This is a genomic window from Mucilaginibacter sp., assembly GCF_025359345.1.
Classification (GTDB): Bacteria; Bacteroidota; Bacteroidia; order Sphingobacteriales; family Sphingobacteriaceae; genus Mucilaginibacter.
Window position 1 is genome coordinate 115,344 of record NZ_JANYGQ010000032.1, and the last position, 57,671, is coordinate 173,014.

A 57,671-nucleotide genomic window follows, 5' to 3' on the forward strand; every position below is an offset into this window, starting at 1 on the left:
GCTGGTGAACGAAAACGATAACGAAACCGCGCTTTTATCATCCAGCGTTCTGAAAAAGTCTCCGGCCAAATTGTAAAATGCCTGCTTAAACGGAATTCCTTTTGTCTGCTTTGCGAGTTCGGCCCGGCAAAACAATTCGTATTGTGCATACAATAAAGCGGGGTACTGCGTGCCATCGGTTTTTGCAATTTGGCGTAATGCTGCTATGCTGTTTAGCGCATCAGTGTATTTACCGGCAATAATTTGGAGCTTAAACAAATTATCGAGGTAGGCTTTTTTATCGTCGTTTGTTTGATATTGGTTAATCACCTCATTTGCCAAAACCTGTATTTGTTTGGCGACAGCAACGCTGTCGGTACTGTTTATTTGGGGGAAATAGACGTTTTGCGCGCGACTGAAAGCGCTTATAATAAGGCATAGCAATGCCATACAGAGTTTTCTGTTCATGATTTTTTAAATTAAATATTGATTTGATTTATGTTTTCACCAGCTTTTTCAGCTTTACCGATTGCCGGTCGGATGCCTCGGGCGCATCGCCGGTTTTTAGTAATACTTTAAGTTTACCGCCTGGTAACGGAATTATTTTATCGATATAATTAAGGTTGATGATTTGTGCCCTGTTCACCCGGAAAAATAAAGATTCATCGAGTTTTTGTTCCAATAAATTCAATGAGGTTTTTAAAAACACACTCTTATCGTCAAAAAATAGGCGTGCATAATTATCCAAAGACTCAATCAGATGCACCTTGTTCCAACTGATAAAATGATATTGCTGCCTGTCCTTAACAAATATCCTGTCATCATTTTTTGAGGCTGATTTCACTTTCAGCTGCTCCATCGCTTTTGCAAAACGTTCCTCGCGTATGGGTTTCATCAGGTAGTCAATAGCACTTACCTCGAAAGCTTTTACAGCGTATTGGTCGTATGCGGTGGTAAATATAACTTGAGGCACATTATCCAGTGATTCCAATAAATCGAACCCTGTTTTTTCCGGCATTTGGATGTCCAGGAATAACAGATCAGGCTTTTTTATGTCGATTTGTTCTTTTGCATCATCTGCATTTTTTGCTTCGCCAATTATTTCAACGTCCGGGTAGCTTTTCAATAAAAGCTTTATCTCCTCGCGGGCATTGCGCTCATCATCAATAATTAAAATTTTTAATTTTTTCATGCTGATGGGATGCTTATGGTGGCTAAAACAATATCATCCAGTTCGCCTGTTATAGCAAAAGTGGCGCGGCCTTTATATTCGAGCGCTAGTCGCTCTCTCAAGTTTTTAAGGCCAACGCCATCGTCGCCGGCTTCTAAAAAGCCTGGATTTTGCACTGTAATTTTAACAAAGCCCCCGGTTTTTTCCGTGCGTATGGTAATTAACCCGCCGTCCTTTCTTTTGGCAATTCCGTGCTTTATTGCATTTTCGACGAGGGTTTGTATACAAAGCCGGGGGATTTGGATAGCAACCAGATCATCATCAACGTTAATTGCGAATTGCAGCCTCTCTTCAAATCTTAATTTTTCCAGTTCAAGATAGTCTTTAACCAAATTAATTTCGTCACGCAGGCTGATCTGCATTATCTCACCATTGTAAAGGCTGGTACGCAACAGGTCCGACAGCAAATCAATCGCCCGCCTTGCCGATTTGGGGTTGTCAATAACCAGCGCCTTGATGTTATTTAATGAGTTGAACAAAAAATGCGGGTTAAGTTGTGCCGATAAATTGCTCAATTGTGCCTCACGCGATATAATGGCCAACCGTGCATTTTCCTTGCTTGTGCGTATTTCCCGTTGTGCATAGTGATACATGTGATAAGCCAGCAACCAGATAGACATGAGCCTGGTGCCGCCTATAAAAATGGCCTCCGCATTCTGTTTGAAAAAATCGGCATAAGTCTGCACCGGCGACTGGAAAAACCAAAACTGAAACAGGTATAATTTAACTGTAGTAGCAAGCGTGTATGCAACGCCCATAACAACGGCGCCGGGGATAATGCGTTTAAGCAATTGCCCCAAGTTTAGGTTTTGGAAGTTATGCCTTAATGCATAATTGCGGTATAAATGTGTAAGCAAAATATAAATAACCACATCGCTTATAAATTGTAGGGCGGCCAATAACCAGCTAAAGTGCGTACTGCGTGTGAACCCACGGTACTCCCAATACAGGGCTGCAACACTCCAGCCAATAAACTGGCATTTCCAGTAAAGCGATATGTTTATTTTAGGGCTCAATTGTTGTTTCAACTAATATTTTAATCAAAGCAACGAAATTATTGGCAACTAAAAAGATAAAGTACAGGAGCGCGGTGTTTGGGGGATAGGCGGGGAGATATAGCTAAAATGACTACAATGAACGTTTTGCTGCGAAATTTGATTCAATAGCCACTGGATGTCGCCAAAATTTCACAAAAATGGCACTAAAAACAACCCGTTTAACGCACCGTAAAACAACATTGATTTTAGAGTATATATATTATTGATTAACAGCTTTTTATAGCTATGCGATGTTCAGGTATTGATCCAGGTGGTGATCCAGGTCTTGTTCCAGGTAGCGTTACACTAAATAAAAACAAAAACCAAAACCAAAACAAGTAGTAGAAGTAATAGCGTAATTGTGTTTTTTAGGATGATATTTTATCAAACAAATAATCGCCTGAACACCCCTTGATGCTGTACAAATAAAGAAAAAAGTTGCGCCAAAAAAGAAAGTAATTATACACATTCACGGTATTTATGGTTTACTTTTTTTTATTTTTTGTACTTTTGTCTAGTGCCAATCCCGCACAATAGTATGCATTTTTTATATCCTGCCTTCCTATTTGCATTGGTAACGCTGGCCATACCCATTCTTATACACCTGTTTAATTTCCGCAGGTATCAGAAAGTATATTTTAGCAATGTGCAGTTTTTAAAGGACGTGCAGGAGCAGCAATCGCACCGGCGAAACTTAAAAGAACGGCTCATACTGGCGGCAAGGTTATTGGCTTTATTGTTCCTGGTGCTGGCATTTGCCCGACCATTTATCCCCGGAAAAAACGCAGCCAATGCAGGCAAACTGCAGGCCGTAAGCATTTTTGTTGACAATTCATACTCCATGCAAACCCTTAACCGCGAGGGCACCTTGCTCGATGAGGCCAAACGCCGCGCCAAGGAAATTGCATCGGCCTACAGTATAAACGATAATTTCCAATTACTTACACAGGATTTTGAGGGCAAGCACCAGCGCCTGCTAAGTCGCGATGAGTTTGATGATGCCGTTGATGCGGTAAAGATCAGTCCGCAAAGCCGTAGTTTGCAGCAGATAATCAGCAGGCAGCAAAGTCTGCTTGACATGCACCGCGGAGGTATTCGTTCAATTTATATCGTTTCTGATTTCCAGGACAACATGGCTGCCGGCCGGCCGGTTAAGGCTGATACAGGAACGCGAATAACGATGGTACAGCTAAAAGCTAGTACCCTGCCAAATGTTGCGGTGGATTCAGTTGCTTTACTTAGCGCGATACACCGTCCCGGCGAAAGCGAAAAGCTGGTAGTGCGCTTGCATAACTATGCCGATAAATCTGCAGAAAAAATTCCGCTTAAGCTGGTGATAAACGGCGAACAAAAGGCCTTGGGCAGTTATACCGTTAAGGCGCGCTCGGTTCAATATGATACTTTAACGTTTTCGGGCCTGAAACCGGGCTGGCAGCGGGCCGAAATAACCTTGCAGGATAACCCGGTAACTTTTGATAACCAGTTTTATTTCGCTTTTAATGCCGCGCAGCAGATGCATGTGTTGCTGATTGACGGCGGTACTGCCAACCTGTATTTAAAAGCCGTATTTGCTGCCGACCCATTTTTTGCTGCCAAACGTGTGCCTGATGGCAATGTTGACTATGCGGCTTTAAACACCTACCCATTGATTATTTTAAGCGATGTAGATGCCATTTCAACCGGGCTTTCGCAGCAATTGAAGAGCTATGTGAGCAAGGGTGGCACATTGGTTGTTTTCCCGTCGGTTAATGCAGATGTTGCCAGCTACCAGTCGTTGCTGCAACCGTTAAACGCCGCTTATCCGCAGAAAATAACTACCGAAGAAACAAAAGTGACCGCTATTAACCAGCAAAGCCAAGTTTTTAAAAGCATCTTCGAAAGTTTTCCGCAAAACCCTGATCTGCCGCTGGTAAAAAAATATTACGAGTTAAGCTCATCAACCGGCAACCGTGCAGAAACTTTGATGGGCATGCCCGGCAACAAAGTTTTTTGGGCCGGCTACAAAAGCGGCAACGGCAAAGTATTCCTTTCTGCAGTGCCGCTTAACGAAGATTTCAGCAACCTGCCGCGCCATGCACTGTTTGTGCCTGTGATGTTCAGGATAGCCTTATTAAGCGGGCACGACCAACCTTTGTTTTATACCCTCGGCAAAGATGAAAATATTGAAACCCTGCCCATACAAACCAACGAAAAGCAGTTGCATAAACTGGTAAAAGGCACACAAAGCATTATCCCCGATACCAAACAGCAGGAGGGAAGCACCCTGGTTTACGTTGCCGACCAATTGCATGAAACTGGAATTTACGATTTGAAAAAGGTTGACAGCACCGTTGCCGTGCTGGCCTTTAACGATAACAGGAGCGAGTCGGACTTGAGTTATTTGACCAATGCCCAAATGGCCATAGCCGTACCACAGGTTGCCGAAATAATGGAGAGTGGTAAAGGCTCGTTAAAAGGGAACGTAACTGAAACAAATTTCGGGTTACAATTATGGAAACTTTGTATAATTTTGGCATTAATTTTCCTGGCTGCCGAAATACTGCTGATTAGGTTTTATAAAACCACCTATCGCAACGTAGAGCAACAGGTTTAAATGGATAAAAAACCCACCATTAAAGCATAATAAATGAATTTGCTTATTAAGTCCGCTACCGTTATTGACCCAAACTCACCGTTTAACCAAAAGGTTGTTGATATTTTAATTGAGAAAGGGATTATCACCAGGATAGCCCCCGAACTGGAAGCCGATGCGGAATTAGTTGAAGCAGAAGGATTGTTTGTATCGCCGGGCTTTTTTGATTTGAACTGCAATATTGGCGAACTGGGCCTTGAAACAAAGGAAGACTTAAAGACCGGTACCGCTGCCGCCACTGCAGGTGGTTTTACCGGGGTAGCTTTAATGCCAAACACCATACCGCCTGTACATTCAAAAGCAGAGATAGAGTATTTAATGAACCGGGCAAAAAGAAACCTGGTTGATGTATACCCACTTGGTGCAATATCGCATAAACGCGAAGGCAAAGACCTTGCCGAGATGTACGACATGTTTTTGAGCGGCGCCAAAGCATTTACCGATGGTAACCGCCCGGTGCAGGATGCAGGGCTTATGGAGCGTGCTTTACTGTATGCACAGGGTTTTGATGCGCTGATAATTTCGTATCCCGAAGATACTGCCATTGCAGGCAAGGCCAAGGTTAACGAGGGTGAAATAAGCACCATATTAGGCATGAAGGGCATCCCGCCGCTGGCCGAAGAACTGATGATAGCGCGCGACCTTTACCTGGCTGAGTATACAGGCTCAAGAATACACTTTACAACTATCTCTACCACCCGCTCGGTTGAACTGATAAGGGAAGCTAAACGCAAAGGCCTCGAAGTTACCTGCGACGTGGCTGCACACCATTTGGTACTTACCGACGAGGCGCTATTAGGCTTCGACAGCCTTTACAAGGTTAAACCACCGCTGCGCACCCGCGACGATGTTAACGCCTTGTTAAAAGGGCTGAAAGACGGCACCATTGACGCCATAGTATCGCAACATACACCGCACGAGGTGGAGTTTAAAGATGTTGAGTTTGAGGTAGCCGAATTCGGTATTATCGGTTTGCAAACAGCATTTGCGCTGGCATTAAAAGCAGGGTTGGATATTGAGCTTATTATCGAAAAACTCGCCATTGCCCCGCGTGAGATACTAAACGTTGAAATACCTTCCATCGCCGAAGGAAATGATGCCAACCTGGTGCTGTTTGACCTGGGCGAAGAATGGGAATACACTAAAGCTAATAACAAATCAAAATCATATAACTCGCCATACATAGGGCAGAACTTAAAAGGTAAAGTATTGTTAACCACCAATAACAATCACTTTTATAAACAATAAAAACATGATAGACTCAAAAGTAGAATCAGCCATTGAGGCCGCCTTAACGGCTTTTTCGAAATATAGTAGCTTTGATGCTACACCTTTTTCCAGCGTGATCGACGAGGTTTTCGACTCGGAAGAAGACTTTATGAGCAAGGTTGCCATGCTCGACGAGGTTTTCGATGATTTTCCACAGCTGGAGGTATTGCGCGAGGTATTTTTTGATTTGCTGCTGGTTAATTTTTTCAGCGCTGATGTTAAAAAACTGGAAGAAGATTACCTTGATACCCCAGAGTGGGAAGCCATTGAAGAGGAAACCATTGACCGTGGTACCGAGCTATTAAACCTGCTGCTTTACTTGAATGAATGTGAGGACGAAGATATTGAGCCGGGACTGGAAGACTACTTAAAAGAATTTTTACTGGTTGATGAAGACGAGTTCCAGGACGAATACCGCATTTATGAACCGGTTATAGCCCACCAGGTTTTGATGGAAAGCCCGGTTGCCGAGATAACAAAAGTAGCTAATAAACTACCGGATGATTCGGAATTGAAAGAACTGTTTTACCCTATAATGTGCTTTTTTCACAATACAGAGCCAACCGAAGAAGCAAAGAACAGTATAGCCGACAATGCTATTGAAGTGGAGTTTGATATGGCTGTTTTAGAAATACTTATCAGCTTTAAATAGCTGTAAATCAATTGTTATAATGGATTCTATTGAACGACAGATAAAAATAAACGGGGTTAAAAGCGGGGTGATTTTGGGTATAATTGTTACCGCGCTTAGCATCGCTTCTTTTTATTTTATCACGGCCACGCCATCACCAGCAATGTTTGTGGCGGGACCGATAATTTTCGCGATTTTTTTGCCAATATTTTGTGTTACGTTTCTGTGCTTTAAAGCGCGCAAAGATGTTGGCGGGTATTGGACTTTTAAGCAAGCTACAACCGGCATATTTACAATGTTTTTAGTTGCGTTCGTTTTGCAATTTATCGGGAAGGATATAATTTTTGATAAGTTTGTTGAACCCGGCAACGCCCTAAAGGTTCAGACCGCTGCTGTCAATGCCAAGGCCGCCATACTTAAGCAAAGGGGTAACACCCCCCAGGTGATAGATAAAGACATAGCCGAATTAAAAAAAGATTTTACACAACCAGCTCCAACAGTTGGCAGTACCATACAGGGTATAATTATCTCTATCATCTTTATATTTATTTTAGCCCTTGTATTTGGTGCGCTGTTTAAGCGGGACCCGCCCGGCACGGTTTCCAACTTATAAGATATTGCAGAAAAGCAAGACCTACAAGTCTTGCTTTTTTTATTCCCTAAACTTTTAAATCAAAATTATTTATTACATTTAAGAAAACTTAAAACCAAATAACAATGGAAAATGTCGCTCCCTCACCGAGTAGTGTCGCCATCAAATGGGCACTCATCGGTTTCTTCGTTTCAATAGTGATTACTTACGCATTCCAGCTTTTGAATGTAGATGTTAATTCACCGGTAAAATATATAAGCTACGTTTTTTTCATAGCTTTCTTACTACTAGGCCAAAAGGAGTTTAAGGACAAGCTTGGCGGCTTCGTAACCTTTGGTCAGGCTTTTCTCGAGGGCTTTTTATTCTCGGTTTTCTATGGCATAATGGTAGCTATCTTCACGTACATTTACTTCACTATGTTAAGCCCTGCGGTTTGGGACCAGGCAATGAATGCCGCTCAAAAGAACCTGGAGGCGAAAGGTACTTTGTCGTCCGATCAAATTGAGTCTGCTATGAACATCAGCAGAAAATACGGAATATTGATAGCGGTAGTTGGTGTGGCCATAGGAACTCCAATTATGGGTGCGATAATTGCATTAATAGGGGCAGCCATCTTTAAAAAGGAGCGCTCTCCGCTGGATATGGTGCAGGATAGTAATTATTCAGACCCGGCAGTTTAAGCCGGAACTATCAATAACAAAACAGGCCGTTTCTATTTGAAGCGGCCTGTTTTGTTTACTATCAGTTTGAAAATTTATTTCTTCATTACCTGCCTCACAATATCGTTGCCAAACACAAATACCATTAGTGTTATCAACAGTACGAAACCTACTATCTGGGCACGCTCCAAAAACTTATCGCTTAGTGGTTTTCCCTTTATCATTTCAATTACCAGGAACACCGCGTGGCCACCGTCAAGGGCGGGTATTGGCAATAGGTTGGTTAACGCCAGTACCATCGATAAAAAGCCTACCAGGCTCCAGAAACGGATCCAGTCCAAATGACCGCCAAACATGGTTGCAATTGCTACAGGGCCGCTAACAGCTTTGTTTAACTTAACTTCGCCCTTAATCATTTTGCCAATACCTTTTGCGTTATCGGTAAATGTTCCCCAGGCCTTGGTAGCGCCAACCGGGAATGAGCCGAAAAAGCCATAAGTCAACCTGTCTTTTTTTGGAAGATCGGGATTTGGCGAAAAGCCCAATATCCCGTCTTTATCTATGTGTGCAATTTTATGCTGTACACTATCGCCATGTTTTATGGTAACCTGTACCTGTTTGTTTTTGAATTGCTGCAACTGCGCGTGCAATTCATCAAAATAGGTGATTTTAACAGCGTTGATAGCCAATATGCTATCGCCCTTAACTATGCCCGCTTTTGCGGCGCCTGTTTTTGGGGAAACTGAATCGACGGAAAATTTAAATCGCGGGTCCCTGCTTATAAAATCTTCTATAGTGGAGTTAACGTCGCCAAGGTCATTGATTAAATTGCCGGGCACTTTAACATGAAGTGTTTGCCCGTTTCGTAGCACTGTTAAATCGGTATTGCCTAATATTACTTTTGTGCTGGTAAGCTCTTCAAAACGTATAACCTTTTGACCGTTTATTGCGGTAATGTTATCACCAGGCTGCAAACCTATTTTCATGCCTAGTTTGCCAGGAAGAATACCGTATTTAAGTGCAGCGTTTGGTGTATAGGTTTCGCCGTATTTAATGGTTAAAATCCAAAATATAAATATGCCTAATACAATATTTACAAATATACCGCCAAGCATTACAATAAGGCGCTGCCAGGCTGGTTTCGAGCGGAACTCCCATGGCTGCGGCGGGCCGGCCAGTTGCTCGGTATCCATCGATTCGTCAATCATCCCGGCAATTTTTACATAGCCGCCCAGTGGCAGCCAGCCTATGCCATACTCAACACCTTTGTAGTTAAATTTAAAAAGACTAAAGCCCCAGGCATCAAAAAACAGGTAGAACTTATCTACCTTAATGCCGAAGGCCCTGGCGGCCAGGAAATGGCCAAGTTCGTGCAGAATTACTAAAATAGAAAGGCCCAGTATAAGCTGGCCCACCATAATCACTATACTCATTTATATATTATATTAAAATTGTAATGCTTTTAACGGCATTTGATGTATTAAATTTTGCGCAAAGATGCGTGTTTCTTTATCAGTATTCAAATAGTCGTCCAAAACAGGACTCTTAATAAATGCAATATGTTGCATGCATTGTTCAATAACGCCGCTCATAGCTAAAAAGCCTATACTTTTGCTTAAAAAACCGGCCACTGCAATTTCATTTGCAGCGTTAATTATACAAGGCATATTGCCGCCTTGTTTTAATGCCTGGAACGCCAAAGCTAAATTACGGAAGGTAACCATGTCTGGTTTTTCGAACGTAAGGTTAGGGTAGTTGGTAAAATCGAACCGTTTGAAATCGTTTTTTACCCGGCCGGGGTAGGTAAGGGCATATTGTATGGGCAACTTCATATCCGGCAAACCCATTTGCGCTTTTATGGAGCCATCCTGGAACTGCACCATTGAGTGAATGACTGATTGCGGGTGTACGACGACATCAATCTGTTCGGCCTCCAAGTCAAAAAGCCATTTAGCCTCTATAACTTCCAGCCCTTTGTTCATTAATGAGGCCGAGTCGATAGTGATTTTGGCACCCATAACCCAGTTTGGGTGCTTAAGCGCATCCTCGCGGGTAACATTCTCTAAAAAAGCTAACGATTTATTCCTGAACGGACCGCCTGAAGCTGTTAGTATTATCTTTTCTATCCTGTTGTTTTCTTCACCGGCAAGGCATTGAAAAATTGCTGAGTGCTCCGAATCGACGGGTAAGATTTTAACTTTATGCTTCTTTGCGAGGGAGGTTATTAATTCGCCGGCAACCACCAATGTTTCTTTATTTGCTAACGCGATGTCTTTGCCAGCTTTAATGGCTGCTATCGTCGGCTCGAGCCCGGCAAAGCCAACCATGGCTGTTAGCACAATGTCTATTTTTTTGTGGGTAACAGTCTCAACAATAGCTTCAGCGCCGGCTAGTACCTTAACATCAGTTTTGGCAAGTGCATCCTTTATGTATTGATATTTACTTTTATCGCAAATAACTACGTACTGCGGGTCGAATTGCAAGGCCTGGGCGATAAGTAAATCAGCGTTGCTTTGGGCCGTCAAGAGATAGGCCTGGAAAAGTTCAGGGTTATTGCCGATAACCTCGAGAGACTGTGTCCCAATACTGCCCGTGGAGCCTAATATCGCTATGTTTTTTTTGTTACTCAATCCTATAAATTTATGTAATCGCGCAGCTCATCCGCAATCTTCCTGTCATTCGAAAGTCGCGGCACTTTATTCTGTCCTCCCAGTTTCCCCTGGCTGCGCATATAGTTTATAAAGGTATCTTTTTTTACGCTTTGGATTACCAGGGGGCGCAAAATGTTACCGGTAATCAGGTCGAAATAGTAAATATTTTTTTTCTGTAAGGCTTTATCAACTTCAATAGCAAATGCTGCCATATCGGCCGGGGCCTTGCCAAACTCTATAAACCATTCGTGGTAAGGTAGTTGGCCTTCAGGTGGGTTCACCTGGGGCGCCACGGTAAACTCTATTACGTCAACACCTTGTTGGTTTGCAACGCTCAGCAATGCCTGCTCCACTTCTTCGCCTATAACATGCTCGCCAAAGGCAGAAATGTAGTGTTTAATGCGGCCGGTAACCACAATTTTGTAAGGGTTTTTGGAAACGAACTTAATCGTATCGCCCAAACTATAGCCCCATAAACCGGCACTGGTGTTGAGTATTAGGGCATAGTTTCTGTCAAGTTCAACGTCTGCAAGGCTTATGCGGGTTGGGTTTTCGTTAAAGTATTCGTCAGTCGGGATAAACTCATAAAATATACCGGAATCGACCATCAGCAACAACCCTTTTTCTTTTTGCGAATCCTGGAAAGCTATAAATCCCTCGGAGGCAGGGTAGGTCTCGATCGAGTCTATTTTAAACCCAATGCTTTCCTCCATGCGTGCGCGGTAAGGTTCGTAATTAACGCCGCCGTGCACAAACAATTTAAAATTTGGGAAAATATCCTTTATTTTTTTACCGCCTGATACAGCCGACAGCCTGTCGAAATACATCTGGCACCATGGTGGTATACCGGATATCAGGCGCATATCCTGATTTTTTGTTTCTTCAACAATGGCATCAACCTTTTGCTCCCAGTCGTCTATGCAGTTGGTATCATAGCTGGGCATCCTGTTTTTTTGCAGGTAGCCGGGTACGTGGTGCGCCACTATGCCCGAAAGCCTGCCGGTTGGTATGCCGGCCTTCACGTCGAGCACCGGGCTGCCTTGCAGAAATATTAGTTTCCCGTCTACAAAATCGGCATTGCCGGTTTCATGAATATAGCATAACAGCGCATTACGGGCGGCTTTTATATGCTCGGGCATGCTTTCTTTCGAGATAGGGATATATTTTACGCCCGATGTAGTGCCCGATGTTTTCGAAAGATAAGCCGGTTTGCCGGGCCACAATACATTTTCCTCGCCTTTGGTTACCCTATCAATGTATGGGCGAAGCTGTTCATAATCCCTGATCGGTACGTTTTTTTTAAAATCGGCGTAGCTGCTGATTTGGCTAAAATCATGATCTGCACCAAAAGCGGTGCTTTGGGCTGTGGCAATAAGATGTTGAAAAGTTTTTTGCTGCAGGGCTACCGCATTTTTGCGAAGTTTATTTAACCGGCTGTTTACTATAGCGGCAAAAGGTTTGCTTAGTGCTGCCTTTATTCCCATAAATTAAACGGTTTCGGTAATGTCGTCATCTACATCCAGGTGGCTGTAAACTAGTTTGCGGTAAGCAACCATAATGATCACCTGTACAAAAGGAAAAGTGAGCAGGAACCAGCAATAAAAAGCTAGTTTAAAAATATAGCCCTCGCCATCCTGGTCCAAATGGAAAATATTAATCAGTACAATTACCGGAATTAATACCAGGATCATTACAGCGATTATAATTGCAAAAATACCAAGGGTTTTGAAGAAGTTATCTTTTGTTATTTCAAAGCTTTGTCTTAAGGATTCAAAAGGCTTTGAATCATCATCAATAATAAAACATACACAAAATATTGAACGCAATAACAGGTATAAGATGATGATTAACTCTAAAAGTTTAAAAAGCACCGATGCCCCAAAACTTCTTTCGACTAATAAATTCACGAACACAAACAATGCTATTAAAACACCATACAACAGGGCAATAAGCACGAAATTGAGTGTCATTTTTAAAGAAGGCAAAATATCCCGGAATGAGAACTCATAAAATTCTCTATCCATCAACGTTAAGATCAATTTGTAGAAGCTTAAAGCCAAATAAGCTTGTACTATCATCTGTAGCAGCACCACAATTAATTGGCTAATTCTGTTGTCGTCGACAAAAATAAAGTTGTTAAAAAAGTCGACCACCTCATAAACAAACAGGGAAATTATAGAATAGACAATCAGCGTGGTAAAATTCCTTTTGAGAATACGCCAGGCTGTAGCTATTGTTTCCGTTATAGAAAATGGATGGTACATATATTATATTAGGACAACTTAAATATTACCCGCTTTATAAAATCCTGCATAAAACCTAAGCCATATGCAGTTAATTGTATAAAAGATGCTATCAGGCTCAAAAATGCAATTTTTACCGACTTATTTTTCACCAACGAATGAAAAAATATCAACAAAATAATAAGCGCAAGTATAAAGTTACACAACAGCGCTATTGGCCAGCCAAACACATTGGCTACGGCTGTAAACATTAGGGATAACGTAAATATAGCAGGAAAAAAGTGAACAGCCTTTAGCTCTGTAGGGAAAAACTTATAAACATTTATACGGGCCCGACCGAAAAAATGTATCTGTTTATAAAACTGTAAAAAATTAGTGCGTCGCTTGTGGTAGACCTTAGCCTCGGGTATTAATCCTATTTTAAAGCCCATGGAATGTATACGGATACTATACTCGATATCCTCGCCCGAACGGGTGATAATAAAACCGTCGGCCTTTTCCCAAACCCCGCGTGAAATGCCCATATTAAAGCTGCGCGGATGAAATTGGCCGATACCTTTTTTATTGCCCCGGATGCCTCCTGTAGTAAATGGCGACGTCATGGAGTAACTGATAGCCTTTTGCACCGGTGTAAATGACGGGTGCGCAGCATCCGGACCGCCGTAGGCGTCAAGCCAGTTTTCGTTAAGCGAATTGTTAACAATTTCCAGGTAATCTTCGGGTATCAGGCAGTCTGAATCGAAAATAACAAAGTAGTCGCCTTTGGCGCGTTCAAAGCCGTAGTTGCGGGTAAAGCCCTGGCCTTCGTTTTGTTTTACAAAATATTTAACGTCGAGTTTGCCTGCAAAGCTTTTTACTATATCAGCAGCATCATCTTTTGAACCATCCTCAATCACCAAAACCTCAAACTGCTTGTAAGTTTGCAGCACAAGGGTTTCCAGCAGTTCTTTTATCTCCTGCGGGCGATTGTATAAAGGTATGATGATGGAGAAAAACATTTTACGATTTGACGATTTTGTGATTTGAAGATTTGAAAATTATTTGGTTGGCTAAATTTCGAACTTGCATCGGCGTCATCAATCATTTTCAAACTGACACATTTTCAAATTATCAAATCAAATAACTTCCTCCACCTGGTATTTGTTGCGCTCGTGGGCGCTGCGTGCTACCAGTTCGGCTACAAAGCCGGTTAAAAACAATTGTGAGCCTAATATTACAGCTACAAGGGCTATGTAGAACAGGGGCTGGGTGGTAACATCCCTGTAGTGTACCCCTTTGGCAATAGCGCGCAATTTATCAACAATCATCCAAATGGTAATTATAGTTCCAGCCAAAAAGCTTATCGTGCCCAGGGCGCCAAAAAAGTGCATCGGGCGCTTGCCAAATTTGCCCACAAAAAATATCGACATCAAATCGAGCAGGCCGTTTATAAAGCGGTTAAGGCCAAATTTTGTTTTACCGTATTTGCGGGGGCGATGTTCAACCACCTGCTCACCAATTTTTGTGAAGCCGGCCCATTTTGCAATTACAGGTATGTAACGGTGCATTTCGCCGTATACCTCTATATTTTTAACCACTGCGCTGCGGTAAGCTTTCAACCCGCAGTTAAAGTCGTGCAGGTTATCGATGCCCGACATGCGGCGCGTTGCTGCATTAAATAATTTCGTTGGGATGGTTTTGCTAAGCGGATCGTGTCGTTTGGCTTTCCAGCCAGATACCAGGTCGTATTTTTCTTCGGTAATGCGGCGGTAAAGCTCAGGTATTTCGTCGGGGCTGTCCTGCAGATCGGCATCCATGGTAATTACCACATTACCTTTGGTTGCTTCAAAGCCGGTATTTAATGCCGCCGATTTGCCGTAATTGCGCCTGAATTTTATACCCTTGATAAAAGGGTTCCCGGCATTTAGCTTGCGTATCATTTCCCACGAGCCGTCTTTGCTGCCATCGTCAACAAGTATAACTTCGTAAGTAAACCGGTTCTCATCCATTACACGGCTTATCCATGAGGTAAGCTCGGGCAATGATTCTATTTCGTCGTAAAGTGGTACTACTACTGATATATCCATTTATTAGGAATGCAGCAGGCGGGGGGTATTACGCCGTTGCTGTCGTTCCGCAAAAATATAAAAAATTGGGTATATCTTTTTGGGATTGCACCGATTGTTAAAATGATTACACCGATAAATGGACTGTATTGCAATTTTTACAGAATGTAACTATCTTTGTAAAAAAATAATACAATGCAACGCTTTAATCTCTTCTGTGGTAAAAACCTTGTGCAGCCCATGGGCTCGCAACAGAAAGCGTGTGCCTTAAATACACCTTTCTAACGGCCGGGCTTACATCAACCTTCCGAAATACTACAATTATTAATTTTTATTTTACTATGACGGCTTACTTTATTGATGGCCGCACTATACTGTTTAAGATTTTATGAACACCTATTATACTATAGACGAGAAATATTTACAAGCCGTAGATAAATTAAGCTATGGACGAACGCCGAAAGCCTTGCAATTATTTAACGAAATTGTAAGTAACGACCCTTTGTACGCAAAAGCCCATTACCAGCTTGGGAAAATATATTATTACGATCTGGAAGACTACCAGGCTGCGGGTTACCATTTTAAAACCTGCATGGAGCTGGAACCCGGTTTCCCCGGTAATTATTATCATTACCTTAACCTGGCTGTTTTTTTAAATATGCAGAAACTGGTGAAAGCTATTGCTGAAAAGGCGTTGGTTGTGCCAGGCGTGGATGTCGCAGATATTTACGAGCTGGTTGGTTTATCGGCTGAGAAGAACAAAGAACTGGAAAAAGCCTTAGCGGCTTACAATAACGCTTTTGATACGGTTACAAATAAAACCGACAAAAGAAAAATTGAGGAAAGCATTGAACGCATAAACGCCAAAATGCAGCGTATTAAAGCCTACCAATACACTTTGGTTGAGTAATTTTTATGATTTCACCCATTATTGAATGATTACACCGATTGTTATTAAATCGGTGTAATCTCTATTTGGCCAGCCAAGCTTTTTTAACATCGACCACGGTTATCTAACTCATGATAATAGGATACCGGTTTCGAAGAATTAATGTACCAACACTGAAATTTGCAGAGGGTTATTTCATATTTAAATATGGTAAGATCGTATATGTTTCTATTTTTTAAGAATTAAATTCTTTGTTTATATTATTTACTAAAATTTAATTCTGTTTATGTGTTTTGGCGTAATACATTAGCCAAGTTGCTTTAAACCTTTCGTTTTTTTTACCGTCCTAACTGTATAAAATTTGAAACGATAACAACACCATTTGCAGCAGCTGAATCGAGAAAGCAAATGAGGTTTAATCAATATAAAAACAAACAACATGAAAAAGTTAGCAATATTATCAGCCATAGCATTAAGCGGTTTAATTTATAATACTGCCTCTGCACAAATAAGAATAAATTTTGGTTTACACATAAGGCCTGTTTATGCCCGTTACCACGCTCCGGTAGTTGTTGAGCAGCCTGTTTACCAGGAACCCGTTCAGGTTTATGACGATAGCAACGACGACGACTACTACTACCTACCCGAGGTAGATGCGTACTACAATGTAAATGCCGGTTGTTATTATTATAACGATGGCAACAACTGGGTTTCTGCAGCGTATTTACCAGGCGCTTATCGTAACTACGATTGGAGAAGTTCCCGCAGGTACGAAGTGCGTGAGCACCGTCCATTTGCCCGCGCCGATTTTTACAGGTCGAGGTTTAATGGCCGCCAGGTAGCCGAGTTTAGGAATTATCGTCACGATAATGATTCACGTGGAAGCTATGATCGTAACAACGGCTACTACAATCGCGGTAATGACAACCGTGGGGGTGGCTACAACAGACCGGAACGAAACCGCGACAATGATAACCATTATGGAAACAGGGGCCAGGGAGGTTACAGCCAACCATCATACCCAGGTCGTAATCAAAATAATGAGAACCGTGGACAGGGTGGTTATGGCCAGCCTAACCAAAACAATGGTGGACACGACAACGGACAGGGGCATTCAGCCCGACCAAGTCAGAACAATGGCGACGGCCGCGGCAGAGGTGGAAACGAGCACTTTGCACAAAACATGGGCATGGCGCACAGAATGGGTCGCAACTAAACACGATTGCAAGATTTGAAGGATTTACAGGATTTGATAAGCGAGCGTTAAAACTTGCGGAGTTTTAAAACTTCGCAAGTTTTTTTTGCGCCGTCCATCATGTAAATCGTGTTAATCCTTAAATCGTGTTAAATCTTGTTAAATTGAGTATGTGCTGGCGCTGTTTAATAAATCTATAGCATCGCTATTTAATTTTAGCGATACTGCCTTTGTCAATTCATCCAACTGATTTGTGGTTGTAGCACTGGCAATCGGTGCCGTAATTCCCGGCCGGGCCATAACCCAGGCAAGGGCTATTGTTGCCGGTGTAACTTCATATTCTACAGCTACCTTATCAAGCGCAGCTAATATTTTAAAGCCGCGCGGGTTCATAAACTTTTTAACACCCTGCCCGCGGCTGCTTTTCGACAGGTCGTTTTCCGACCGGTACTTGCCGCTTAAAAATCCGCTGGCTAAAGAGTAATAGCTTATAACGCCGATATTTCGTTCGCGGCAAACGGGCTCAAGTTCAGTTTCGTAATATTCGCGGTTGTATAAATTATATTCGGGCTGCAGGCATTGATAAGCGGCGAGGCTGTGGTCTTTACTTACCTGCAGTGCTTCTTTAAACCGTATGCCATCATAGTTGGATGCGCCTATTGCACGAACCTTGCCCTGTTTTATCAGATCAGTAAAGGTTTCAAGTGTTTCTAACAGTGGGGTGTTTTTATCGTCTGCGTGTGATTGATAAAGGTCGATATAATCGGTTTGTAAGCGTTTTAAGGATTCCTCAATTGCCTGGGTGATGTATTTGCGTGATAGCCCGGTTTTGCCTTCGCCCATCGGTTTGCCTACTTTCGTGGCTATCACTACTTTATCGCGCTTGCCCGATCTTTTCAGCCAGCTGCCTATTATAGTTTCCGATTGGCCGCCTTTGCCGCCGTGTGCCCAAGTAGCATAAACGTCTGCGGTGTCAATTAAGTCGAGTCCGGCATCAACAAAACCATCTAATATTTTAAACGATTCTTTTTCATCAATCGTCCACCCGAATACGTTGCCGCCAAAAGCAAAAGGATGTACTTTTATTCCTGATTTTCCTATTTCCCTTTTATCCATACGTTAATACAATAATTTAAACAACCTGCTGTGCCAGCTCGTCAATCCAACTACCCAAAAAAGGTTCTGTTCCCGCCAGGCGCACCCAATTTCCCTCTTCATCCCGGGCGATTATTAGGTGTAAGCTATTATCAATCGATTCAAATTCGTATGCATCCGGGTATCCTTCGAAATTAATTTTTTGTACTGTTCCTTCAACCGGAAAGTCGGAGCCGGTAAGTGTTGCTGCAAATTGCTGTTTCATAAAATTTAGTATATAAATGTAATTGATATAACTTTTTTCTGTACAAATTGTGTGTCAGATAATGGTAATAGTACACTTTTTCTGCGAACATATACCACGGGTATAGAAAGATGCCATAAATTGCAATAAGCTATTGTATATATTTACCGTGTGGAAAATATAAAGCCGGACTCGAACGTATTAGTGGAGATTGTACAAACTAAGATGCCCTTTGGTAAATATAAAGGCACGTTGGTAAGCGATATACCTGTTTCGTACCTGGAATGGATGCACAGCAAAGGCTTTCCGCCGGGTAAATTGGGCATGATGCTTGCGACTGTATACGAAATAAAAACTAATGGATTAACCGATATACTTTTTAAGGTTAAGCGGGTGGTAGCGAAAAAAATAGAGCGGTTGTAAATGTTGAAAATGTTGTAAGGGTTTGGTTGTTGTTACGACTAACCTGACAAAATGCGAATCGCCGATCCGCCATCGTTTAACATTTACAACTAGTTACAAACAAATGACCATCCACCACAACATTGCAAACGTATATTCAAGTATAAAATTTGAGAACAATATGAAACGAATTATTTTTTATGCAGCTGCCATATTATTATTTGCCGGCTGCGTTAACGGGCAACCGGGCAGCAGGAACGAATATGCTAATTTGCCAAAGCCTGCTGCAGGCGAGGCTGTAGCCACTTTTGGCGGCGGCTGTTTCTGGAGCATGAGCGAGGCAATGTCTGAATTAAAAGGGGTTAATAAAGTAGTTTCCGGTTACGCCGGTGGCGTAACGGTTCGCCCAAGCTACGAGGATGTTAGCTCGCGTACTACAGGCCATGCCGAATGTGTGCAGGTATATTACGATCCTAAAGTTATCAGCTTTGCTACTTTAGCTAACGCTTTCTTTTTTGCGCACGACCCAACCGAGCTCAACCGCCAGGGCCCTGATGAAGGCACTGATTATCGCTCGATAGCGTTTTACCGCACGCCTGAAGAGAAAAATATTTTGCAGGAAACTATAAAGAAAATAAATGCTTCGAAGCATTATCCTGAAGCAATTGTAACCCAGCTGGCACCTTATAAAGTGTTTTACGCTGCCGAGAAATACCACCAGGGTTATTACAGGTTGAATATGGATAACCCGTATATTACTGGTGTATCAGTGCCAAAAGTGATGAAATTCAGAAAAGCTGAGAAGGCTGAGTTGAAGCCAGAGTTTGCTAAATAAAGATCAGAAGATAGAGATTGGAGATTAGTTAAAATGTTTTTCAACTAATCTCCGGTCTCTTATCTCTATTCACTAATCCCACGTAACATCAAAGCCCCCACAGTAACATTGGTGCGGCTGTCGATAATTATAGCGCCGCCGTTGGCTTTATTAATCTGATACGGGTCAAAAGCTAAAGGTTCGGCAGTTTTGATGATGATGCGGCCGATATCATTCAGCTTGAAATCTTCATTAAACTCTTTCTCCAATGTGTTGATATTAACCTTATACAGCACTTCCTGTATTTTACAGCGGGTAACTTTGCTGTTGTGCTGTACAAAGTAAGTAAGAGAGGTATCTAAAACACGTGTATCCATCCAGCATAAATCAGCTTCAATTTGTTGTGATAATTCCGGCTGATAATCAGTGTTCACCAACACGTCTCCGCGGCTGATATCTATCTCATCTTTTAAATGAATAGTAACCGACATGCCTGCAAAGGCTTCAGTTGGTTCTGTATCCAGCAGTTCTATTTTTTCGATGGTTGAGTGGAAACCAGACGGCAACACAGTAACCCTGTCGTTTACTTTGAATGAACCGCTTGATACACGGCCTGCATAGCCACGGTAATCGTGCAGTTCCTCTGTCTGCGGGCGCACTACCCATTGCACCGGGAAGCGGGCGTGTGCGGTGCTGTCATCAATTTTTAGTTCGATAGTCTCTAAAAAATGCAGCAGGCTTTTGCCTTCATACCAATGCATTTTGTCAGACTCGTTTACGATGTTATCGCCCTTTAGCGCGCTAACAGGTATGTATTTTATGTTTTCCAGCCCAACTTTATAAGCCAGTGCTTTGTAATCGTTCACAATGGTTTCGTAAATGGCCTCGCTGTAATCAACCATATCCATTTTGTTTATACAAACTACCACCTGCTGAATGCCCAGTAACGAAACCAGGTAGGAGTGGCGTATGGTTTGCTCGATAACACCCTTGCGGGCATCGATCAAAATAATAGCCAGGTTGGCGTTTGATGCACCGGTAACCATGTTACGGGTGTATTGAATATGCCCCGGGGTATCGGCAATTATAAATTTGCGCTTATCTGTCTGGAAATATTTGTAGGCTACGTCGATAGTAATGCCCTGCTCGCGCTCAGCTTTAAGGCCGTCGGTTAATATGGCAAGGTCAATGCTGCCATCGTCGTTTTTACGGTTGGAACTATGTAACGCTTCCAACTGGTCAGCCAGGATCGATTCGCTGTCATACAGTAAACGCCCGATCAAGGTGCTTTTACCATCGTCTACACTGCCTGCTGTTATAAATTTTAGTATATCCATTTTTTATATTTCGGATTTCGGATGTTCTATTTCGGATTTATTTTTTATTTCAGATTTATTTGGAATTAGAAATTTGGACTCTTTAAATCCGAAATCGTAATTCCGAAATCCGAAATCAAAAATATCCCCCCTTTTTTCTATCTTCCATAGCCGCTTCGCTCACCTTGTCGTCCATTCTCGCGCCGCGTTCGCTGATTTTCGATTCGCTTATTTCATCAATGATGTCATCAATTTCAAAAGCGTATGATTCTACAGCTGCGGTACAGGTCATATCCCCAACGGTGCGGAAGCGCACGTTGCGGCGTTCGATGATATCTTCGTCATCCATATTTAAAAATGGTGACGCAGCCATCAACTGCCCATTGCGGGTAATTACATCGCGCTCGTGTGCAAAATAGATAGACGGCAACTCGATTTTTTCGCGGCGGATATAGTTCCACACGTCAAGTTCGGTCCAGTTACTTATCGGGAAAACCCTGACGTTTTCGCCTTTGTGTATCTTACCGTTAAATATATTCCAAAGCTCGGGGCGCTGACGCTTGGGGTCCCATTGACCAAATTCGTCCCGAACGGAAAATATACGCTCCTTTGCCCTGGCTTTTTCCTCGTCCCTGCGGGCGCCACCAATACAGGCATCAAAACCATGCTTCGCAATGGTATCTAAAAGAGTAACCGTTTGCAGGGCATTCCTGCTGGCGTTTTTGCCTTTTTGTTCAACCACTTTACCTTCGTCAATTGAATCCTGTACGTGACCAATAATCAGCTTTTCGCCAATGCGGTTAATCATCCGGTCGCGGTAATCAATTGTTTCCACAAAATTGTGGCCGGTATCGATGTGTACCAGTGGGAAAGGAAATTTTCCGGGCCTAAAAGCTTTTTCGGCAAGCCGTACCAATGTAATCGAGTCTTTGCCGCCCGAAAACAGCAGTGCAGGTTTTTCAAACTGGCCGGCTACCTCACGCAGTATGTAAATAGCCTCTGCCTCCAACTCATCTAGATAGTCTAACATTTTTTAATTATTGATTTAGTGAATTAGTGAGTTGATGATTTGAAGAAAGTTCAAATCGAAACTCATCTAACTCAATACCTTGTCTTAGTTTCTTATACTTTTTGATTTAGTTAAGCGGCACAATCACTAATTCACTAAATCACTAATTCACTAATTATTTCACTTCATGCAACCCGCATTCTTTTTTACTTTGATCTTCCCACCACCAACGGCCTGCCCTAAAATCTTCGCCCGGCTGTACTGCCCGTGTGCAGGGTGCGCAGCCAATGCTGGGGAAGCCCCTGTCGTGCAATGTGTTATATGGGATATTGTATTGTTTGATGTATTCTTTTACTTTTTCTAATGTCCAGCTGTAAATAGGGTGAAATTTAACTAAATTATTTTGTTCGTCCCATTCCACGTTTTCCATAAACTGCCGGTTTGCCGATTGTTCGGCGCGGATGCCTGTTATCCAGCATTTGTTACCTGCAAGAGCACGTTTTAGCGGCTCTATTTTGCGTATCCCGCAGCACTCCTTACGGTTCTCAACCGATTCATAAAAACTGCTCGGCCCCTTTGTGCTCACCATTTGTTCAACCAGTTCGGTTTTTGGATAGTAAGCGTGTATAGGCTTACCGTAAATTTCCATGGTGCGGTTCCACACATAATAAGTTTCGGGGAACAGCCTGCCCGTTTCGAGTGTAAAAACTTTAATAGGCAGGTTATTGGCAAATATCATGTGCGTTATTACCTGGTCTTCCCAGCCAAAACTGGTGGAGAAAACTATTTCATCATGAAAAATATCCGATAACTGCGTTAAAGCCTCTACCGGGTTTAAGCCGGTCGTTTCTTGTTTTATGTGTTCTGCCAGTGCACTCATCTTATATCACCTTAGTTATAAAGGCCACTATACTTTTTATACTTATTAAAATTACTATCACGCCTACAGCAACCATAATGGCTTTGGCCGATATGCGGTTTGATATTTTTGCTGCAATGGGCGATGCAACTGCGCTGCCTATCACCAATCCTGCTACCGCTTCCCAGTGGTTACTGTTCAGCATGGTGATAAATGTTATCGAGCTCATCAGGGCAATAAAAAACCGGGACAGCTTTACAGTACCAAGCGAAAACCGCGGATGACGACCACCCGCTATTAAAGTTGACAACACAATTGAACCCCAGCCGCCGCCGCCAACAGCATCAATAAAACCACCACCAAGGCCCAGTAACGGAATCTTTTTGATTTTTTCGTGCGATTTTTTCACAACCGGTTTAAACGCTTTTGAAAGAATAACCGTTCCCAATATCAATGTATATACTGATACAAACGGTTTGGTGTATTGACTATAGTGTTCCAGTGATGACAGCAGGTAAGCTCCCGTAACCGCCCCGATGATACCGGGAATAACCAGCATTTTGAACAGCTTCCAATTGATGTTGCCCATCCGGTAGTGCATCCAGCCGGCAATGCCGTTGCTCATGATCTCCGAAAGGTGCACGCCCATGCTTGCCGACGCCGGCGGTATTCCCATAGATAGGGAAAATGTTTGAGAAGTTACCCCGTACGACATGCCGATTGCGCCATCAATCATGGCGAACACAAAACCTGCAGCCAGGAAATAGTAAAATTCAGGCGTGATGGTTTGCGCATAGGCCCTGAAACCCGGTTCGTTATACCAAAGGGCAGTAAATGCAATCAATAACGAAAGAATAATAGCGCCCCAGATATACCAGATCAAATTCTTCTTTTCAACCACTTTAGGTTCAACCAACACGGAGGTAACTTCGTTTAGTTTTCGCACTTTATAGGCAAAATCGCCACCTAATGAATTGCGTAATTCGCTCATTTGTTGCAGGGTGATATCCAGTTCATCAGGTAAGCCTTCATTTAACACCTCTTTAAGCCGTTTGGCAATAGTGGGCGATTTGCCATTGGTTGATATTGCTATTTTTAAATCACCTTTTTGAACAATAGAGCCGAGGTAGAAATCGCACAACTCGGGTTTATCGGCAACGTTTATCAACAGTTTCCTGTCGTGCGCCGATTGCCTGATGAAATTATTTAACTCACTGTCATTTGTAGCGGCGATAACCAGGTCGGCATTGTCCAAATCGCTATCGATAAACGATTTTTGAACGATGTTTAGTTTTTGGTACTCAGCAGCAAGCAAATGCACTTCGGGCAAAATGGCCAGGGCAATAACGGTCACCTTCGCCTCCGGGCTGTTATTCAGTATGGCAGTCAGTTTTTCCAAACCAACATTGCCACCGCCGATAACTACCGTATGCAAATCATTCAGCTTTAAAAAAACGGGAAACAATGGATTGCCTTCCGTTTTTTCGTCTTGAACAGGCAGCTTACTATTCCTGGGCAATAATGTCATAAAATTCTTTTATAGGAGCAAACTGCGGGTGCAGCGATACTACCTCACCAAATATAATTAATGCAGGCGATGTAATCTTCTTCTCTTCCACAATTTCAACAATCGTGTCTACAATGCCTATCGCCACCTTCTCCTCTTTTGTTGAGCCGCTTTGTATTACTGCAACGGGCAATTTACTCTTGCCTTCGCTTTTAAATATTTCGGCTATCTCCGCCAGCTTGTGAATACCCATCAAAACCACAACGGTAGCATTGGTTTTAGCCGCCTGGTATAAGTCGGGCGATATTTGGTGATTTGCAGTTGTGCCTGTTACTACCCAAAAGCTTTCGCTTAAACCGCGATGGGTAACAGGTATGTGCTGCATACCCGGAACGCCAATAGAGCTTGAAATGCCCGGGATAACCTGCGCCGGTATGCTATATGAAGCTGCATAATCCAATTCCTCAAAACCGCGACCGAATACAAACGGATCGCCGCCTTTCAGGCGTACTACGTGACCATAATTGATCGCGTAATCAATCATCAGTTTATTAACTGCATCCTGCGAATAGGAATGGTCGCCGCTGCGTTTTCCCACATAAATTTTTGTAGCATGTGCGGGAGCAAGTTCCAATAATTCGGCATTAACCAATGCATCGTACAATACAACGTCGGCTGTTTGTAATGCTTTTACGCCTTTAAGCGTTATCAGGTCGGCATCGCCGGGGCCTGCGCCTACAAGCGTAATACGCGGTTCTTTAATATTTTTGTTTGTTGATGTAGCTATCATTGTTGCACCAATTCCTCTCTTTTTATTTTAACGGTATTTAAAAACTCGCCGGCAGCCTGCAGGTAGGCGGTCGCAAATTCTTCTGATGGTTCGTTTTTGTTGATTTGTAAAACCAAATCGTTAAAACTGTCATCTAAATTGATCTCGCCGGTATTTACGTAATTGTTATCAAATTCTTTTATTACTCCCGATTGGGTGCTAGTGTTGATGTTTTTATCAAGCAACAATGCCTTGGCCGAGCTTACAAATGTGTTATAGGCGTGGTAGATAGCATCGGCCCAGCGGCTTTCGGCAAAAGCTTCGTTTGCCCAGCCAAACTTCTCTTCCGATTCGTAAAGCAATGTGGCTACCAAATCAATAATCACCCCGGCGCATTCGCCAACACCTATTGCGGTAGCAAAAGTTTCCTGGTGGCCCCAGTCAACAAATTCGTCATCTGTCAGCGTTGTAAGGTCGGCAAGGGGTTTTAACAATTGGTAAAAATAATCTTTACCGTTCCTGTCGTAATAGGCGTGAAAAGTTTCGTTTTCAGCTGCCCTTGCCTGGTAATCGTCAAGCACCTTACGTAGCACATGTGTGGCCCGTTTTGCGGGTACCTTAATAACTTTTTCGGCAGCGCGACCAACACCATCACCAACCGTGCCGCCACCAAGCAGCACCTGTACCGATGGCAGTACTTTAAGTCCAGCTTTTAATGAACTGCCGTGAAAACCGATATGCGCCAAACCATGTTGTCCGCACGAGTTCATACAGCCGCTTATCTTAATTTTTATTTCTTTGTTATAAATAAGGTCCTCGTATTCGTTGTAAATCACATCTTCCAGCACGCGCGAAAGTGTCATACTGTTTGATATGCCGAGGTTGCAGGTATCAGTACCAGGGCAGGTGGTTACATCTGCAAGGCTATCAAAACCTGGTGCAGATAAATCCAGTTCGGTTAGTCCGTTATATAAAGCAGGCAACGCTTCCTTGCGTACAAACTTTAAGAGTAGTCCCTGGTTTTGGGTTACCCTTATTTCATCGGCAACCAAAGGCTGCAACACGGCTACCAGTTTGCGGGCTTTATCCGATGGGATATCGCCAACTGGGACCTTTATATATACGCCGTAAAAATCTTTTTGCTTTTGCTCAAATACGTTGGTTGCAAGCCATTGCTCGTAACGGAAGGGATTGGTTACCGCCACGTCAGCAAATGTTTGTTCTGCAGGTAGTGCAGGGTCTTTTAACGCATCACGGTTTACTTTATTTTTTTTAACTTTTAAAGCAGTGCGCTCTGCATCAGCAAGCAGCAACACTTCGGTTAACCCGATTTTTTGAATAAGATATTTAAGACGGGCTTTGTTGCGGTTGTTGCGTTCGCCATGGCGATCAAAAACGCGGATGATAGCTTCTATATAAGGTATAAGTTCATCCTCGGGTAAAAACTCTTCAACAATATTAGCAAGTAATGGCTGCGCGCCAAGGCCACCGCCCAACAGTACTTTAAAACCGCGTTCTCCGGCAGCATTTACTTTCGGAATAACACCGATATCGTGGATGTACGAAAACGCGGTATCGGCATCGCTCGATGAAAATGATATTTTAAACTTACGGCCCATTTCCTGGCAAACCGGGTTGCGCAAAAAATACTCGAACGTTGCATGCGCATAGGGCGATACATCGAAAGGCTCCAGCGGATCGATGCCGGCAGCAGGAGAGGCGGTTACGTTTCTTACGGTATTGCCGCAGGCTTCGCGGAGGGTAATATCGTCCTGCTCCAGTTCGGCCCATAGCTGCGGCGTACGGTCGAGGCTTACATAATGTATCTGAATATCCTGGCGGGTGGTTAAGTGCAGGTTGCTGCTGGCATATTTGTCGGATATGTCGGCAATCCTTAACAACTGTTTAAAGGTCACCTTGCCAAATGGTAGCTTAATGCGTATCATTTGCACGCCGGGCTGTCTTTGCCCGTATATACCCCTGGCCAAACGCAGGCTGCGGAACTTTTCGTCGTGAATTTTACCTTCACGAAAAGCCCTTATCTTTTTTTCAAGATCAATAATGTCTTTTTCAACTACCGGATTCTCCAACTCGGTCCTAAAACTTTGCATAATTGTGCTGTTAGTTTGTGCTATAAAAAGGCCCCTTCGGCTTAATGCTAAAGAGGCTTATGTTTTAATTTACGAATACCCGTTAAGCCTCTATCAGTTGCCATGCATCTGGCAATTTATCATAACCCAACAGTAACTGTAAATTCTCGTTTTCATTTTTATAGTGACAAATATATATATACTATACGGAACTTGTCGGGTTTATTTGAAAAAAGACAGATTTTACCTTTTGATTACATTGTTTTGCCGATTGTGAGGAATCCATTGCCGCTCCGCCGGGCATGTAAATATTACGACGTTTGTCGATATTTTATTAATTATATGTAAAAAATATTTATTTATAATTTTTATTTTCGTAGATAACGAACTATTTTCTTGTAAAATATTCAATAAATCATCTTGAATAATGATAAATATATAATTACTTCTTATCTTAGAAAAAAAGAAAAACTTATTTTATTATTAAATTACCCCTTATGAAAAAACGTTTACTCACTATTATTGCATTATTCCTCCTCGTTTCGGAAATTGCAATTGCACAAAAATTAAGTGTTAAGGGCACCGTGACCGATGCCCTCAGCAAAGATGCTATCGCTGGCGTATCTGTCAGGATAAAAGGCACTTCGCAAGGTACTACAACTGACGCCGCCGGGCAATTTACTATAGCTGCGGCGGCAACCGACCAACTGGTATTTTCATATACCGGGTACAAGCTTTTAACAATTACGGTTGGCAACAATAGTTCCCTTGACGTGAAATTGGAAAAAGATGTTAATTCGCTTAACGAAGTTGTTTTGATAGGTACGCGGTCTGCGGGGCGTGTTAAACTTGAAACAGCAGTACCGGTTGATGTGGTGAATATTGCTAAAGCATCGCTTAGCACAGGCAGGCTTGATATAACCGACATCCTTAACTACTCCGCCCCCTCATTCAACTACAACAAACAATCAGGCTCTGATGGGGCCGATCACGTTGAACTGGGAACCTTGAGAGGATTAGGCCCCGATCAAACGCTTGTGCTGATAAATGGTAAGCGCAGGCATCAAACGGCATTTGTTTCGGTATTCGGAACCCGCGGCCGCGGTAATTCAGGAACCGACCTGAGTTCAATTCCTGCGGCAGCAATTGAAAGGGTTGAAATTTTGAGGGATGGCGCATCTGCCCAATATGGTTCGGATGCAATTGCGGGGGTAATTAACCTGGTATTAAAGAAAAATGTAGGCGAGTTTACCATAAACGGTGGATATTCGGGCTATTACGATCCTGAATTTAACAGCCGTAATGCACTGGCAAAGGGCCAATATCTGCACGGCGGCGCAATTGACGGCAACGCAGTTGTGTTTGATGCAAACTATGGCATAGCAATAGGCAAAAACAATGGCTTTATAAACCTGTCGGCCGATTATGCAAATAATGGTAAAACCTACAGGCAAACACATGACACCGCTTTTTCAAACCCAAAGGCCCTGCCGCTTAATAATGTAAGGCGTGCAAATGGCGACGGTTCGGCTAATAGTTTTGACTTGTTTTACAATAGTGAATTGCCAATAGCCGGAAGCCGCACAACCTTTTACAGCTTTGGTGGTTATAGCCGCAAAAACTCGGATGATTATGCCTTCACCAGGAATTTTTCAGGCTCGCCGGGGCGTTTTCCAACTGATGCAGGCGGAAATATGATTGCAGTACCCGGCATTATTATCAACACACCCGATGGCGATAGCTACTATAATCCCATCATACAAACACATAACACGGATTTATCAGTAGCTTTAGGGTTAAAAGGAACCATTGGAAAAGATGTGGATTGGGACCTTAGCAACAATATTGGTAATAACTCCTTTCATTTTTTTGGCGATAAAACCTTTAACGCATCCAAAGGCGCCGATAAAACCCATTTCGACGATGGCGGCTCGCAGTTTTTACAAAATACAACCAACTTAAACTTTAGCAAACATTTAAAGGATGTGTTTGCCGGTTTAAATATTGGCGCTGGCGCTGAATACAGGTACGAGCGTTACAAAATAAGTGCAGGTGAGCCAGATTCTTATTCAAACTATAATGAAGACAAGGCTACCGGTTCGCAGGGATTTCCCGGATATCAACCTTCTGATGCTGTAAACGCTCACCGCACGGTTGAGGGGATTTATTTAGACCTGGAAGCTGATATCACTAAAAAATGGTTAGTTGACTATGCAAACAGGTTGGAGCACTATAGCGATTTTGGTTTTAATTACAGCACCAAGTTTGCCACCCGCTATAAAATAACCGACAATTTTAATATTCGCGGTTCGGTTGGTACCGGCTTCAGGGCGCCGTCGTTACAGCAGATAAATTATAGCTCATCTTATACTAACGTACAGGGGGGAGTTATTTCTGAAGTTAAGATTGCACCAAATTACAGCCCTATTACCAAAGCAGCTGGTATTCCAAATCTTAAACAGGAAACATCCACAAATGCAGGTATAGGCTTTACGTTTAAACCAGTACCCGAACTGAGCATTACCACCGATGGTTACTTAATCAAGGTAAAAGACAGGGTTGTTCTATCAGGCCAGTTTAGTGCGAGTGATCAAACACTCGATCCATCGTTTTTAGCTGCTCTCGATGCACTGCATGTTTCGGCTGCGCAATTTTTTGCCAATGCGGTAAATACAACAAACACAGGTTTGGATGTTGTTATTGAATACAACAAGAAAATAGGAGATAGCCGTATCAGGGTACTATTTGCGGGTAATTTTCAGCACATGAAAATCAACAATATCAATTATCCCGAAAAATTGAGCGGTACCGATTTGTTGAAACAAACTTTTTTAAGTGACCGCGAACAGAAGTTTATTTTAGCGTCGGCACCACCGCAAAAGCTTTCGCTAAACCCTGAGTATAGCTACAAGAAGTTTACCGCAGGTACACGTTTTACTTATTTTGGTAAGATCGTGTTGCTTGGTTATGGCGAGAACTTCGACGGCATTCACCCGGTAGTTCCGTTAGATGCTGATGCCAATACTACAGTGCCTGATCAATATACTTACAGCGGCAAAGTAGTAAGCGACCTTTATTTTACCTATAAACTAAGTAAATCGGCCCACGTTTCAATTGGTAGTGATAATTTATTCAACATACACCCTGTATTGGGAGCTGTAATAGCTGCTAAAGGCTACGCTTACAATAACGAAACCGGCGGACCTTTTGATGCCGTACAAATGGGGCAAAATGGCCGCAGGGTATTTGCAAGAATTGGATTTAATTTTTAGGAATTTCCTGGTCAACAAAGAAACCGCTCCATGTTTGAAGCGGTTTCTTTGTTTTTAGACATTCAGCAGGAGCGAGCTCTCGCGGCTGATAACATCAGCTATACTGGTTTCTGATAATATTTTTACTGTAGCATCTCTTACCTCAATAAACACATCGCGTATGCCGCAGGTGGTTTCCTGGTGGCACTCGTCGCATTTATGGTAAAAGTTAAGGCTGGCACAGGGTACCATAGCAATGGGGCCATCGGTGATGCGCATTATTTGCACCAGGTAAATATCTTTCGGGTCTTTATTTAAGCTGTAGCCGCCGCCTGCACCTTTTTTGCTGTAGAGGAACCCCGCGTTACGCAGGTCGAGCAATATTTGTTCAAGAAACTTTTTGGGAATCCGTTCTTCCTCAGCAATTTTTGAAATTTGCATTGGCGGTTTATCTGCATTTTTCCCCAGCACTACCAGGGCCTTAATTGCATACTTTGTTTTTTTCGATAGCATATTTAAAAATAGCGCATACAAAGATAAGTAAAAGAATTTGTGTTAAGTCAAAACAGGCTTTTACAATAGATTTACTTAAAGTAAAGGTAATGTTTATTTCGATGTATGCATAATAGCAGCTTGCAGATTACCTACACCACAAAGCGCTCTTCATTGTGTTTAGTTAAAACAATTAGTTCGTGACCAATGGAAATTTGACCGAAACCATTGTGTATCAAATTTTGTCCAAATAATATCTTGTTGTTTTTAAAGCGATAGGATGCAAGCTTCTTCAGTGGCTCTTTTCCTTTCTTCGCCGTCTCCTGGTCAATAGTTGTTAAAACACAGCGGGCGCATAGTTTTACGCCGTAAAAATTAATGTCGCCAATTGTAAAATGGCCGTAAAGGTCTTCGTCATACGGCTCGCCGCCGGTGAAAACTATATTAGGACGGAAGCGGTTCATTGGCAAAGTCTCCGCAAGCCGGTTATTCAAATCGTCCAGGGAAGCCTGCCCGATAATTAAAAACGGGTAGGCATCAGAAAACGATGTAACTGAATTTTCAGGGGCGTAACGTTGATCAACAATTCTCTGAGTGTCGTCGGGCATATAAACAAGCCGGCAATTCAACCCAAGCATTGCCGAGAACCAACGGTCGGCTTCATCACTTACAAATTCGGCTTCGCAGATATCGTCCCAAATGGTAACAGATACTTTGCTACCTGTTGACGGGTTGTTGATAGAAATAGAAAACGATTGCTTGTTTACTTTGTGGATTACCTTTAGCACATTGTTTTCTATAGCTTGCTGCAACAACGCCATTTGCGGATGTTCGCGTTGTGTTAAAAAGCGATTTTCGGAATCAACCAGCAGCCAACGTCGGTCGTTTTCAAAACCCCTGTCGGTTATTTTTGCGCTTTTTATCGCTATGCCCGATAGTGATTTTATAGGGTAGATATACAATTCGCTTATTTGCAGCATTGTCAAATTTATAAAAATGCGATTTTAAAATCCATCATAATAGGTTATTTAGTATGTTTATGGCCTATTTAAATATCATATGACAACTAATTTTATAAAACACATCAAATTTACCGCAGCAGCCTTCGTTTGTTTCCTGGCTGTGCAAAGCGGCTTTGCACAAACGTCAACACCAGAAAAGCCCGGTGTTGTTTCTTACACGTATCGCAAGGTTTTCGAAAAAGATCCTGCAGCAGCACTTGACATGATCAAGGCAAACGGATTTACAGATATCGAATTTTCGAGCCTGTTTGGAAAAACTGCCGCGGAGCTTAAAGCGCTGATCGACGCGCGAGGCATCAAATGCTCTTCATTCGGAGTAAGTTATGAAGACCTTGTTAACAAAACAGATGAAGTAGCTCAAAACGCTAAAACACTGGGTGCAAGTTTTGTTCGGGTGGCTGGTATACCGCATAAAGCAGCATTCACCGAGGAAGAGGCTCAAAAAGGTATTGATAATTTTAACAAGGTTGGAAAAATATTAAAAGATAAATACAGCCTTGCCCTGGTTTACCATAATCATGGCTTTGAGTTCGAGCCTTTCAGAAACGGTACTTTGTTCGATTTCCTGGTTGAGCAAACCGACCCGGAGTATGTAAACTTCGAGATGGATATCTTATGGACATTTTTTCCAGGACAAGACCCTGTCGAAATACTTGATAAGTACGCCAGTCGCTTTAAGTTGATGCATTTAAAAGACCTTAAAAAAGGTGTGGAAGGCAATTTATCCGGAACTACAGCGCCGGAAAATAGCGTTACTTTGGGAACCGGTCAAATTAACATCCCGGCCGTAATAAAAATGGCAAAAACAACGGGGATAGTGCATTACTATCTTGAAGACGAAAGCGATAACGTGGCAACTCAGGTTCCGGCAAGTCTTGTTTATTTAAGCGGATTGAAGTAATAAGGGAATTATTTATAATAATTTAAAATAGGGGCAATGTAAATTGCCCCTATTTTTTTTGCCCAGAGTTTTTGTCGCATTATTAAAAACAACAGTGAAGGTACTTTTAGCAGCAATTTGAGTTTACGCTCGTTTTGAATGAGAAACTCCCAAAACTATTTTGTTATTTTAGCTAACCAATTAGTTCCCTGAGATTATGTCATCACCCGATTTTAACTACACCGCCAATAAAGATCATACATACGATGCCATAGTTATCGGATCGGGCATTAGTGGGGGATGGGCGGCTAAAGAACTTTGTGAAGGCGGTTTAAAAACGCTGGTTTTGGAACGGGGGAAAAATGTGGTGCATTTAAAGGATTATCCCACAGCTACGAAAAATCCATGGGACTTTAAACATCATGGCGAATTGCCAATAAAGTTAAAAGAAGAAAATCCGGTAGTTAACCGCTGCTATGCGTTTGACGAAAGCACCGAACACTTTTTTGTGAAAGATAAAGACCATCCATACATTCAGCAGAAACCTTTTGATTGGATACGGGGTTACCAGGTTGGCGGTAAATCGCTTTTATGGGCCCGGCAAACCCAGCGCTGGAGCAAATTTGACTTTGAAGGGCCGGCCCGTGATGGTTTTGCGGTCGACTGGCCGATAAGGTATGATGATATGGCGCCTTGGTACAGCTATGTAGAAAGCTTTGCAGGTATCAGTGGTAATCATGACGGATTGGAAACCCTGCCCGACGGTGAATTTTTACCACCCTGGGAGATGAACACCGTGGAGAAAGTTATGCAGCAACGCATAATGGCCAACTATAAAGACCGGAATGTTATTATAGGCCGTTGTGCTCATCTAACGAAACCTAAAGAAGTACATTTGGCGCAGGGCCGCGGGCAGTGCCAGTCCCGTAATCTTTGCCAACGGGGATGCCCGTTTGGCGGGTATTTCAGCTCAAATTCGTCAACTTTGCCAACAGCGGCCAAAACCGGCAATCTCACCATTTTACCCGACTCGGTTGTGCATTCCATCATTTATGATGATAAAAAGCAAAAAGCTACAGGTGTGCGGGTGATTGATGCCCATACTAAACAGGCGACAGAATATTATGCTAAAATTATTTTTGTAAATGCTGCTGCGCTAAACACCAACCTGATATTGCTTAACTCAACCTCGTCACGTTTTCCTAACGGGTTGGGTAATGATAATGGCTTGCTGGGCAAATACATCGCGTTCCAAAATTACCGGGGCTCGTTATCGGCCCGGATGGAGGGTTATGAGGATACCTATTATTACGGCCGCAGACCAACTGCTGTTATGATGCCGAACTTCAGGAATGTGCACAAACAGGAAACTGATTTTCTACGCGGCTATATGGTGTTTTATTCGGCAACCCGGGGCGGATGGGGACATTATACGCCTGGCAACCAAATAGGGGCAGAATATAAAGATGGGATATCGGAGGCCGGTGACTGGGGTGTTTATATGATGATGCAGGGCGAAACCATCCCGAAGGAAACAAATCGTGTTTATTTGAGCAAAGAGCAAAAAGACGAATGGGGGATACCCTTGCTCACCGTATCGGTTGATTATGACGATAACGACGAAAAATCGATGCGTGATTTTTTACAACAGGGCGCGGAAATGCTTGAAAAAGCAGGCTGCAAAAACATCAGCCCCAACGACATTAAGCAAGCGCCGGGCCTCGATATACACGAGGTCGGCGGTGTACGCATGGGCCACGACCCGAAAACTTCGTTATTAAATAAATGGAACCAACTGCACAGCTGCCCAAATGTATTTGTTACCGATGGCGCCTGTATGACATCGACCGGGACGCAAAACCCATCGCTTACTTTTATGGCTATAACTGCACGTGCGGCTAACTACGCTGTTAATGAAATAAAAAAGGGCAATCTTTAGAAACAAATTCACTTTATTTCAATCAAATAAACAAAACTTAAAAATCATGTTAGTTACAACAAGCACAAGTTTAGAAGGTTACAAAATAACCCAGCATTTGGGAGTTATAAGAGGTATCACGGTTCGCTCACGAGGCCTTGGCGGTAATATTTTAGGAGGGTTACAAACGCTGGCAGGCGGCAAAAACTCCATCTATACAGAATTATGTGAAACTGCCCGCGAGGAAGCCTACCAGTTAATGATGCAACATGCCCAGCAACATGGAGCAAATGCCGTTATCAATATGCGTTACGATGCCAACGAGGTAATGCAGGGTGTTACCGAGGTTTTGGCCTACGGAACAGCTGTGGTGGTAGAGAAAATATAGATAATTTATTAACCGGTTACGGCCAGTCATTTCTTAACATCAGGCGATGCGTTTGGATTTTTGGCTGTATCCGGTATTTTATCAGGATTGGTGGATGGAGTTTTGCCATCACCGGGATTGTTTTGGCGGGTATTTTCAATTACGTCCGCCGGTTGCCTGTTATTTTTGGCGGGTTTAAAGATAAAGTAGCCGGATACGACGAGGATTACTATCAAAATGGCAGTAATTAAGTATACCTGTTGAATTTTGGCCTTGGGAATGACCGTTTGCTTTCGTTCGTGATGCACGGTAGTTTGAATTACCGCATTTAGGACATAACCCTTTTTAGGAACGGTTTCAATCAACGTTTTATCGTTATCATTAAAAATCTTGCGCAGGTACGAAATTGCCTGGGTAAGCCCTTCATCGGCATTGCCATAATTATCCCATACCTCTTTTGTAAGTAATTCACGGGTTACCAATTGGCCGTTATGCTCGGCCAGTACACAAAGCAAATGCATCAGCCTCGGCTCAAGCCTCGACTCTTTTGGCTGGTTACCTTGCTTTACAAAGCCAAGCAGCGGGTTTACCAGGTACTGGTCGTTTATTAGAAATGGCTGTTCAATCATCTCCCAAAAATAGTAAAAACAAGGTCGACTTTTATCCCACAGAAAACCTGAACATTTTATGAAGCTTTTCTATAGGCATGTTTGACCGGCGGCACAATAGTTTTGAGCCATCATATAAAAATATCATGAACAAAATAAAATTAAACCTAGCAATAATCGCTGTTGGTGTAGTTATGGCACATAGCTCATTTGGCCAGGCCAAATCGGCCGACGGACGAGAAACAGGATTTACAGCGGTCGCCGCGGTAAATGAGGAAAATTTGTTAAACACGGTTACCTCTACAGGCCCGGATGGCACCCGTTATAAACTGACACAGATTGGCGACCTGTTGCCGAGGCTTTACGTAAACGGCAAGTTAACCCCAACCAACCGGCTTAATGATTATGCGCCCTTGCTTGACAAGCTAAATCATTTGTTATGGGCACAACAAAAGAAAGCGGCCAGCCAAAACCAAGCAATGAAGAGCGCCCAACAGCAGGCAATAGTAAATGACCTGGTAAAAGACGGGTTGGTAAAAAGCGACGTAGATGTGGTTTCGTTCCGACTGACGTCAGGTGAATTTACCGTCAACGACAAAAAACAATCCTTCGCTGTGTTTAATCGCTACACAAAAAAATACATAAACAACGGCGATAAAATTTACCAGTTTAATTACTCATCAAACTAACCAATGAAAGCATATTTTATTTTGTTCGTAATGTTAATTACTGCAATTGCTGCGGACGCACAAAAGTTGAACCCATTCAGGCCGGAAGTAAACGGGCGGATTAACAACGTAGAGAACAACCTGGGCGGCTGGGTAAAAATACAAGGCAGCACCGGCTGGAATATTCGCGCCAGGATGGCCTACTACCATATAAATGGCTTGAGCATAGCCATAATAAATAATTATAAAATTGAATGGGTGAAAGGTTACGGCTGGGCCGACACAGCGTTAAAAATTCCGGTAACTACAGCAACGCTTTTTCAACCCGCATCCGTAGGTAAGTCTATACACGCTGTGGGAACCATGAAGCTGGTGCAGGACGGGAAACTAGACTTGAACCGCGATATAAATGATTATTTGAAGCGATGGAAGTTTCCATACGATTCGGTAAGTCGCGGCAAAAAAATAACGACCCTGCAATTGCTTACCCACACGGCCGGCTTATCGGTACATGGCTTTGATGGGTATAAATGGGGGCAACCGCTGCCAAATATCATACAGATACTTGATGGCCGGCCACCGGCAAACTCCCCGGCAGTGCGGTCGATATTTGAACCCGGGATAAAATTTGAATATTCCGGCGGCGGATATACCATTTCTGGTTTAATGGATGAAGATGTTACCGGGCAGCCTTACGCAAGCTATATTTCCAAAACCGTTTTTAAACCTTTGGCGATGACCAATACTTTTTATTATTCGCAGCTAACTGGCAAACAAAAAAATAATTTGGCAACAGCATATCGGTCTGATGGAAAAGATATTGGATGCAAGTATCATATTTATCCTGAAGATGCATGCGGTGCATCGCTTTGGACTACACCAACCGACCTCGCAAAGTTTATTATAGAATTGCAGTTATCACTCGAAAATAAGAGCAACAAAATACTTTCGGCTGCAACTATCAGGCAAATGTTTAGCCCGCAGGTTGGGAAGGATAACGCCGCCGGGTTTTTTATCGAACAAAAAGGAAATGATAAATATTTTCATCACGACGGGTTGAACGAAGGGTTTGTGGCTGATTATTACGCATCGGTAAAGGATGGCAATGGTGTTGTAATTATGGCAAATACCGATTTGGCTGCCTATATCGACATCACCGAAGAAATCACTAATAGCGTGGCGACGGTTTATGGATGGAAAGGTTTTTACACACCTGTTTTAAAAAAGGAAATAAACGTGCCCGATAGCATTACAAACAAGTATTGCGGCAAATATAAATTTCGCGACGACTCGGAACAATCGGTGACCATTTTTAAAAAGAATGGCAAATTATGGTTCCACGACAGCAGTTCACCATCGCCATGGCTGATGCATTTCAGCAGCAATACTGATTTCTTTTTTTATGAAGTAGTGTTCAATATCCATTCTTTTACTTCCAATCCAAAAGGAATCATCGATGGATTTATGATAAAAGCGCCGGACGGTTCATTTAAAGTGAAGAAAATATAAGCCCGAAAGTCCGGAAGTCAGAAAAGTCCGAAAGAAATAGTTTGATAAGATATATTTCGGCTCACCAACTGATTGCAGCTTCTTCCGGACTTCCGGACTTTCCGACTTTCGGACTAAAAATTTACTACTTTTGCTGGCTAAATTAGCTGTATGCAAAAAAGCAGACTTACGCTGTATATTTTTATCGCGCTTATATTAGGTGTGCTGGCGGGATACCTTTATAACATTTATGTTATAGATTCTGTCAACAAGAATTTAAATGTCGCTGAGGCCAGCATTAAAAAACTGGATGCCCGGCTGGCATTAACCGATAGTACTACTGCGGCATTTAAACCGCTTAAGGCCCAGCGTGCCGCCCAAGCCGATTTGCGTAAAGCTGCCGACACGCTTCGCGAAGACAAGCTGGAAGGCTTCACCATTTTAACCACCATCTTCCTTAACCTGATAAAAATGATCGTGGGGCTGCTGGTGTTTTCTACACTGGTGGTAGGTGTTGCCAAGGTTGGCGATATAAAAGCAGTTGGACGTATTGGAGGTAAAACTTTGCTGTGGTTTTTAAGCGCAACGCTGGTGTCGCTTTTATTGGGTATGCTGCTGGTTAACCTATTTCAACCCGGTACCGAAATGCACTTACCATTGCCGGACAGCCATTTAGCCACTGGCATTAAAAAGTCCGGTATCTCGTTTAAAGATTTTATCGACCACGTATTTCCGAAGAGCTTTTTCGATGCAATGGCCAAAAACGAGATACTGCAGATTGTAGTTTTCTCGATATTCTTTGGCATAGCGACTGCCGCGATAGGCGAAAAAGGAGAGATACTAATAAAAGCGATGGATGCACTGGCCCATGTTGTTATGAAAATAACTGGCTACGTGATGATGCTGGCACCTTTGGCGGTGTTTGGCGGTATTACTGCAGTGGTTGCTAAACAGGGGCTTGGCGTTTTATCAACCTATGCCGTTTTTATAGGCGAGTTTTATTTTTCGCTTACCGTGCTTTGGGCAGTTATTATTTTTGCCGGTTTTGTGGTGCTCCGCAAGCGAGTATTCAACCTGGTTGGCAAGATAAAGGACGCCATGCTTATAGCTTTCAGCACTTCGACCAGCGAGGCTGCTTATCCGAGAGTATTGGTGGAACTTGAACGTTTTGGTTGCAGCAACAAAATTGTGAGTTTTGTTTTGCCGCTGGGTTATTCCTTCAACCTCGATGGTTCTATGATGTATATGACTTTCGCCTCCCTGTTCCTGGCACAGGCATACAATATGCATTTATCCATTGGGCAACAAGTTACCATGCTGCTGATATTAATGCTTACCAGCAAGGGCATAGCAGGTGTACCGCGAGCGTCGCTGGTAGTGATTGCCGGTACCTTACCTTTATTTAATATACCTGAAGCGGGGTTAGCGTTAATTCTTGGTATTGATCCTTTGCTTGATATGGGGCGTTCTGCAACGAATGTTTTAGGAAATGCAATGGCGACGGCAGTTGTGAGCAAATGGGAAAATGAATTGACAGAAGAAAGAATTAGTGAATTAGTGAGTTAGTGAATTAGTGATTGTTTAAGCATCTGTTTTATATTAACAAATTAATACATTATGAATGAGAATAGTTCTAAAGTCGATTTTGCGGAAATAATGCGCAATCGCACTAAGAAATTTGTGGTTGATAATATTAAGTTCTTTCGCACTTTACCAAAGACCGAGGAAGCAAAAATCATTGGCAGACAATTATTGCGGTCTTCATCATCAGTAGGAGCGAACTACAGTGCAGCCTGTCGTGCAAGGTCACAAGCCGAATTTCATTCCAAGCTATCCATTGTAGTTGAGGAAGCCGATGAATCAGTATTTTGGATGGAAATTTTGGTCGAAGCGCAAGTAGTGAAATCATCGGAACTTAACTATTTATCAGACGAAGCAAACCAAATTCTAAAAATTGCATCAGCATCAAGAAAAACTGTATCATCAAAAAATAGATAACTTTTCAATTCATGAATTATTTCATTAAATCACTAATTCACCAAATCACTAATTCACTAACTGCTTAAATATGTCTGACAAGGCGAAAAAAATATTCTTTACATTAACCATCGTTGTTCCTTTCTTGTTGTATTGCGTTTATTATTATAGCCATATGATAAAAAATGCGCCGTATAAGTTTAGCGAGTTTAAATCATTTGTGATTAAATACGGTACCAGCGATAGTATGGTTAATACCTATAACTCAGCAACCGGCGATTATCAATATTTAAATCGTAAAGATTCACTGGTGAAAACCAACCTGCCGCTACACAGCAGCGATTTGCTTTACCTGCACCGTAAAGCGGCTGAACTTGGCTTTTGGGATTTCCCGGTACAGGAACTGGGCGACAGCAGCAAAATTAAAGGGAAGCCGTTACGCTATTATATAGAATTTAACTATCAGCGTAAAAGCAAAAAGGTGTGGTTTGATGAATCATTTGACCGCGACCTGAAGCTGAAAGATGCCAATGAGACTTTTATCAAGGAAATACAGCGCGTTTTAGGCGAAGCAGAAGAAAAGAATAAAAAGTAATTGAGGTGTTGTTTATTGCGATATGAATTCCTATATTTGCACCTCGAATTTTAAAACAATAATTAACAAACAATGTACGCAATAGTAAGTATAGCCGGACAGCAATTTAAAGTTGCAAAAGACCAGCAGATCTTTGTACACAGATTACAGGGTGATGAGGGCGCTAGTATTGAATTTGACAACGTATTGTTAGCTGAAAACGAAGGTGAATTTAAATTAGGTTCTGATTTAAAAAGCGCTAAAGTATCTGCTAAGATAGTGTCTCATTTAAAAGGTGATAAAGTAATTATCTTCAAAAAGAAAAGAAGGAAAGGTTACAAAAAGAAAAACGGTCACCGTCAGCAATTTACCAAGATAGAGATCACTGGTATAACATTATAATTAAAGTTTAATCGAATCCGCCAGCTGGTGGATCATAAAAAATATTAAGAAATGGCACACAAAAAAGGGGCCGGTAGTTCCAGAAACGGCCGCGAGTCACATAGCAAACGTTTAGGTATCAAGATATTTGGTGGTCAACCGGCAATTGCAGGTAACATCATCGTTCGTCAGCGTGGTACAAAACACAACCCAGGCCTGAATGTAGGTATTGGCAGAGACCACACCTTATTCGCTTTGGCTGAAGGTATTGTAACATTCAAAAAGAAAGCAGACAACCGTTCATACGTATCTGTATTGCCTTTTGAAGTTGCACCGGTTGCTGAAGATGCAGCACCTGCACCAAAAGTAAAAGCAGAGAAAAAAGTTGTTGAAGCAAAAGCACCAGTAGCAGAAGCTGCACCGGTTGCTGTTGAAGAAACTCCTGCTGCTGAAGAAGCAGCTCCAAAAAAGAAAGCAGCCCCTAAAAAGAAAGCTGCTGACGCTGAAGAAGCTCCTGCTGCTGAGTAATCAGTATAAAGCTAATCATATTGAAAAGCCCGGATTTAGAAATAAGTCCGGGCTTTTTGTATGGGTGTATTTGGACGCAATATATTGTGTGTCTTGATTTTGTTACCTGTCAGCGGGAGACGCGAAGCATCGCGTCTCTACAAAGGGAATGTCAATATGTGGGGGTGTTATAATTTCGTTGATGTGCTATCTTTCTTCAGCCCGAACGACATCAGCGTAAACGAACTGTTTTTAAATATCACTTTGTTATCAGCAAAAGCCGGCGCTTTAAACCTGGCATAGTCTTTATTGGTTAACAAAACTATGCTCACATTATAATGCTGGAATAGCTTTGCTGCATTTGCCGGGGCAGATGTGCTCAAATAACTTAACATAGCGTTTCTGTCGTTTTCTCGCTGGTCATAACTGATATACGGATTTGAGAAATAGGTTTCAACAGAAACCATTTTAATAGCCGTAGGCATCACCGGAAATAATGACAAATCGTGCTCACAAAGCAGCACGTTATTAAGCGGCACGTTTTTGCCGATAAAGTTGTAGATCTCTATTTTGTCTTTTTCATTACCCTTATCGATGGCTGCCTGCCTTAGTTCTGAAAAATCATACCGGTTGCTGTACACCGGGAAATAGATTACTGCGAATAGCAGCGATATACCGATAAAAACGTTAGTTGAAATAGTGCCGCTAATTTTTGTTTTACCTTTGACTATCACCCTGTTATATACCAGTTGCAATAAAAAGATAAACCCAAACGCGAAGAAAACGGATTGCAGCGCCTTTAAGTAAAAAAAGTAATGAAATGCCGGAATAGTATCAGGGAGGTGAATAATATTTAAGCGGTTTAATGTGGGGATCACCGATTCATACAGGTACATTATCATCGTAATAGCCAGCCAGTTAAACAGTATTTTTCTAATAATTCCGTTTTCGAATTTTAAATAGAACCAAATAACACCAACAATCGCGACCAACAGACTGACGTTGAGGTTTGCTTTTAGCAGTGCTACCGATTGTTTTCTTTCAAAAATGCCGGGTGCACATTCCAGGATTGCACGGTTAACAAAATGGAAATCATATTTACCCCATACGAAATAAAGAAACGGAAATGCGCACAATAAAAATGGTATGGCTGTAATAACACCTTGTAAGATGTATCTTGTTACCTGGTTGTATTCTTTAGCTTTAAGAGCCGCAATTATATTTTGTAATTGTAGTATTACCAGCAACAGGATAACGATAATGGTTGGCGCCGAATGGCCAAGAAAAGTTATACCAATAGATGCCCCAAGTGCAATAAACCAGCCCATTTGCTGGGTAGAGTATGCCTTATAGCAAAGGATTATGTTTATGTAAAATAAAAACTGTACAAATGAATCGGATATGAGCCATGGGGAATAAGTTGCCGAACCCCAACAAGGTAAATTGCCATTTGTAAAAAACAGGAAGGCAAGTAAACCTGCCAACGCCACTCTGTAATCAAATAGCTTAATCATCATTACAAGGAAGGCAATGGGGCTTAATATGTTTATAAACGCGCCAGCCCTTGCCACTACAATATTAATTGGCAAGCCGGTAAGTTTTACAATAAACGTCTCAGATAAAAACAGCAGGGGGTTATACCACATGTACTGGCCGGCATAATTAGCGTCCTGCCCGTAGTTGCCATTTAGGGTTGTGCGAATATAAGCAATGTCTCGGTCAAAATCGGGCTCGCTGGCCCAGTGTAAGTCGTGTATTGTTCTGTAACATTGTACAAGTGCGGCGGCAATCATAACAATGCATGCTAACCAGTACTTGGTATTATCTTTGGGTTGCATGCTACTGGAATCGGCTCTAATCATTAGGGGGAATGATATTTAAATGTATTTAGTGTATGTTCTTTATACTACTAAAATTGCCTTTAAGTTACACTTAATTGTTGAAAAACGAAAAAGAAGAATGCCCATATTTGCGCTGCTCACTAAACGCCGGGTGATTGCTTAAATTTTGCATTGATTGATGTTCAACAATCAATAAACCGCCGGGCAACAGCAGGTTTTTCTCGAAAACTATCTTTGGAATCTCCGGAATTTGGTTCATATCATAAGGAGGGTCGGCAAATATCAAGTCATACTTGTCGGTTTCCAACTGCAGGTATTTAAAAACATCGTCCCTAAAGGTTTTAATATTAGTTAAACCGTGCTGGCGGGCGGTATCCTTAAGATAATGTACACATTGGATGCTTCTGTCAACAGATATCACCTGGGCTGCACCGCGCGATGCAAACTCCATTGAGATGTTCCCGGTGCCGCTAAACAGGTCAAGCACGCGGATGTCTTCAAACTCAATTTTATTTTGGAGGATATTGAAAAGCGCTTCTTTGGCCAAATCAGTAGTTGGACGCACGGGCAGGTTTTTCGGCGGATTCAGCCTTAACCCCTTTAAACGGCCACCGATGATCCGCATAGCGATAAAGCAGCCAGTGACAGCAATTTATGTGATTGAATTTGACCGGGAAGTTCGAGCACTTTTAAACCGTTGAGTTCAATTTTTGGGAAAAAGTATGCAAGGCGTATAAGGTTCTTATCGCCCGCGGCAACATCACCGCTGATGACAAGCGTAATGTTTTGGGGTTTTAAGTTGAGTTCTTCTGCAACAAATGAAGCGAAATAGGCCAGTTCATCCTCGCTTCTAAAATCGAAAGTGTTATAAAAACGAAGTGTTTTCAACGAAAAATAAAGCAATTGCACTTTATCTTTACTTACATCGAGGTATAAGTTGTTGTTTGGCGGATTGCTGTTTGCAATAGATTTTATCCATCCTTTACCAGTATAAACCGCGTTTTGAAGCCCAAATCTTTCAACCGCAGATATAAGGCCGGCGTCAGTTTTATAAATTATAGCATTAATATCGTCGAGCGGCTGGGCGAAAACTTTTTCGTTTTCTTTAACATCAAGGAAACGTGCAAAGCCCGAAACCCTTTCCTCGCGGAACAGGCTGTTCGGAATGAGCGTCAGACCTGAAGCAGGCATGCCGATGATGACCTTTTTGTAAGTGGCCGACAATAAATCGTTCAGAGCCATTGGCTGAAAAAGCTCTTGAAGGTCACAGTTTTGTGCCGAAACCAGCAAGTACGTATCATTTACAACCGCATAGCTAAATGAGGTTGGCTCTACCTGTAGCAATAGGGTGTAGCTATAAGCCTGGTACAGGTTAAAAGTGTTATCGGTATAATTGTTAGTGTCGCTCATGCAGATAAGCAAAAGTAATTATTTTTTATCATTTGCTATCTGCAATATTAACGTGGGTTTGCTTTATTAAATATCGGTTTGATTTTAATGTTGCAGTAACTTGTGTGTAGAAAACTTAAAACCCAATTGCGGCGAATGCAGGGTAGAGTAGTCCTCCTGGATTTCTGTCGGCGTCACCTGTTTTTTGATTCTGATAAAGTACTTTGTAATAGCTGGCTGATACAAATTTTCGAGCACATAAGTTATTAAAAGAATAACAGGTAAACTAACCAGCACATACACCGTTACGTTGTGAATGAGTATTGAAAAAACAAAAAGGACAGTATAATGGGTAATATACAACGGATAAGAATATTTCCCCATAAAGCTGCCTGATCTGTTGATGAAGTCCACAACTTTATCCTTTATTTTTAACACATCAATAAGATAGCCTACACCCATATAAACATAGGCAAGCGTACTGTACACAATTGCGTTTTTTAATGGCATATACCTGATTGTAAGCGCTATGATAACAAAAATGGTATGTGCTATCATTACGTAGGCCAACTTGATTTTTTTTCCGGACGGCGGCAATTGCAAACAGTACCTGAAGAACGGTATACAGAATATTGAGAAGATAAAGTATTTGAGCGGGTCGTAAAAATTTGGTGAGAATTGCATGCGTGAGATTAACGGCAGTATGCCCAGGCTAAAAAGCACTGTGTATTTTTCTGCGTAAAAATAGTCGCGGTATTGGTAAATATAATATCCAACAAGCCACACCGATGAAAATGCGAATACGGCAACAATATGGGTAAATACATCGCGGTCAGTTCTTAAAAAATAAACGGGTATAGCAATCAGCGACATGGCAAACCAACACAGTAAAGCTTTTTTTTGATTGCGGCCAATAGTAAAGGCAAACAATACATAGAAGCCAACTTCGAATGATAATGACCATACAGGGAGATTACTCTGGATACTTGGAACCACGTAGCCCATATAATCTTTCATGGTGCTCACGAAAAAGAAATTACCGATAGTGGTTTTTACAGAAGGAAAGGCGGTACCTGTAACATACAGCGCCAAAAACGCGAGCAGCATACCCACAATAAACTGGGGATAAATGCGGATGAACCTGTTTTTGCAAATGCCAGGGCAGACTTTGGCTTCCTGCTTTCAGTAAGATTAATTACTAGCCCTGATAACATGAAGAACATAATTAATGCATCGGTACCCCAGTAGGCCGTAAGCCTGGTTGGGTGGCCGGTTGGTGCAAGAAAAGCGATATGCCAGCCTAAGATAAATACTGTTGAGATGCCCCTAAGAAATTCGAGGTAAATTTTTTTCATATTTTTTGACAGGCAGGCTGTAATGGTAAACCGTAAATAGTCCACTCTCAACCAGCTACCCCCACTTTTACGAAATGATGAACTATTTGTTACGCTTTTTATTTTTTTTGATTACACCGATTGTGAAATGATTACACCGATTTAAATTTGTTGATTCACTTTGATTTTTGTGGTGAAATTGCAGACGGTTTTTCGCGCATTACATTATGGCGCTAATCCATATTAATAATTCATAAATTTACCAGTCGAACAAATAACACAAATCAATAACAATTGGTGTAATCATCCTCAAATCGGTGAAATCATAAAATCAAATCGGTGAAATCACAAAAACAATAATGTCTGCCCATATCCAAAACGCATTTCCGCACGATCCTACGCCACAGCAATTGGAGCTTTTTGATAAATTGCATACATTTTTGCTGAGCGAAGATGGCGACGAGTGTTTTATTTTGAAGGGCTACGCCGGCACCGGGAAAACCACCATTTTAGGTGCGCTAACAAAGGCATTGCGGGCCTATAATTTTAAGTATGTGCTACTGGCGCCAACGGGTAGGGCTGCCAAGGTAATTACCGCCTACTCGGGGCGCAAAGCCTTCACTATTCATAAAAAAATCTACCGGAAAAAAGCTGCATTTAATGTTGATGAGGGTTTTTCAATTGGGGAAAATATAGCTGAAAATACCTTATTTATTGTTGACGAGGCATCCATGATCTCGGACGATATTGGGGCAGGGCAAAAGGCATCGTTGTTGTTCGACCTCGTCAACTATACCTACAATACCAAAAATTGCAAGTTAATGCTGGTTGGAGATACGGCCCAGTTGCCGCCGGTAGGCTCGGATGATAGCCCCGCCCTTAACCCCAAACTGATGAAGGATAGGTTTGGGCTTGATATTTACAGCTATGAACTAACTGATGTATTGCGCCAGCAAAAAGATTCAGGTATTTTGTTCAATGTAACCAAGGTGAGGGACATCATCAGGCGGGGAAAGGAAAAGATGCCGCAGATAATTACAAAGGGTTATAAAGATGTTTACCGGATGGGGGGCGAGATGCTGGAGGAAGGGCTTAACTACGCCTACAACAAATACGGTAACGATAATACGCTGGTTATTTGCCGGTCGAATAAAAACGCCAATGCCTACAACCGGCAGATTCGCAACCGTATTTTATATCGCGAAGAAGAGCTGACCGGCGGCGACCAGGTGATGGTTGTGAAAAACAATTATTTCTGGATGGCGGAAAAGGAGGACAGCAGTACCGGCTTTATTGCCAATGGTGACATTGCCCGCATAAAAAAGGTTCGCCGTTTTGAAGATATGTACGGGTTTAGATTTGCCGATGTGCAAATGGAGTTTATAGATTATGCCGAAGACCCTGTTATTGATTGCAAAATAATGCTCGACACGCTGTACACGGAAGCCCCAGCCTTATTACAGGATGAGCAAAAACGCTTTTATCTTGAAGTGATGAAAGATTACGACCATATACCTGCCAAACGCGATAAATGGAAGGAACTAAAAACTAATCCCTACTACAACGCGTTGCAAATAAAGTTTGCCTATGCGATAACCTGCCACAAAGCCCAGGGCGGCCAATGGGACGCCGTTTTTGTTGACCAGGGTTTTTTAACCGACGAAATGGTAAATACCGATTTTTTGCGCTGGTTTTATACCGCTTGTACCAGGGCAGTGAATGAATTGTACCTGGTTAATTTTAACAAGCAGTTTTTTGTAAAGGGAGAGGAGGATTAAGGATTAGTCCTGAGTCTTTTGTTCTTAACCTTGAAGCTCCAAGGACATTCATCCGGGTCCAAACCTTTAAAGCGTTCCATTTTTGCACGCGGAACACCCGGAACGCTATGGAACATGCTGAATATCAGAATGTTTAAATTTTTTAAAAAATCCGAATGTTAGTTTATCTATAAATGACGACGAATACGCGGTTAAAAACTATTTGTTTTTTAAAAAACAAAACCCGGGATAAACCGGGTTCTGCCAACATATATCTCATAACTGGTTTAATATCACGGATCAATCATAGCCCATGTTTTCGGGCCTACAATGCCATCGCCAACTGCGCCATGTTTAATTTGAAATGCCCGTATTGCCGCTTCGGTTTTTGGGCCGAAATCACCATCGGCAGTTAAGCCAAGTTTGGTTTGTACAATTTTTACAAGGGCGGGGTCATTAGCCAGGCCACGCCGCAGAGTTGCGCGTGCAGGCTTATCACCGGCTGCCGGTGTTTCTACCGGTATAAGCACAGGATTGGCAGCGGTACCATCTAATATTTTCCCGACTGCCGCACGAAATTCGTCCATATCAAAGTTAGGGTCGGTTTTGCGGCCTTTGGGCAGTGCATATTCTTTGTGCCCGGCGCAAAACTCGGGGCCTTTTCCAATATGTTTTAATATAGCTGCTACACCGCGATGATAGGCTTCGATCTGCACGGCTGGCCACGGTGAATCGTCGCGGCCGCCGGTATTTTCAGCTTCAATGCCTATAAAACTGCTGTTGCCGCTGGTTATGCCCTGCCAGGAGCCTTCGCCTGCGTGGTAGCACCTGCCGGCAGCAACAACGTAATAGGTGCCATCGCGCCCCAATCCCAGTTGCGACAATGGGCCCTGCAGATCTGGCCTGCCCTTTATTAGCGTGTTAAGGGTCGGCATATTACCGCTGTTTTTACCAGGTGTTGCCGTGTGGTGGCAAAGTACACCTTTAACAGAACCCATATCGCCGTGGCCCCGTGTTTCCCAGCCCGGTGATTCTGCTACTTTTAATCCTGCGTTTATCAAAACGTAGGGTAACCATGTTAATGAAAATGCCATATTTTTTACATTCCTCCTTTTGATGCGGGTAAATCTTCGTCGTTAGTTAATTGTATAGGGTCGGCTTCGCAGCCATCGGGTTCTGTTGTATTGGTCTCCGCGGGTATTACGCCGGTTGTCGGTTGCGGTGCTGGGTTTATGTATACTACCTGTGGCTGCGGTTTCTGCGGGTCGCGCGAAGCCTCTTCGCCGCTTTTTTCATGTGGCTTAACGGTTGAGCGGATAATCATCACCTTGTTTAACATATCAAACCAAAACGGCGCGCCCAAAGTAGCAGCAAAAGCGGTAAGCAACCACCCTAACAGCGGGCCTAAAAGGCCGTTCCAAAACCCAAAAGGTGCCTTGGAATTTAATTCAGCAGCGGCAAGGGAACCGTCCCATCCTATAGGCAGCTTTAAATCGTTAAGTTCGGTTTTTGCGCTGTTGTAATCTTTGTTTTTGAAGGTGCTGTCTTTCGAAATCACTGAGGCCCTTTCAACCACAATCTTCCGGGCTGTGTCATTCTGCGACAGATATTTGACAATGCTTATGGTATTTACATTAAGTAACACGGTTACTGCCAGCGCTATCCAAAAAATAATCCACTGGGTTGAGCGTTTGTACCAGCCCGACACCCTGTCCATGCCGCTATTAAACCAGTCCTCAATATTCTTTTGCGCTTTATTCAGGTCGCCTTGTGCATTGTCAATAGCGTTTAACAATATGCGCTGAACAGGCAGGTTATCCATAGCGGCTACATTGTTGCGCATTGTTTCGAGGTTTATTACCGCTGCGCCTGCCGAGGAGTTATTGGCATTGGTTGGGGCGCCGTTTGCGGCAATATCCATTAATGCCATTGCGAAGTTTTTTGCCGGGATATACGATGGCAGATCACCACCTTTCGACAGTAAATCAGGGTCGGTTGTCTGTTTGCCTGCTACATAACTTCCGTTGAAAAGCCCGTTAATTAATGGGTGCTGGTAAAGGGCGGCGGCAAGGCCGTTACCATCCAAATCGTGCAGTAATTGGCGTATGCCTTGTTCGAGGTAAGCGGCGCGGGTTTTAAAACGCGACTCAATTCCTTCACGCACAGCTGTACAAATAGTGCTCACCAGGATGTATACAAATATTATCCCAATGGCAACCTCTAAAATGTTTGATCCGAACATATAGGTTTTATTAAGTGATTAGGAAGCGAGTTAGGTTGTTTAATTATGGGACTATAAATATCAGATAAAATATAAATATTAACAAATATTAAAGTATTTTTTTGGGGGTTGCCCGCTTATCGTTTTTTACTGTTATATCGTATATTAATCACCCTATTAGGGTGATTTGTTATTATATTAGTTTAGCGTAATTTGAACCTGGTTAAGGTAGCCCGTAACCGTTACTAAATAATTGACTTGAATAAGCTAATACACAATATATCCCGCTCAATAATTTACATTTTGGCGCCCTGGCTGATGCTTGCATGCGATAATGCTTCGGCGCAAAAATATGCCTTTGCACACTACGATACAGGTGATGGGCTGATACAATCGCAGGTAAATAACTTTTACCAGGACAACAGCCACCGGCTATGGATAGCAACCCTGGGTGGCATTTGCCGGTTTGATGGCAGCGATTACTACAACATATCGAAAGCCAACGGCCTTGCAAATAATTTTGCCTTTGTTGTTTATGCCGATTCGAAGGGAACTGCCTGGGTTGGTACTAACAAAAGTCTGTCGTCAATTAAAAAACAAACCGTTTACAATTACCCGGTTCCTGCTCAGGCCAACAAAGCTTTTGTGAGCAACATTGCCGAAGAAAGAAGTGGAACTATCTGGGTGATAATGAGCAACCATTTGTACAGGGTAAATGGCAGGAAATTAGAAACTGTTAATTTGCCTGATAGCCTGGATGTGCCCGTTAGTTGTATCACCACCGACAAAGCAGGCAGCCTGTACGCAGCCTTTGTGCATAAAGGAATATACAAACTGGAAAGCGACAAATGGAACCTGATCGCGCCTGTTAACGACGATATTGGCAGGTCTCTTATATTTAAAATACAATTCGATAAGTTTAATGGTAAAAGGCTCTTCTTGCTCACGGTTAAGGGTTTATTTATAGCTATGGACCGCGCTATAACGCCATGCCCCGATTTTAATATCGATAAAAGTGAGGGGCCCTTTATTAGCTTTGAGCAGGACGATGAAAACAACTTGTGGGTGGGTACCCAAAGGGGGGCCTGGTTTATCAGCAAACAAAAAACAATCCACTTTACAGCGGCTAATGGGTTGACTAATATCGCTGTATCGGATATTTATTGCGACGGAGACCACAACCTTTGGCTTGGTACGCAGGGGAGCGGCATGTACCGGTATGAAGGTGCTGGTCATGTTATTTATGACCAGCTGCAAAATGCAAACGCAACCCAGGTAGTAATGAGTATTGCGCGCGATAAACAGCATAATATTTTATTAGGCACTGCGGGCAATGGCCTGATTAAGTATAACAACGGCGTACTGAGCAATTTTTGGATGCCGGAAACAAACGCCGGGACCGCAATTATACAAAGCCTTTATACCGATAATGACAAAAACGTATGGATTGGCACCGACCATCTTGGAATATGGAAATACGATGGCGCGGCTTTTAGCCTGATAAAAGGTACGGAAACAAGATCGATCAACTATATAACTACTGATGATGATAAAACCTTGTGGATAGCAACCCCGCAAGGGGTCTATTACTATCAAAACAACAGCATGACCTATTTGCATGATGTTTCGTCATTCACGTCGGCGATATTGCCGTTAGGAAAAGATTCGGTTTTGGTAGGCACACAGGATGGGTTAAAGCTCGTGGTAAATAAAAAACTGGCTAGCCGTTTTAAGCCGGGTGTTTTACGCGAACTGTCGGTTATGTGTATGCTGCGTTACCAGGATAAAATATTGCTTGGTACCGACGATGGCGGGCTATATGTTTGGGACAGACAAAACGGTTTAGTTAAAAATTATACGGTAAAAGATGGTTTTAATGCAAATACTATTTACAGCCTTACCGCCGATGACAAGGGCGGTGTTTGGGTGGGGACAGGCCGTGGCATAAACAGGTTAACATTTAAACCCGGCAGTATGGCTTGTGTTATAAGCCAGGCAGGGATATCAAAAGATTTAATGGTTGAAACTAACCAGAATGCCAGCTTTTATGATGCTGACAAGATTTTTTTTGGTACTGTAAATGGGCTGGCAGTGTTAAATACTAACGACGGTGTTGTACGCGAAAATGCGCCGCATATATTAATACAGGCTGTAAAACTATTGGTTGAAGGCGAGAAAGAAACACAATTAGTGAACAATAACCCCAATAACTATTTAAAACTATCGGCCGGCCAGAACCACCTGTTAATAACATTTAAGGGGGTATATTTAAAAAAGCCAGAGGGGGTAACTTATCAATACCGGCTCACTGGCCTGGAACAACAGTTTAGTACGCCGGTGAACAGTGATGTAGTGGATTACCCATCATTACCGCCCGGAAAATACACGTTTGAGGTTAAAGCACTTAGCCCCGAAGAGAAAATCTCTTCGGGCGTTGCAATGTTTAAGTTTGAAATTACCCCGCCATTTTACCAGCAGCCCATATTCAGGGTGTTAGGCGTGCTGGTGTTGGTTTTAATTGGCTTTGCGCTTCAATATTTTGTGCACAGGCATCAAGCAAATAAAAAATTGGCTCATGAGGCATTAAAGCGGGAAGAAAAGCAAAAGCTACGGCAACAAACTGCCGAAGATTTTCATGATGACCTGGGCAATAAACTCACACGTATCACTGTACTTTCTGATGTGCTTCACACCAAACTGGATGATGACGATACCGAGCAGAAAAACCTGGTGGAACAGATACAGCAAAATGCAGTAGCTTTATATAACGGCACCAAAGATATACTTTGGGCGCTTGACCCTAAAAGCGACAATTTGTACGAAACACTTGTGCACATAAGAGAGACAGGGGTCGAGATGTTCCAGGATGTAAACATTAACTTCAGTTTTGGGGGAATTGCCGACAACTTCAGCCAAATGAGGCTTCCGATGGAATATAGTCGTAATATTACTATGATTTTCAAGGAACTGTTAACCAACATACTTAAACATGCCGGTGCCCACAACGTTGTTATTAATGTTGAGCAACCGGTTAAAAACCGCCTGACAATAAGGATTACTGATGACGGGAAAGGATTTGACGAACATAAATTAAAGCGCGGGCACGGTCTTGTAAACATAAAGGCAAGGGCAACACGTATTGATGCGATGTTTTCTATAAAAGGCGATTCAGGCAATGGTGCTATCGCCGAATTACAAGTTAAACTGGTATAGTTATGACCAACAGGAATATATTGGTAAGCATAATTGAAGATGATGATACCATACGCAGCGGGTATTCATTTTTGATAGGAAATACCGAAGGGTATGAAGTAGTATCGTCATACAGCTCCTATGACGCTGCTGCGCATAAAATTGCAAGTGATAAGCCCGATGTTATCTTGCTTGATATTGAAATGCCCGGTACTAACGGCGTCGACGCCATCCCGCGGTTAAAGAAACTGCTACCGCATGCCCACGTGTTGATATTAACGGTTTACGAGTCGGAGAAGCTGATATTTGAGGCGCTCGCAAACGGGGCATCGGGCTATTTGACCAAAAATACGCCGTCGGCCAAAATTATCGCCTCGATAAAAGAGGTTAAAGAAGGAGGGGGGCCAATGAGCATTAATATTGCTAAAATGGTAATCAGGTCGTTTCAGAAAAACAAGGAATCGCCGCTCTCAAAACGTGAAACCCAAATTCTTGAAGAAATAAGCGTCGGGAAAAGTCGCAGCCAGATAGCCAATGAATTGTTTATTGACCTGGAAACTGTGCGGAGCCATATCAAAAATATCTACCTTAAACTCAATGTAAACTCGCGTGCCGACGCCATAAAAACCGCCCGGGAAAACCGGCTCATTTAATCCACGTTGGGCTGTTGAAATCTTATTCACACAGCGCGCAACGGCACTTTTTATAAAAATTCACCCCATTGGGGTGATACCATAGCATTTTTTATAAAGCTAAATTTGATATGTGCTGATAGCTGATATTACCGCTCTCCACATTATGCAAAACTGTTATGGAATATTTAAAAATTTTAAAAAATAACAATATCATATACAGCGGTACCCGCAACCACAAATGCCCGCAACAGCAAACGGCCGACTTTACTATGCGGTTTGTGTTTTCGGGCAATGAAAATTATAGCATAGGGCGCCGGAACCTTACAATTTATCCCGATTCGTTCCTGGTATTAAACAAGGGGACACAATATTCCAGCATAATTGATTGCCCGTTCCCGGTTCACGCATTTTCAATAAGTTTCGACAAGGAGTTTATCGATGGCTTTATAAACAACGACGAGCCGCTGGAGCCTTTTTACGGGAACAGCCAGGATTTTGAATTTAATGAAACCATATATCCATTAAAAGGAGATATGTTTTTCAACGTAAAACAGCTAAAATATCAACTGGATAATGGAATGGACGATGAAAGCGTAATAAATGAATACCTCGGTCAATGCCTCATTAGCTATTTCAAAATCTATAACGAAGAAATATCCCAAAAAACCGGGCAGTTGAACTTTTTTCACGAAAGCACCCGCGTTGAAATATTGCGCCGCTTGAACCGGGCCAAAGAATACCTGTATACCAATTATAACCGCAATATTGGCCTTGATGAACTGGCCGAGTATTCGTGTTTGTCGGTAAATCACCTTTTACGCACTTTTAAACAGGCCTTTAATTTAACGCCACACCAGTTTTTGATTCAACTACGATTGCAACGCGCACAGGTACTGCTGCGAAATACAAATTATCCTGTAGGCGAAGTGGTTAACCTCATAGGGTTTGAGTGCCCCAGCTCCTTCATCAGGCTATTTCGTGAGCACTTTCAAACCACCCCGCTCAAGTATAGGCAAACTGCCTGATTTATTTAGGAACGAAGCAAAATATAGGTAAAAAATGATCCCAGTATTAGGTCGTTAATCGTCGATTTTAACTCAGGAGAAATCCTTCAACCGTTCAAAATCCTCTTTTGTATCTATATCGATACTGCCCAACACAAATGGCACGGTGGTTATGTTCACCTCGTGCTTTAGCATCAGTTGTTTGGCACCTTCGTTACCTTTTAGTAAAAGCAATTCCGGAAAGTAATGACTGTCGAAAAGTACCGGGGGGCCAACCGCTTTGTCATATGCGCAGGCGGTGATACTTTTAGGGCTGCTTACGGCCATAAGCTGTGACAAAAGTTCGGCAGTTACAAACGGCTGGTCGCATAACATTAATATTATCGACGAAATTTTTGCATGATTTGTTTGCAGATGAGCGATACCTGCCCGGATGGATGACGACATGCCTTCACTCCAGGCTGCATTATAGGCTATTTCTACTGGCAAGCTTTCAATAGTTGGGAGGATTATATCATTATTTGCCCCTAAAACAACAATAACCGGGTGACAGCCGGAAGCCAAAGCGATTTCAATGTTTCGCTGTAGCAGGGTCTGCTTTTTGTAAACTAAATTCTGTTTTGGCGTGCCAAACCTGCTTGACGAACCCGCCGCCAGGATTACGATCCCTGTCATTTTTTATTTAGTTTTTCCCTTCTTCGGCCGTAGCGGTTTGCTGCATTACCGGCTTAATGTGCCGGGTGTGCACCGCTTGTTTGTCCCTTAATGAATTAACCGCTTTTTTATTTAATACCGCCTGTATCTCTGCAATAATCGAAAGCGCTATTTCATCCGAATTTTCAGAGCCGATATCAATGCCTGCCGGGCCGAATATACTTTCTAATTGATCATTTGCAACATTAATTCCTTCTTCCTTCAATTCATCAAGCATTCTTTGCAATCTTTTTTTAGGGCCCAATGATGCTACGTAAGGCAATTTCAAAGTTAACAGCTGTCTTAGCATCGCCATGTCATAGTTGTAGTTGTGGGTCATCAATATCATCGCGGTCCGGTCATCTAAAACAATATTTGCAAGTGCTTTATCTGGCTTGGCAATAACGATTTTTTTTACCTGCGGAAAGCGCTCCGGCACCGCATAATTTGCCCTGCCATCAACCATGGTTACATGCCAGCCTAAAACCGAAGCAAACTGAACTACCGGGATAGCATCGTTGCCCGCGCCAAAAATCACCAGTGAAACAGCGGGCTGCAAAAGCTCAATAAAACAAGTATACCCATTGCCGTAAACATAGGTTTTAGTTACGGAGTTTCCATTTTTAAGCACGTCCATTGCATCTGCCAGCACGGCGTCTTTAATTTCTTCGTCAACAATGCTCCCTTGTGTGGATTCATCGGCTTTCATCAATAAACAGGTGCCAGGCTGCGGGGCCTGTCTGTCGGCAAGCGAAAACATGGTAATCAGCACAACGGGCTCCCTTTTGCTCAAAAACTGTTTGAACAAAGCAATAGGGGAGTTTTCTTTAGCAGGGAATATAGGTTCAATAAGGATATGGATTATACCGTTACACCCCAGGCCCACACCAAACTTTGCATCGTCGTCATCCGTAGTGTCATATGTAACCAGCATGGGTTTGCTTTGCGCCATTGCCAGTCGCGCCTTTCGCAGGGCATCCCCTTCCAGGCACCCGCCGCTTATAGCACCCGTAAGCTGTCCGTCTTCGGTAACCAGCATGCGCGCACCTGCACGCCTGTACGACGAACCCTCAACCAGCACAACTGTTGCCAGCGCTGTTTGCTTGCCGGCTGCGTTTGCTTTATCGAATGCGTTAATAATATCGTTTAGTTCTTTCAATGCCGATGCTTAGATAAACAAATATAATGCAATGGGTTAAAATTAACGTTATCGGCAATTTTAAATGTGCTTTTGTAAATAATATGTTATTTAACACATAAAAAGTACAATTAACAAACAATAGGCTAACTTGTATTATTTACCTTTACAAAAGCATCGTACAATAAAATATTGGCGAAGTTGTATTAACATTTTAAAACTTTATTGCTTGTTAACAGATAATCACGGACGGAAAATTAATTACCTGCGCCTTGCGGTGACAGACCGCTGTAACCTGCGCTGTTTTTATTGCATGCCCGAGGAAGGTTTGAATTGGCTGTCGCGTGCGCAGTTAATGACATACGAAGAAATGCTGCAAACCTGTGCCCTGTTGGTTGGAATGGGTATCGAAAAAATACGCATTACCGGGGGTGAACCATTTGTACGCAAGGATATAATGAAGCTTTTAACGGCTATATCAAAACTCGATGGATTAAAGGAGTTAACGCTTACAACCAACGGCGTTTTGACAGCCCCTCATGTAAGTGAGTTAAAACAAATTGGCGTAAAATCGGTGAATTTAAGTTTGGATACACTTGATGCCGGCCGTTTCTTCAGCATTACCAAACGCGACGAATTTGCCAATGTGATGGCAACTATGGACGAGCTATTAAAGCATGATATAGAAGTGAAAATAAACGCAGTAGTAATGGATGGCAAAAACACACAGGATATAGTTCCCTTAGTTGAGCTGACAAAAGAACTGCCGGTAAGCGTTCGTTTTATTGAGGAGATGCCTTTTAATGGCGATGGCCATGTATATTCGGGTATTAAATGGGACTATGTGCGCATTTTGGACGAGATAAAAACCGCTTATCCTGGTATTGCCAAATTGGAAGACCCGCAATATTCAACTTCATATAATTATCAGGTTCCTGGTTATTTAGGGAGCGTTGGCATAATTGCTGCTTATTCGCGTACCTTTTGTGGTACCTGCAACCGCATACGTATTACGCCGGAAGGTGAGCTAAAAACCTGCCTCTATGATAATGGTGTGTTGAACATAAAAGACCAATTGCGCGCCGGAGTTAGCGACAGTGACTTAAAAACTATGCTGCTCACCACCTTTAACACTCGCGCTAAAGACGGCTGGGAAGCGGAGCAATTACGGACCGA

General features: G+C 42.6%; 54 protein-coding genes (2 of these 54 cut by a window edge). 25 read left to right on the forward strand and 29 right to left on the reverse strand.

Translation table 11 applies throughout. The features are described from left to right. The 3 genes in view from Q0R52_RS20920 to Q0R52_RS20930 are tightly spaced (at most 28 nt apart) and all read right to left on the reverse strand, a layout consistent with a single transcriptional unit that may run on beyond the window. Nucleotides 1-447 carry the beginning of a CocE/NonD family hydrolase gene (locus Q0R52_RS20920; RefSeq protein ID WP_295798043.1) on the reverse strand. Its footprint begins 1,821 nt before the window's first position, so only the first 447 of its 2,268 coding nucleotides appear in the window; it begins with the start codon at nt 445-447; the stop codon falls past the left edge of the window. A gap of 28 nt (nt 448-475) precedes the next feature. Continuing rightward, a complete protein-coding gene (locus Q0R52_RS20925) occupies nt 476-1,171 on the reverse strand; it encodes a response regulator (protein ID WP_295798045.1) in 696 nt (231 codons plus the stop codon). Next, a complete protein-coding gene (locus Q0R52_RS20930; RefSeq protein ID WP_295798048.1) occupies nt 1,168-2,238 on the reverse strand; it encodes a histidine kinase in 1,071 nt (356 codons plus the stop codon). The genes Q0R52_RS20925 and Q0R52_RS20930 overlap by 4 nt, the downstream gene beginning before the upstream one ends. Before the next feature lie 547 nt (nt 2,239-2,785). On the opposite strand from Q0R52_RS20930, the gene Q0R52_RS20935 reads away from it, so the two are divergent. The 5 genes from Q0R52_RS20935 (at nt 2,786) to Q0R52_RS20955 (ending at nt 8,051) form a co-directional block, all read left to right on the forward strand. Then, nucleotides 2,786-4,840 (forward strand): BatA domain-containing protein, encoded by a 2,055-nt coding sequence (locus Q0R52_RS20935; RefSeq protein ID WP_295798051.1) that lies wholly within the window; start codon nt 2,786-2,788, stop codon nt 4,838-4,840. A gap of 33 nt (nt 4,841-4,873) precedes the next feature. Further along, nucleotides 4,874-6,127 carry a dihydroorotase gene (locus Q0R52_RS20940; protein WP_252790425.1) on the forward strand — a complete coding sequence of 418 codons (1,254 nt, stop codon included), beginning with the start codon at nt 4,874-4,876 and terminating at the stop codon, nt 6,125-6,127. A 4-nt stretch (nt 6,128-6,131) separates the two neighbouring features. Then, nucleotides 6,132-6,800 carry a hypothetical protein gene (locus tag Q0R52_RS20945; RefSeq protein WP_295798056.1) on the forward strand — a complete coding sequence of 223 codons (669 nt, stop codon included), beginning with the start codon at nt 6,132-6,134 and terminating at the stop codon, nt 6,798-6,800. Nucleotides 6,801-6,819: 19 nt separating this feature from the next. Continuing rightward, complete coding sequence (locus Q0R52_RS20950; protein ID WP_295798061.1) at nt 6,820-7,392, forward strand: DUF4199 domain-containing protein; 573 nt, start codon at nt 6,820-6,822, stop codon at nt 7,390-7,392. 104 nt (nt 7,393-7,496) lie between these two features. Then, nucleotides 7,497-8,051, forward strand: a complete 555-nt coding sequence (locus tag Q0R52_RS20955) for a DUF4199 domain-containing protein (protein ID WP_295798063.1) — start codon at nt 7,497-7,499, stop codon at nt 8,049-8,051. Nucleotides 8,052-8,125: 74 nt separating this feature from the next. On the opposite strand, the gene rseP is transcribed toward Q0R52_RS20955, so the two are convergent. The 6 genes from rseP to Q0R52_RS20985 all read right to left on the reverse strand — a co-directional run bounded on the left by rseP (nt 8,126) and on the right by Q0R52_RS20985 (nt 14,990). Beyond that, entirely contained in the window at nt 8,126-9,463 is a 1,338-nt protein-coding gene (rseP, locus tag Q0R52_RS20960) for an RIP metalloprotease RseP (RefSeq protein ID WP_295798065.1), read from the reverse strand. A 12-nt stretch (nt 9,464-9,475) separates the two neighbouring features. Next, nucleotides 9,476-10,666 carry a 1-deoxy-D-xylulose-5-phosphate reductoisomerase gene (locus Q0R52_RS20965; RefSeq protein WP_295798863.1) on the reverse strand — a complete coding sequence of 397 codons (1,191 nt, stop codon included), beginning with the start codon at nt 10,664-10,666 and terminating at the stop codon, nt 9,476-9,478. Next, nucleotides 10,663-12,165, reverse strand: a complete 1,503-nt coding sequence (locus Q0R52_RS20970) for a GH3 auxin-responsive promoter family protein (RefSeq protein WP_295798069.1) — start codon at nt 12,163-12,165, stop codon at nt 10,663-10,665. The genes Q0R52_RS20965 and Q0R52_RS20970 overlap by 4 nt, the downstream gene beginning before the upstream one ends. A gap of 3 nt (nt 12,166-12,168) precedes the next feature. Further along, nucleotides 12,169-12,945 (reverse strand): glycerophosphoryl diester phosphodiesterase membrane domain-containing protein, encoded by a 777-nt coding sequence (locus tag Q0R52_RS20975; RefSeq protein ID WP_295798072.1) that lies wholly within the window; start codon nt 12,943-12,945, stop codon nt 12,169-12,171. A gap of 8 nt (nt 12,946-12,953) precedes the next feature. Then, nucleotides 12,954-13,922, reverse strand: coding sequence for a glycosyltransferase (locus Q0R52_RS20980; RefSeq protein ID WP_295798074.1), 969 nt, complete (start codon nt 13,920-13,922; stop codon nt 12,954-12,956). Between the two features lie 117 nt (nt 13,923-14,039). Beyond that, nucleotides 14,040-14,990 (reverse strand): glycosyltransferase family 2 protein, encoded by a 951-nt coding sequence (locus Q0R52_RS20985; RefSeq protein ID WP_295798079.1) that lies wholly within the window; start codon nt 14,988-14,990, stop codon nt 14,040-14,042. A 367-nt stretch (nt 14,991-15,357) separates the two neighbouring features. On the opposite strand from Q0R52_RS20985, the gene Q0R52_RS20990 reads away from it, so the two are divergent. Beyond that, entirely contained in the window at nt 15,358-15,879 is a 522-nt protein-coding gene (locus tag Q0R52_RS20990; RefSeq protein ID WP_295798082.1) for a hypothetical protein, read from the forward strand. A gap of 418 nt (nt 15,880-16,297) precedes the next feature. After that, complete coding sequence (locus tag Q0R52_RS20995; RefSeq protein ID WP_295798085.1) at nt 16,298-17,074, forward strand: hypothetical protein; 777 nt, start codon at nt 16,298-16,300, stop codon at nt 17,072-17,074. A 138-nt stretch (nt 17,075-17,212) separates the two neighbouring features. Here Q0R52_RS20995 and Q0R52_RS21000 read toward each other — a convergent pair whose 3' ends face one another. Continuing rightward, on the reverse strand, nt 17,213-18,169 hold the full coding sequence (locus Q0R52_RS21000; RefSeq protein ID WP_295798088.1) for an aldo/keto reductase: 957 nt from the start codon (nt 18,167-18,169) through the stop codon (nt 17,213-17,215). A 16-nt stretch (nt 18,170-18,185) separates the two neighbouring features. Further along, a complete protein-coding gene (locus tag Q0R52_RS21005) occupies nt 18,186-18,413 on the reverse strand; it encodes a hypothetical protein (RefSeq protein ID WP_295798090.1) in 228 nt (75 codons plus the stop codon). A gap of 150 nt (nt 18,414-18,563) precedes the next feature. Here Q0R52_RS21005 and Q0R52_RS21010 point away from each other — a divergent pair, with 150 nt between their 5' ends. Both Q0R52_RS21010 and msrA read left to right on the forward strand, forming a co-directional pair. Further along, entirely contained in the window at nt 18,564-18,815 is a 252-nt protein-coding gene (locus Q0R52_RS21010) for a DUF3820 family protein (protein WP_295798092.1), read from the forward strand. 160 nt (nt 18,816-18,975) lie between these two features. Continuing rightward, nucleotides 18,976-19,629, forward strand: coding sequence for a peptide-methionine (S)-S-oxide reductase MsrA (msrA, locus tag Q0R52_RS21015; protein WP_295798095.1), 654 nt, complete (start codon nt 18,976-18,978; stop codon nt 19,627-19,629). A gap of 65 nt (nt 19,630-19,694) precedes the next feature. Here the strand turns inward: msrA and Q0R52_RS21020 are convergent, their stop codons facing one another. From Q0R52_RS21020 to Q0R52_RS21045, 6 genes are all read right to left on the reverse strand, one after another. Continuing rightward, nucleotides 19,695-20,945 (reverse strand): GTP-binding protein, encoded by a 1,251-nt coding sequence (locus Q0R52_RS21020; RefSeq protein ID WP_252790439.1) that lies wholly within the window; start codon nt 20,943-20,945, stop codon nt 19,695-19,697. A 115-nt stretch (nt 20,946-21,060) separates the two neighbouring features. Further along, complete coding sequence (cysD, locus tag Q0R52_RS21025) at nt 21,061-21,954, reverse strand: sulfate adenylyltransferase subunit CysD (RefSeq protein WP_295798099.1); 894 nt, start codon at nt 21,952-21,954, stop codon at nt 21,061-21,063. Nucleotides 21,955-22,108: 154 nt separating this feature from the next. After that, entirely contained in the window at nt 22,109-22,813 is a 705-nt protein-coding gene (locus tag Q0R52_RS21030) for a phosphoadenylyl-sulfate reductase (protein ID WP_295798103.1), read from the reverse strand. Nucleotide 22,814: 1 nt separating this feature from the next. Beyond that, the gene (locus Q0R52_RS21035) at nt 22,815-24,320 is read right to left on the reverse strand and encodes a TSUP family transporter (RefSeq protein ID WP_295798105.1); all 1,506 of its coding nucleotides are present in this window, start codon (nt 24,318-24,320) and stop codon (nt 22,815-22,817) included. Beyond that, entirely contained in the window at nt 24,298-25,089 is a 792-nt protein-coding gene (gene cobA, locus Q0R52_RS21040) for a uroporphyrinogen-III C-methyltransferase (RefSeq protein WP_295798108.1), read from the reverse strand. The genes Q0R52_RS21035 and cobA overlap by 23 nt, the downstream gene beginning before the upstream one ends. Then, on the reverse strand, nt 25,086-27,179 hold the full coding sequence (locus Q0R52_RS21045; RefSeq protein WP_295798111.1) for a nitrite reductase: 2,094 nt from the start codon (nt 27,177-27,179) through the stop codon (nt 25,086-25,088). The genes cobA and Q0R52_RS21045 overlap by 4 nt, the downstream gene beginning before the upstream one ends. Nucleotides 27,180-27,655: 476 nt before the next feature. Here Q0R52_RS21045 and Q0R52_RS21050 point away from each other — a divergent pair, with 476 nt between their 5' ends. Beyond that, nucleotides 27,656-30,430: a TonB-dependent receptor gene (locus Q0R52_RS21050; RefSeq protein ID WP_295798114.1), complete on the forward strand. Its 2,775-nt coding sequence runs from the start codon at nt 27,656-27,658 to the stop codon at nt 30,428-30,430. A gap of 54 nt (nt 30,431-30,484) precedes the next feature. On the opposite strand, the gene Q0R52_RS21055 is transcribed toward Q0R52_RS21050, so the two are convergent. Both Q0R52_RS21055 and Q0R52_RS21060 read right to left on the reverse strand, forming a co-directional pair. Beyond that, complete coding sequence (locus Q0R52_RS21055) at nt 30,485-30,922, reverse strand: Rrf2 family transcriptional regulator (RefSeq protein ID WP_295798118.1); 438 nt, start codon at nt 30,920-30,922, stop codon at nt 30,485-30,487. Between the two features lie 131 nt (nt 30,923-31,053). Beyond that, the gene (locus Q0R52_RS21060) at nt 31,054-31,881 is read right to left on the reverse strand and encodes an MOSC N-terminal beta barrel domain-containing protein (protein WP_295798120.1); all 828 of its coding nucleotides are present in this window, start codon (nt 31,879-31,881) and stop codon (nt 31,054-31,056) included. Nucleotides 31,882-31,960: 79 nt separating this feature from the next. On the opposite strand from Q0R52_RS21060, the gene Q0R52_RS21065 reads away from it, so the two are divergent. The 3 genes from Q0R52_RS21065 to Q0R52_RS21075 all read left to right on the forward strand — a co-directional run bounded on the left by Q0R52_RS21065 (nt 31,961) and on the right by Q0R52_RS21075 (nt 35,109). Beyond that, the gene (locus Q0R52_RS21065) at nt 31,961-32,824 is read left to right on the forward strand and encodes a sugar phosphate isomerase/epimerase (protein WP_295798123.1); all 864 of its coding nucleotides are present in this window, start codon (nt 31,961-31,963) and stop codon (nt 32,822-32,824) included. Between the two features lie 196 nt (nt 32,825-33,020). Then, nucleotides 33,021-34,742 (forward strand): GMC family oxidoreductase, encoded by a 1,722-nt coding sequence (locus Q0R52_RS21070; RefSeq protein WP_295798126.1) that lies wholly within the window; start codon nt 33,021-33,023, stop codon nt 34,740-34,742. A gap of 46 nt (nt 34,743-34,788) precedes the next feature. Continuing rightward, nucleotides 34,789-35,109, forward strand: coding sequence for a YbjQ family protein (locus Q0R52_RS21075; RefSeq protein ID WP_295798128.1), 321 nt, complete (start codon nt 34,789-34,791; stop codon nt 35,107-35,109). A 26-nt stretch (nt 35,110-35,135) separates the two neighbouring features. Here the strand turns inward: Q0R52_RS21075 and Q0R52_RS21080 are convergent, their stop codons facing one another. Then, nucleotides 35,136-35,717 (reverse strand): winged helix-turn-helix domain-containing protein, encoded by a 582-nt coding sequence (locus Q0R52_RS21080; RefSeq protein WP_295798131.1) that lies wholly within the window; start codon nt 35,715-35,717, stop codon nt 35,136-35,138. A gap of 125 nt (nt 35,718-35,842) precedes the next feature. Between Q0R52_RS21080 and Q0R52_RS21085 the strand changes: the two genes are divergently transcribed. The 7 genes from Q0R52_RS21085 (at nt 35,843) to rpmA (ending at nt 41,312) form a co-directional block, all read left to right on the forward strand. Then, nucleotides 35,843-36,385, forward strand: coding sequence for a hypothetical protein (locus Q0R52_RS21085; RefSeq protein WP_295798132.1), 543 nt, complete (start codon nt 35,843-35,845; stop codon nt 36,383-36,385). 3 nt (nt 36,386-36,388) lie between these two features. Beyond that, nucleotides 36,389-37,873: a serine hydrolase domain-containing protein gene (locus tag Q0R52_RS21090; protein ID WP_295798134.1), complete on the forward strand. Its 1,485-nt coding sequence runs from the start codon at nt 36,389-36,391 to the stop codon at nt 37,871-37,873. A gap of 150 nt (nt 37,874-38,023) precedes the next feature. Continuing rightward, complete coding sequence (locus tag Q0R52_RS21095; RefSeq protein ID WP_295798136.1) at nt 38,024-39,418, forward strand: dicarboxylate/amino acid:cation symporter; 1,395 nt, start codon at nt 38,024-38,026, stop codon at nt 39,416-39,418. Between the two features lie 51 nt (nt 39,419-39,469). Further along, nucleotides 39,470-39,850 carry a four helix bundle protein gene (locus Q0R52_RS21100; RefSeq protein ID WP_295798139.1) on the forward strand — a complete coding sequence of 127 codons (381 nt, stop codon included), beginning with the start codon at nt 39,470-39,472 and terminating at the stop codon, nt 39,848-39,850. Nucleotides 39,851-39,920: 70 nt separating this feature from the next. Next, complete coding sequence (locus tag Q0R52_RS21105; RefSeq protein ID WP_295798142.1) at nt 39,921-40,424, forward strand: hypothetical protein; 504 nt, start codon at nt 39,921-39,923, stop codon at nt 40,422-40,424. 72 nt (nt 40,425-40,496) lie between these two features. Continuing rightward, complete coding sequence (gene rplU, locus Q0R52_RS21110) at nt 40,497-40,805, forward strand: 50S ribosomal protein L21 (RefSeq protein WP_295798144.1); 309 nt, start codon at nt 40,497-40,499, stop codon at nt 40,803-40,805. 51 nt (nt 40,806-40,856) lie between these two features. Then, nucleotides 40,857-41,312 carry a 50S ribosomal protein L27 gene (rpmA, locus tag Q0R52_RS21115; protein ID WP_295798147.1) on the forward strand — a complete coding sequence of 152 codons (456 nt, stop codon included), beginning with the start codon at nt 40,857-40,859 and terminating at the stop codon, nt 41,310-41,312. Between the two features lie 167 nt (nt 41,313-41,479). Here rpmA and Q0R52_RS21120 read toward each other — a convergent pair whose 3' ends face one another. The 5 genes from Q0R52_RS21120 to Q0R52_RS21140 all read right to left on the reverse strand — a co-directional run bounded on the left by Q0R52_RS21120 (nt 41,480) and on the right by Q0R52_RS21140 (nt 45,876). Next, on the reverse strand, nt 41,480-43,153 hold the full coding sequence (locus tag Q0R52_RS21120; protein ID WP_295798152.1) for a hypothetical protein: 1,674 nt from the start codon (nt 43,151-43,153) through the stop codon (nt 41,480-41,482). 70 nt (nt 43,154-43,223) lie between these two features. Continuing rightward, entirely contained in the window at nt 43,224-43,757 is a 534-nt protein-coding gene (gene rsmD / locus Q0R52_RS21125; RefSeq protein ID WP_295798155.1) for a 16S rRNA (guanine(966)-N(2))-methyltransferase RsmD, read from the reverse strand. Next, a complete protein-coding gene (locus Q0R52_RS21130) occupies nt 43,733-44,542 on the reverse strand; it encodes a DUF3822 family protein (protein WP_295798156.1) in 810 nt (269 codons plus the stop codon). The genes rsmD and Q0R52_RS21130 overlap by 25 nt, the downstream gene beginning before the upstream one ends. 84 nt (nt 44,543-44,626) lie before the next feature. Further along, a complete protein-coding gene (locus Q0R52_RS21135; RefSeq protein WP_295798160.1) occupies nt 44,627-45,628 on the reverse strand; it encodes a hypothetical protein in 1,002 nt (333 codons plus the stop codon). Beyond that, nucleotides 45,574-45,876 carry a hypothetical protein gene (locus Q0R52_RS21140; protein ID WP_295798162.1) on the reverse strand — a complete coding sequence of 101 codons (303 nt, stop codon included), beginning with the start codon at nt 45,874-45,876 and terminating at the stop codon, nt 45,574-45,576. Before Q0R52_RS21140 ends, Q0R52_RS21135 begins: the two co-directional genes overlap by 55 nt. A 338-nt stretch (nt 45,877-46,214) precedes the next feature. Here Q0R52_RS21140 and Q0R52_RS21145 point away from each other — a divergent pair, with 338 nt between their 5' ends. After that, complete coding sequence (locus Q0R52_RS21145; RefSeq protein ID WP_295798164.1) at nt 46,215-47,633, forward strand: AAA family ATPase; 1,419 nt, start codon at nt 46,215-46,217, stop codon at nt 47,631-47,633. Nucleotides 47,634-47,905: 272 nt separating this feature from the next. On the opposite strand, the gene Q0R52_RS21150 is transcribed toward Q0R52_RS21145, so the two are convergent. Together Q0R52_RS21150 and Q0R52_RS21155 are read right to left on the reverse strand one after the other, a co-directional pair. Then, on the reverse strand, nt 47,906-48,706 hold the full coding sequence (locus Q0R52_RS21150; protein WP_252790465.1) for an N-acetylmuramoyl-L-alanine amidase: 801 nt from the start codon (nt 48,704-48,706) through the stop codon (nt 47,906-47,908). 5 nt (nt 48,707-48,711) lie between these two features. Then, entirely contained in the window at nt 48,712-49,854 is a 1,143-nt protein-coding gene (locus Q0R52_RS21155; protein WP_295798169.1) for a hypothetical protein, read from the reverse strand. A gap of 237 nt (nt 49,855-50,091) precedes the next feature. Between Q0R52_RS21155 and Q0R52_RS21160 the strand changes: the two genes are divergently transcribed. The 3 genes from Q0R52_RS21160 to Q0R52_RS21170 all read left to right on the forward strand — a co-directional run bounded on the left by Q0R52_RS21160 (nt 50,092) and on the right by Q0R52_RS21170 (nt 54,685). After that, nucleotides 50,092-53,046 (forward strand): sensor histidine kinase, encoded by a 2,955-nt coding sequence (locus tag Q0R52_RS21160; protein ID WP_295798174.1) that lies wholly within the window; start codon nt 50,092-50,094, stop codon nt 53,044-53,046. 2 nt (nt 53,047-53,048) lie between these two features. Beyond that, complete coding sequence (locus Q0R52_RS21165; RefSeq protein WP_295798176.1) at nt 53,049-53,678, forward strand: response regulator transcription factor; 630 nt, start codon at nt 53,049-53,051, stop codon at nt 53,676-53,678. A gap of 158 nt (nt 53,679-53,836) precedes the next feature. Then, on the forward strand, nt 53,837-54,685 hold the full coding sequence (locus tag Q0R52_RS21170) for an AraC family transcriptional regulator (protein ID WP_295798179.1): 849 nt from the start codon (nt 53,837-53,839) through the stop codon (nt 54,683-54,685). Nucleotides 54,686-54,757: 72 nt separating this feature from the next. Here the strand turns inward: Q0R52_RS21170 and Q0R52_RS21175 are convergent, their stop codons facing one another. Together Q0R52_RS21175 and Q0R52_RS21180 are read right to left on the reverse strand one after the other, a co-directional pair. Beyond that, nucleotides 54,758-55,339 (reverse strand): nucleotidyltransferase family protein, encoded by a 582-nt coding sequence (locus tag Q0R52_RS21175; RefSeq protein WP_295798182.1) that lies wholly within the window; start codon nt 55,337-55,339, stop codon nt 54,758-54,760. A gap of 7 nt (nt 55,340-55,346) precedes the next feature. Continuing rightward, a complete protein-coding gene (locus Q0R52_RS21180; protein ID WP_295798185.1) occupies nt 55,347-56,516 on the reverse strand; it encodes an XdhC/CoxI family protein in 1,170 nt (389 codons plus the stop codon). A gap of 208 nt (nt 56,517-56,724) precedes the next feature. On the opposite strand from Q0R52_RS21180, the gene moaA reads away from it, so the two are divergent. Next, nucleotides 56,725-57,671: the 5' portion of a GTP 3',8-cyclase MoaA gene (gene moaA / locus Q0R52_RS21185; RefSeq protein WP_295798187.1), read on the forward strand. Its footprint extends 43 nt past the window's final position; 947 of the gene's 990 nt are visible here — the first part of the coding sequence; its start codon is at nt 56,725-56,727; the stop codon falls past the right edge of the window.

What these genes read in the sequence shown, in the direction of transcription:
- Q0R52_RS21045 (WP_295798111.1), bottom strand. Translation starts at nt 27,179, where the DNA reads ATGCAAAGTTTTAGGACCGAGTTGGAGAATCCGGTAGTTGAAAAAGAC.
- Q0R52_RS21065 (WP_295798123.1), top strand. Translation starts at nt 31,961, where the DNA reads ATGACAACTAATTTTATAAAACACATCAAATTTACCGCAGCAGCCTTC.
- Q0R52_RS21165 (WP_295798176.1), top strand. Translation starts at nt 53,049, where the DNA reads ATGACCAACAGGAATATATTGGTAAGCATAATTGAAGATGATGATACC.
- Q0R52_RS20995 (WP_295798085.1), top strand. Translation starts at nt 16,298, where the DNA reads ATGAAAAAGTTAGCAATATTATCAGCCATAGCATTAAGCGGTTTAATT.
- Q0R52_RS21000 (WP_295798088.1), bottom strand. Translation starts at nt 18,169, where the DNA reads ATGGATAAAAGGGAAATAGGAAAATCAGGAATAAAAGTACATCCTTTT.
- Q0R52_RS20975 (WP_295798072.1), bottom strand. Translation starts at nt 12,945, where the DNA reads ATGTACCATCCATTTTCTATAACGGAAACAATAGCTACAGCCTGGCGT.
- Q0R52_RS20980 (WP_295798074.1), bottom strand. Translation starts at nt 13,922, where the DNA reads ATGTTTTTCTCCATCATCATACCTTTATACAATCGCCCGCAGGAGATA.
- Q0R52_RS20970 (WP_295798069.1), bottom strand. Translation starts at nt 12,165, where the DNA reads ATGGGAATAAAGGCAGCACTAAGCAAACCTTTTGCCGCTATAGTAAAC.
- Q0R52_RS20955 (WP_295798063.1), top strand. Translation starts at nt 7,497, where the DNA reads ATGGAAAATGTCGCTCCCTCACCGAGTAGTGTCGCCATCAAATGGGCA.
- Q0R52_RS21155 (WP_295798169.1), bottom strand. Translation starts at nt 49,854, where the DNA reads ATGTTCGGATCAAACATTTTAGAGGTTGCCATTGGGATAATATTTGTA.
- msrA (WP_295798095.1), top strand. Translation starts at nt 18,976, where the DNA reads ATGAAACGAATTATTTTTTATGCAGCTGCCATATTATTATTTGCCGGC.
- Q0R52_RS21150 (WP_252790465.1), bottom strand. Translation starts at nt 48,706, where the DNA reads ATGGCATTTTCATTAACATGGTTACCCTACGTTTTGATAAACGCAGGA.
- Q0R52_RS21070 (WP_295798126.1), top strand. Translation starts at nt 33,021, where the DNA reads ATGTCATCACCCGATTTTAACTACACCGCCAATAAAGATCATACATAC.
- Q0R52_RS21120 (WP_295798152.1), bottom strand. Translation starts at nt 43,153, where the DNA reads ATGATTAGAGCCGATTCCAGTAGCATGCAACCCAAAGATAATACCAAG.
- rsmD (WP_295798155.1), bottom strand. Translation starts at nt 43,757, where the DNA reads ATGCGGATCATCGGTGGCCGTTTAAAGGGGTTAAGGCTGAATCCGCCG.
- Q0R52_RS21090 (WP_295798134.1), top strand. Translation starts at nt 36,389, where the DNA reads ATGAAAGCATATTTTATTTTGTTCGTAATGTTAATTACTGCAATTGCT.
- Q0R52_RS20925 (WP_295798045.1), bottom strand. Translation starts at nt 1,171, where the DNA reads ATGAAAAAATTAAAAATTTTAATTATTGATGATGAGCGCAATGCCCGC.
- Q0R52_RS21130 (WP_295798156.1), bottom strand. Translation starts at nt 44,542, where the DNA reads ATGAGCGACACTAACAATTATACCGATAACACTTTTAACCTGTACCAG.
- rseP (WP_295798065.1), bottom strand. Translation starts at nt 9,463, where the DNA reads ATGAGTATAGTGATTATGGTGGGCCAGCTTATACTGGGCCTTTCTATT.
- Q0R52_RS20940 (WP_252790425.1), top strand. Translation starts at nt 4,874, where the DNA reads ATGAATTTGCTTATTAAGTCCGCTACCGTTATTGACCCAAACTCACCG.
- Q0R52_RS21050 (WP_295798114.1), top strand. Translation starts at nt 27,656, where the DNA reads ATGAAAAAACGTTTACTCACTATTATTGCATTATTCCTCCTCGTTTCG.
- Q0R52_RS21060 (WP_295798120.1), bottom strand. Translation starts at nt 31,881, where the DNA reads ATGCTGCAAATAAGCGAATTGTATATCTACCCTATAAAATCACTATCG.
- Q0R52_RS21080 (WP_295798131.1), bottom strand. Translation starts at nt 35,717, where the DNA reads ATGATTGAACAGCCATTTCTAATAAACGACCAGTACCTGGTAAACCCG.
- Q0R52_RS20945 (WP_295798056.1), top strand. Translation starts at nt 6,132, where the DNA reads ATGATAGACTCAAAAGTAGAATCAGCCATTGAGGCCGCCTTAACGGCT.
- rplU (WP_295798144.1), top strand. Translation starts at nt 40,497, where the DNA reads ATGTACGCAATAGTAAGTATAGCCGGACAGCAATTTAAAGTTGCAAAA.
- Q0R52_RS20990 (WP_295798082.1), top strand. Translation starts at nt 15,358, where the DNA reads ATGAACACCTATTATACTATAGACGAGAAATATTTACAAGCCGTAGAT.
- Q0R52_RS21095 (WP_295798136.1), top strand. Translation starts at nt 38,024, where the DNA reads ATGCAAAAAAGCAGACTTACGCTGTATATTTTTATCGCGCTTATATTA.
- Q0R52_RS21100 (WP_295798139.1), top strand. Translation starts at nt 39,470, where the DNA reads ATGAATGAGAATAGTTCTAAAGTCGATTTTGCGGAAATAATGCGCAAT.
- Q0R52_RS20985 (WP_295798079.1), bottom strand. Translation starts at nt 14,990, where the DNA reads ATGGATATATCAGTAGTAGTACCACTTTACGACGAAATAGAATCATTG.
- Q0R52_RS20950 (WP_295798061.1), top strand. Translation starts at nt 6,820, where the DNA reads ATGGATTCTATTGAACGACAGATAAAAATAAACGGGGTTAAAAGCGGG.
- Q0R52_RS21140 (WP_295798162.1), bottom strand. Translation starts at nt 45,876, where the DNA reads ATGAAAAAAATTTACCTCGAATTTCTTAGGGGCATCTCAACAGTATTT.
- Q0R52_RS20935 (WP_295798051.1), top strand. Translation starts at nt 2,786, where the DNA reads ATGCATTTTTTATATCCTGCCTTCCTATTTGCATTGGTAACGCTGGCC.
- Q0R52_RS21135 (WP_295798160.1), bottom strand. Translation starts at nt 45,628, where the DNA reads ATGCTGCTCGCGTTTTTGGCGCTGTATGTTACAGGTACCGCCTTTCCT.
- Q0R52_RS21055 (WP_295798118.1), bottom strand. Translation starts at nt 30,922, where the DNA reads ATGCTATCGAAAAAAACAAAGTATGCAATTAAGGCCCTGGTAGTGCTG.
- Q0R52_RS21145 (WP_295798164.1), top strand. Translation starts at nt 46,215, where the DNA reads ATGTCTGCCCATATCCAAAACGCATTTCCGCACGATCCTACGCCACAG.
- Q0R52_RS21075 (WP_295798128.1), top strand. Translation starts at nt 34,789, where the DNA reads ATGTTAGTTACAACAAGCACAAGTTTAGAAGGTTACAAAATAACCCAG.
- Q0R52_RS21005 (WP_295798090.1), bottom strand. Translation starts at nt 18,413, where the DNA reads ATGAAACAGCAATTTGCAGCAACACTTACCGGCTCCGACTTTCCGGTT.
- Q0R52_RS21170 (WP_295798179.1), top strand. Translation starts at nt 53,837, where the DNA reads ATGGAATATTTAAAAATTTTAAAAAATAACAATATCATATACAGCGGT.
- Q0R52_RS21105 (WP_295798142.1), top strand. Translation starts at nt 39,921, where the DNA reads ATGTCTGACAAGGCGAAAAAAATATTCTTTACATTAACCATCGTTGTT.
- Q0R52_RS21030 (WP_295798103.1), bottom strand. Translation starts at nt 22,813, where the DNA reads ATGAGTGCACTGGCAGAACACATAAAACAAGAAACGACCGGCTTAAAC.
- Q0R52_RS21035 (WP_295798105.1), bottom strand. Translation starts at nt 24,320, where the DNA reads ATGACATTATTGCCCAGGAATAGTAAGCTGCCTGTTCAAGACGAAAAA.
- Q0R52_RS21020 (WP_252790439.1), bottom strand. Translation starts at nt 20,945, where the DNA reads ATGGATATACTAAAATTTATAACAGCAGGCAGTGTAGACGATGGTAAA.
- Q0R52_RS21175 (WP_295798182.1), bottom strand. Translation starts at nt 55,339, where the DNA reads ATGACAGGGATCGTAATCCTGGCGGCGGGTTCGTCAAGCAGGTTTGGC.
- rpmA (WP_295798147.1), top strand. Translation starts at nt 40,857, where the DNA reads ATGGCACACAAAAAAGGGGCCGGTAGTTCCAGAAACGGCCGCGAGTCA.
- Q0R52_RS21085 (WP_295798132.1), top strand. Translation starts at nt 35,843, where the DNA reads ATGAACAAAATAAAATTAAACCTAGCAATAATCGCTGTTGGTGTAGTT.
- cobA (WP_295798108.1), bottom strand. Translation starts at nt 25,089, where the DNA reads ATGATAGCTACATCAACAAACAAAAATATTAAAGAACCGCGTATTACG.
- cysD (WP_295798099.1), bottom strand. Translation starts at nt 21,954, where the DNA reads ATGTTAGACTATCTAGATGAGTTGGAGGCAGAGGCTATTTACATACTG.